The sequence below is a fragment of the Xanthomonas sp. BRIP62411 genome (assembly GCF_003993525.1).
Taxonomy (GTDB): Bacteria; Pseudomonadota; Gammaproteobacteria; order Xanthomonadales; family Xanthomonadaceae; genus Xanthomonas; species Xanthomonas euroxanthea.
The window spans coordinates 1-51,402 of record NZ_QEZI01000001.1; the positions used below are offsets into that span (position 1 = coordinate 1).

Annotated in this window: 45 protein-coding genes, 1 other RNA gene and 2 pseudogenes; 26 read left to right on the forward strand and 22 right to left on the reverse strand. The window is 66.1% G+C overall.

The window, feature by feature from the left end:
* Positions 1-478: 478 nt before the first annotated feature.
* Positions 479-1,654 carry a benzoate/H(+) symporter BenE family transporter gene (locus EO139_RS00005; RefSeq protein ID WP_126968932.1) on the forward strand — a complete coding sequence of 392 codons (1,176 nt, stop codon included), beginning with the start codon at positions 479-481 and terminating at the stop codon, positions 1,652-1,654.
* A gap of 64 nt (positions 1,655-1,718) precedes the next feature.
* Positions 1,719-1,791: non-coding RNA, sX9 sRNA (locus EO139_RS00010), on the forward strand.
* Positions 1,792-1,830: 39 nt separating this feature from the next.
* On the opposite strand, the gene bphP is transcribed toward EO139_RS00010, so the two are convergent.
* From bphP to EO139_RS00040, 6 genes are all read right to left on the reverse strand, one after another.
* Complete coding sequence (bphP, locus tag EO139_RS00015) at positions 1,831-3,732, reverse strand: bacteriophytochrome BphP (RefSeq protein WP_126968933.1); 1,902 nt, start codon at positions 3,730-3,732, stop codon at positions 1,831-1,833.
* Positions 3,729-4,322, reverse strand: coding sequence for a biliverdin-producing heme oxygenase (locus EO139_RS00020; protein ID WP_104586032.1), 594 nt, complete (start codon positions 4,320-4,322; stop codon positions 3,729-3,731). Before EO139_RS00020 ends, bphP begins: the two co-directional genes overlap by 4 nt.
* 99 nt (positions 4,323-4,421) lie before the next feature.
* The gene (locus tag EO139_RS00025; RefSeq protein ID WP_126968934.1) at positions 4,422-5,687 is read right to left on the reverse strand and encodes a TCR/Tet family MFS transporter; all 1,266 of its coding nucleotides are present in this window, start codon (positions 5,685-5,687) and stop codon (positions 4,422-4,424) included.
* 480 nt (positions 5,688-6,167) lie between these two features.
* Positions 6,168-8,339 carry a lytic murein transglycosylase gene (locus EO139_RS00030; RefSeq protein ID WP_164739640.1) on the reverse strand — a complete coding sequence of 724 codons (2,172 nt, stop codon included), beginning with the start codon at positions 8,337-8,339 and terminating at the stop codon, positions 6,168-6,170.
* Between the two features lie 333 nt (positions 8,340-8,672).
* Positions 8,673-8,879: a hypothetical protein gene (locus EO139_RS00035; protein WP_104586054.1), complete on the reverse strand. Its 207-nt coding sequence runs from the start codon at positions 8,877-8,879 to the stop codon at positions 8,673-8,675.
* Between the two features lie 160 nt (positions 8,880-9,039).
* The gene (locus tag EO139_RS00040) at positions 9,040-9,429 is read right to left on the reverse strand and encodes a YchJ family protein (protein WP_104650598.1); all 390 of its coding nucleotides are present in this window, start codon (positions 9,427-9,429) and stop codon (positions 9,040-9,042) included.
* A 133-nt stretch (positions 9,430-9,562) separates the two neighbouring features.
* Between EO139_RS00040 and EO139_RS00045 the strand changes: the two genes are divergently transcribed.
* Entirely contained in the window at positions 9,563-10,342 is a 780-nt protein-coding gene (locus tag EO139_RS00045; protein ID WP_206515101.1) for a TSUP family transporter, read from the forward strand.
* On the opposite strand, the gene EO139_RS00050 is transcribed toward EO139_RS00045, so the two are convergent.
* The 5 genes from EO139_RS00050 to folE form a co-directional block, all read right to left on the reverse strand.
* Positions 10,339-12,399 (reverse strand): TonB-dependent siderophore receptor, encoded by a 2,061-nt coding sequence (locus tag EO139_RS00050; RefSeq protein WP_164739641.1) that lies wholly within the window; start codon positions 12,397-12,399, stop codon positions 10,339-10,341. The genes EO139_RS00045 and EO139_RS00050 overlap by 4 nt on opposite strands.
* Positions 12,400-12,547: 148 nt before the next feature.
* Positions 12,548-16,594: an SbcC/MukB-like Walker B domain-containing protein gene (locus EO139_RS00055; RefSeq protein ID WP_126968937.1), complete on the reverse strand. Its 4,047-nt coding sequence runs from the start codon at positions 16,592-16,594 to the stop codon at positions 12,548-12,550.
* Positions 16,595-17,009: 415 nt separating this feature from the next.
* On the reverse strand, positions 17,010-17,711 hold the full coding sequence (locus EO139_RS00060) for a DUF4194 domain-containing protein (RefSeq protein WP_126968938.1): 702 nt from the start codon (positions 17,709-17,711) through the stop codon (positions 17,010-17,012).
* Entirely contained in the window at positions 17,698-19,167 is a 1,470-nt protein-coding gene (locus EO139_RS00065; protein WP_115678171.1) for a DUF3375 domain-containing protein, read from the reverse strand. The genes EO139_RS00060 and EO139_RS00065 overlap by 14 nt, the downstream gene beginning before the upstream one ends.
* A 19-nt stretch (positions 19,168-19,186) precedes the next feature.
* Positions 19,187-19,789, reverse strand: coding sequence for a GTP cyclohydrolase I FolE (gene folE / locus EO139_RS00070; protein WP_104543982.1), 603 nt, complete (start codon positions 19,787-19,789; stop codon positions 19,187-19,189).
* 130 nt (positions 19,790-19,919) lie between these two features.
* Between folE and EO139_RS00075 the strand changes: the two genes are divergently transcribed.
* The 5 genes from EO139_RS00075 (at position 19,920) to EO139_RS00095 (ending at position 25,254) form a co-directional block, all read left to right on the forward strand.
* A complete protein-coding gene (locus EO139_RS00075) occupies positions 19,920-20,375 on the forward strand; it encodes a MarR family transcriptional regulator (protein WP_104586048.1) in 456 nt (151 codons plus the stop codon).
* 94 nt (positions 20,376-20,469) lie between these two features.
* Entirely contained in the window at positions 20,470-20,688 is a 219-nt protein-coding gene (locus EO139_RS00080; protein ID WP_126968955.1) for a DUF1656 domain-containing protein, read from the forward strand.
* Positions 20,685-21,608 carry an efflux RND transporter periplasmic adaptor subunit gene (locus tag EO139_RS00085; protein WP_164739332.1) on the forward strand — a complete coding sequence of 308 codons (924 nt, stop codon included), beginning with the start codon at positions 20,685-20,687 and terminating at the stop codon, positions 21,606-21,608. Before EO139_RS00080 ends, EO139_RS00085 begins: the two co-directional genes overlap by 4 nt.
* Positions 21,605-23,065 (forward strand): efflux transporter outer membrane subunit, encoded by a 1,461-nt coding sequence (locus EO139_RS00090; protein ID WP_126968940.1) that lies wholly within the window; start codon positions 21,605-21,607, stop codon positions 23,063-23,065. Before EO139_RS00085 ends, EO139_RS00090 begins: the two co-directional genes overlap by 4 nt.
* A complete protein-coding gene (locus EO139_RS00095; protein WP_126968941.1) occupies positions 23,062-25,254 on the forward strand; it encodes an FUSC family protein in 2,193 nt (730 codons plus the stop codon). The genes EO139_RS00090 and EO139_RS00095 overlap by 4 nt, the downstream gene beginning before the upstream one ends.
* A gap of 234 nt (positions 25,255-25,488) precedes the next feature.
* Here EO139_RS00095 and EO139_RS00100 read toward each other — a convergent pair whose 3' ends face one another.
* Together EO139_RS00100 and EO139_RS00105 are read right to left on the reverse strand one after the other, a co-directional pair.
* Positions 25,489-26,850: an MFS transporter gene (locus EO139_RS00100; RefSeq protein WP_024939637.1), complete on the reverse strand. Its 1,362-nt coding sequence runs from the start codon at positions 26,848-26,850 to the stop codon at positions 25,489-25,491.
* Between the two features lie 188 nt (positions 26,851-27,038).
* The gene (locus EO139_RS00105; RefSeq protein ID WP_126968942.1) at positions 27,039-27,932 is read right to left on the reverse strand and encodes a LysR family transcriptional regulator; all 894 of its coding nucleotides are present in this window, start codon (positions 27,930-27,932) and stop codon (positions 27,039-27,041) included.
* A 101-nt stretch (positions 27,933-28,033) separates the two neighbouring features.
* Here EO139_RS00105 and EO139_RS00110 point away from each other — a divergent pair, with 101 nt between their 5' ends.
* On the forward strand, positions 28,034-28,873 hold the full coding sequence (locus EO139_RS00110; protein ID WP_126968943.1) for an SDR family oxidoreductase: 840 nt from the start codon (positions 28,034-28,036) through the stop codon (positions 28,871-28,873).
* Between the two features lie 150 nt (positions 28,874-29,023).
* Positions 29,024-30,289: a phospholipase D-like domain-containing protein gene (locus tag EO139_RS00115; RefSeq protein ID WP_164739643.1), complete on the forward strand. Its 1,266-nt coding sequence runs from the start codon at positions 29,024-29,026 to the stop codon at positions 30,287-30,289.
* Between the two features lie 42 nt (positions 30,290-30,331).
* Here the strand turns inward: EO139_RS00115 and EO139_RS00120 are convergent, their stop codons facing one another.
* Complete coding sequence (locus EO139_RS00120; RefSeq protein ID WP_126968944.1) at positions 30,332-30,868, reverse strand: hypothetical protein; 537 nt, start codon at positions 30,866-30,868, stop codon at positions 30,332-30,334.
* Positions 30,869-31,136: 268 nt separating this feature from the next.
* On the opposite strand from EO139_RS00120, the gene EO139_RS00125 reads away from it, so the two are divergent.
* The 4 genes from EO139_RS00125 (at position 31,137) to EO139_RS00140 (ending at position 33,247) form a co-directional block, all read left to right on the forward strand.
* On the forward strand, positions 31,137-31,343 hold the full coding sequence (locus tag EO139_RS00125) for a hypothetical protein (RefSeq protein ID WP_104586339.1): 207 nt from the start codon (positions 31,137-31,139) through the stop codon (positions 31,341-31,343).
* Positions 31,330-32,442 carry a type II toxin-antitoxin system RelE/ParE family toxin gene (locus tag EO139_RS00130; protein WP_104650610.1) on the forward strand — a complete coding sequence of 371 codons (1,113 nt, stop codon included), beginning with the start codon at positions 31,330-31,332 and terminating at the stop codon, positions 32,440-32,442. Before EO139_RS00125 ends, EO139_RS00130 begins: the two co-directional genes overlap by 14 nt.
* A 137-nt stretch (positions 32,443-32,579) precedes the next feature.
* A complete protein-coding gene (locus EO139_RS00135) occupies positions 32,580-32,834 on the forward strand; it encodes an Arc family DNA-binding protein (RefSeq protein ID WP_102582218.1) in 255 nt (84 codons plus the stop codon).
* The gene (locus EO139_RS00140; RefSeq protein ID WP_104627459.1) at positions 32,831-33,247 is read left to right on the forward strand and encodes a type II toxin-antitoxin system VapC family toxin; all 417 of its coding nucleotides are present in this window, start codon (positions 32,831-32,833) and stop codon (positions 33,245-33,247) included. Before EO139_RS00135 ends, EO139_RS00140 begins: the two co-directional genes overlap by 4 nt.
* A gap of 125 nt (positions 33,248-33,372) precedes the next feature.
* Here the strand turns inward: EO139_RS00140 and EO139_RS00145 are convergent, their stop codons facing one another.
* On the reverse strand, positions 33,373-33,933 hold the full coding sequence (locus EO139_RS00145; protein ID WP_126968956.1) for a hypothetical protein: 561 nt from the start codon (positions 33,931-33,933) through the stop codon (positions 33,373-33,375).
* A 409-nt stretch (positions 33,934-34,342) separates the two neighbouring features.
* On the opposite strand from EO139_RS00145, the gene EO139_RS21605 reads away from it, so the two are divergent.
* From EO139_RS21605 to EO139_RS00160, 3 genes are all read left to right on the forward strand, one after another.
* Positions 34,343-34,996, forward strand: coding sequence for a DUF6393 family protein (locus EO139_RS21605; protein WP_241235877.1), 654 nt, complete (start codon positions 34,343-34,345; stop codon positions 34,994-34,996).
* 16 nt (positions 34,997-35,012) lie between these two features.
* Complete coding sequence (locus EO139_RS21795) at positions 35,013-35,945, forward strand: XVIPCD domain-containing protein (protein WP_343136459.1); 933 nt, start codon at positions 35,013-35,015, stop codon at positions 35,943-35,945.
* Positions 35,946-36,415: 470 nt separating this feature from the next.
* Positions 36,416-38,041, forward strand: a complete 1,626-nt coding sequence (locus tag EO139_RS00160) for an alpha/beta hydrolase-fold protein (protein ID WP_126968945.1) — start codon at positions 36,416-36,418, stop codon at positions 38,039-38,041.
* An 82-nt stretch (positions 38,042-38,123) separates the two neighbouring features.
* Here the strand turns inward: EO139_RS00160 and EO139_RS00165 are convergent, their stop codons facing one another.
* On the reverse strand, positions 38,124-38,525 hold the full coding sequence (locus tag EO139_RS00165; protein ID WP_126968946.1) for an antitoxin Xre/MbcA/ParS toxin-binding domain-containing protein: 402 nt from the start codon (positions 38,523-38,525) through the stop codon (positions 38,124-38,126).
* A gap of 294 nt (positions 38,526-38,819) precedes the next feature.
* On the opposite strand from EO139_RS00165, the gene EO139_RS00170 reads away from it, so the two are divergent.
* Positions 38,820-39,272, forward strand: coding sequence for a hypothetical protein (locus EO139_RS00170; RefSeq protein ID WP_164739646.1), 453 nt, complete (start codon positions 38,820-38,822; stop codon positions 39,270-39,272).
* A gap of 337 nt (positions 39,273-39,609) precedes the next feature.
* A complete protein-coding gene (locus EO139_RS00175; protein WP_126968958.1) occupies positions 39,610-40,368 on the forward strand; it encodes a hypothetical protein in 759 nt (252 codons plus the stop codon).
* Between the two features lie 173 nt (positions 40,369-40,541).
* Here EO139_RS00175 and EO139_RS00180 read toward each other — a convergent pair whose 3' ends face one another.
* The gene (locus EO139_RS00180; protein WP_164739647.1) at positions 40,542-40,850 is read right to left on the reverse strand and encodes a hypothetical protein; all 309 of its coding nucleotides are present in this window, start codon (positions 40,848-40,850) and stop codon (positions 40,542-40,544) included.
* Between the two features lie 118 nt (positions 40,851-40,968).
* Positions 40,969-41,865, reverse strand: coding sequence for an RluA family pseudouridine synthase (locus EO139_RS00185; protein ID WP_126968960.1), 897 nt, complete (start codon positions 41,863-41,865; stop codon positions 40,969-40,971).
* A 591-nt stretch (positions 41,866-42,456) separates the two neighbouring features.
* Between EO139_RS00185 and EO139_RS00190 the strand changes: the two genes are divergently transcribed.
* The 4 genes from EO139_RS00190 (at position 42,457) to EO139_RS00205 (ending at position 45,285) form a co-directional block, all read left to right on the forward strand.
* On the forward strand, positions 42,457-42,786 hold the full coding sequence (locus EO139_RS00190; RefSeq protein ID WP_126968948.1) for a hypothetical protein: 330 nt from the start codon (positions 42,457-42,459) through the stop codon (positions 42,784-42,786).
* 36 nt (positions 42,787-42,822) lie between these two features.
* A complete protein-coding gene (locus EO139_RS00195) occupies positions 42,823-44,028 on the forward strand; it encodes a PfkB family carbohydrate kinase (protein ID WP_126968949.1) in 1,206 nt (401 codons plus the stop codon).
* A complete protein-coding gene (locus tag EO139_RS00200; protein WP_126968950.1) occupies positions 44,025-44,630 on the forward strand; it encodes a 7-cyano-7-deazaguanine synthase in 606 nt (201 codons plus the stop codon). Before EO139_RS00195 ends, EO139_RS00200 begins: the two co-directional genes overlap by 4 nt.
* A gap of 289 nt (positions 44,631-44,919) precedes the next feature.
* On the forward strand, positions 44,920-45,285 hold the full coding sequence (locus EO139_RS00205; protein WP_126968951.1) for a hypothetical protein: 366 nt from the start codon (positions 44,920-44,922) through the stop codon (positions 45,283-45,285).
* On the opposite strand, the gene EO139_RS00210 is transcribed toward EO139_RS00205, so the two are convergent.
* Positions 45,226-46,071: an 8-oxoguanine DNA glycosylase gene (locus tag EO139_RS00210; protein ID WP_126968952.1), complete on the reverse strand. Its 846-nt coding sequence runs from the start codon at positions 46,069-46,071 to the stop codon at positions 45,226-45,228. The genes EO139_RS00205 and EO139_RS00210 overlap by 60 nt on opposite strands.
* A gap of 240 nt (positions 46,072-46,311) precedes the next feature.
* Here EO139_RS00210 and EO139_RS00215 point away from each other — a divergent pair, with 240 nt between their 5' ends.
* The 3 genes and pseudogenes from EO139_RS00215 to EO139_RS00230 all read left to right on the forward strand — a co-directional run.
* Positions 46,312-46,644: a hypothetical protein gene (locus EO139_RS00215; RefSeq protein WP_102255212.1), complete on the forward strand. Its 333-nt coding sequence runs from the start codon at positions 46,312-46,314 to the stop codon at positions 46,642-46,644.
* Positions 46,645-47,221: 577 nt separating this feature from the next.
* The gene (locus EO139_RS00225) at positions 47,222-47,476 is read left to right on the forward strand and encodes an antitoxin (protein WP_104586310.1); all 255 of its coding nucleotides are present in this window, start codon (positions 47,222-47,224) and stop codon (positions 47,474-47,476) included.
* Positions 47,476-47,592: pseudogene (locus tag EO139_RS00230) on the forward strand (type II toxin-antitoxin system RelE/ParE family toxin); the annotation flags it as partial. The gene EO139_RS00225 and the pseudogene EO139_RS00230, both read left to right, overlap by 1 nt.
* On the opposite strand, the gene EO139_RS00235 reads toward EO139_RS00230, so the two are convergent.
* The 3 genes and pseudogenes from EO139_RS00235 to recD all read right to left on the reverse strand — a co-directional run.
* Positions 47,584-47,958 (reverse strand): hypothetical protein, encoded by a 375-nt coding sequence (locus EO139_RS00235; RefSeq protein ID WP_232099354.1) that lies wholly within the window; start codon positions 47,956-47,958, stop codon positions 47,584-47,586. The pseudogene EO139_RS00230 and the gene EO139_RS00235 overlap by 9 nt on opposite strands.
* Positions 47,959-48,309: 351 nt before the next feature.
* The gene (locus EO139_RS00240) at positions 48,310-49,365 is read right to left on the reverse strand and encodes a virulence RhuM family protein (RefSeq protein ID WP_126968953.1); all 1,056 of its coding nucleotides are present in this window, start codon (positions 49,363-49,365) and stop codon (positions 48,310-48,312) included.
* A gap of 210 nt (positions 49,366-49,575) precedes the next feature.
* Positions 49,576-51,402, reverse strand: a pseudogene (gene recD, locus EO139_RS00245) (exodeoxyribonuclease V subunit alpha); the annotation flags it as partial.

Here is a 51,402-nt window from a genome sequence, read left to right on the forward strand (position 1 = left end):
CAGGCTTTTCATCTTCGTCAACCCCTCGTGAAGAGGAAGTTGCCGCCGCTGCACCTCAATCTGCCGAAGCATCTTTCCGTGTAGCGAGCCGCCCATCATAGCCGGCTTTTTCGTTTCGTCAACACCTTGTGATGTTTCCGATTCGCCCCGTTCGTTGTTGCGGTGCTTCGAGAAGCGCCGCCGTCCTGAGCGAGGCCGCGCAGTTTATCGAGACTGTGCAGAAGTGCAAGCACTTTTTGACACTGGCATGACAGGGACCTTGTTGCGCCCTAGCGCGGCCCTGGTTTCACGTGCCATGCGGTGTATCGGATCTGCTCCCTCTATCCGGGACATGGCACCGGATTGACGCGATTGAGCCGCGCGGCACTTTCCATGCAGGACGAAAAACACCGTCGATAGAGCAACCACGCAAGCTGCCGCGGTATCGATCATCGGCGCGCTCGGTGAAAATGCGGGCACCAGAGATAGAGAGCTCACGATGCCTCCTTCCCGCAGCCTGCTTCGCGATCTGTCCCTGCCTGCGATTGCCGCGGGCTTTGTCACGGTACTGGTGGGCTTTGCCAGTTCTGCGGTGATCGTGTTCGAGGCGGCACGTCACCTGGGGGCGGACCAGGCGCAGATCGCCTCGTGGATGTGGGCACTCGGGATCGGCATGGGCGTGACCTGCATCGGCCTGTCGCTGCGTTATCGGGTGCCGGTGGTGACGGCCTGGTCCACGCCGGGCGCGGCGATGCTGATCGGCAGTGCGGCCGGGGTGCCGTTGCGCGAGGCGATCGGGGCGTTCGTGGTGGCGGCGGTGCTTGGCATGCTGGCCGGCTTTTCGGGGTTATTTGAGAAGGCAATCCGGCGCATTCCGATCTCGCTGGCCTCGGGCATGCTGGCCGGGGTGTTGTTGCGCTTCGGGCTGGACCTGTTCGTGGCGATGCAGAGCCAGGCGTTGCTGGCACTGGCGATGCTGGCGGCCTATCTGGCCGGGCGACGCTGGTTTGCACGCTATGCGGTGATTGCGACCTTGCTGGTCGGCGTGGCGATTGCGGCCGGGGGCGGGTTGATGCAGTGGAAGAGCGTGCAGCTTGAACTGGCCCACCCGGTGCTGGTGGTGCCGTCGTTGTCGTGGGCGGCGCTGTTCGGGCTGGCGATTCCATTGTTCGTGGTCACCATGGCTTCGCAGAACGTGCCGGGCGTGGCGGTGATCCGCGCCTCCAGCTACAGCGTGCCGATCTCGCCGACGATCGGCTGGATCGGGGTGGTCAATACGCTGCTGGCGCCGTTCGGTGGCTATGCCTTGAACCTGGCGGCCATCACCGCGGCGATCTGCATGGGCCGCGAGGCGCACGAGGATCCGGCGCGGCGTTACACCGCTGCGGTAAGCGCGGGCGTGTTCTATGTGCTGATCGGCGTGTTCGGCGCGACCGTGGCGGCGGTGTTTGCGGCCTTCCCGCGCGAGCTGGTGATGGCGATCGCCGGGATTGCCCTGCTGGGCACGATCGGCAACAGCCTGGCGGCGGCCCTGCAGCAGGACAGCGAGCGCGAAGCGGCCTTGATCACCTTCCTGGTGACCGCATCGGGGCTGACGCTGGGCGGGATCGGCGCCTCGTTCTGGGGCCTGGTGGCCGGAACGGTCACCTTGTTGGTGTTGCGGCGGCGGGCTTAGCGCGCCTGTCAAAACACCTGCGCCCATCGCCGGGCGGGCACGGCCGGTGCGCGGAATCGGCAGGAGGTGCCGCGCGTACACGGCGTCCTGCGCGTCGTCCGCACCACCTGGCGACTGCTCGCCACGATTTGTCAGCTGCCGTCGGCAGCGGCAGACCATCCCGCCATCGGCCACGCCTATTCGGGGTCGCGTAGCTGCAACAACCAGTGGGCAGTGACGCCGTTGGGGCTGGGCAGGGGTTCGAGATGGAACTGACGGTAGACCGGCGCGCTGTCCTGCGAGCGCAGCGGCAGGGTGACGTAGGCGGCGCGGCCTTGGCGCAATGCCTCCTCGAGCAGTTCCACCTGGGGCGGGGCGGCGTCGCTGGCCAGCAGGGACAGGATGTCGCAGCCGATCAGGTCGGCCACTTCGGTCTGGCTGAGTTCCGCGAAGGCCGGGTTGACGAACATCAGCCGGTGCGCGGCCGTGGTGCCACGCTCGATGATGGCCACGCCATCGCGCAGGCGCGAGAGCGAGGCTTCGAGCAGAGTGAAATCCTGCTGGAAGCGCTTGCGCTCCATCAGTTCGATCAGCACGCGCAGGCTGCGCGCCGATTCCAGGTGCAGCGGCGACCAGCGCCGCGCGCGACCGCGCACGGTCTCCTGCCAGAGGTCGAAGCTCTTGCGTGGCGACAACCGTGAGTTGGGGATGTCCGCCAGCTTGGCCAGCTGTGGATTGCCGGCCCATTTGACCTGCTGCACCTGCTCGCGGCGGGTCCACAGCAAGGCGCTGCGCGATTGCGGCATCAGCGGCACGAAGATGAAGCCGGCAGCCAGCGGGGCAAGGTCGGCCAGCTCGGGGAACACCTCGCCGATCGCATCCACATGCAGCGCGCCGACCGCATCTTCGCGCAGGGCGTCGTGGTGTTCGGATTCGATGTGGTCGCGGATGCGGCGCAACGCGACCGCGTCCGGGGTGCTGCCATGCCGGCTGATCTCGCCGCCGTGGAAGATCGCCACCCCATCGGCGTCGACCACGTCCATCAGGTCCGGCGCCATGTCGGCGAGCATTTCCACGGTCATCTGGTCGGCGTCGTTGAAGTCGGTGATCAACTTCTCGCGCACGGTGAGCAGCACCGATTCCATGTGCGCGCGCGCCACCGCCTGCAATCCGCCGATACGCCCGGCCAGCGCGCGGGTCACCGCATCGGTGGCATCGCGCATGGCATGGCTGGTGAAGTGCGGGCTGTAGTGGTGGCAGGAGATCAGCCCCCATAGCGCATCGTTGACGACGATCGACGACACCAGCGTGGCGGTCACGCCCATGTTGGCCAGGTATTCCAGGTGCACCGGCGAGACGCTGCGCAGGCTGACATCGCTCAAATCCACCGGGGTGCCCAGACGCGGATGCAGCGTGGGCTCGATCGGCGAGGCCCGATAGCCGACATCGGCGATCTGGCGGACGCGGTTGCGCAGGTACAGCGCGCGCGCCTGGGCCGGGATGTCGGTAGCCGGGTAATGCAGGCCGAGATAGGCGTCCAGCTCGGGCTGGCGCGCTTCGGCGATGACGTCGCCGTTCCACTCTTCATCGAAGCGATACACCATCACCCGGTCGAAGCCGATCATGCTGCGCAGCCCCTTGGCGGCGCGCACGGCGGCTTCGGCGATGCCGGGATCGCGCTCGATGCTGCGCAACAACGGCAGTGCTTCGCGCAGGGTGACGTCCATCAGACGTGCGTCGCGCGGCTCGATCTCGACCAGCCATTGCTCCGGATACAGATGCCAGGCGGCCACCCACGGATGGTCGGTGGCGGCCGCACGCAGGGGGAAGCGCACGTCGGCATGCAGCAGGTGCTGCGCTTGGTCCTCGACCACGAACGGCTGCTCGCCGGGCAGTTCCAGCACCTGGGTGTAGGCCATGCCCAGCAGCTCGGCCAGCGGCACCCCGAGCAGGTCGGCGGCGGTGGTGCTGGCCTGCACGATGCGACCATCGGCCGGCTCGATCACCAGCAAAACGCCGTACGGCTGGATCAGGCCGGGGATATGGATCGGCTCACGCGCACAGACATCCATATCCAGGGGTTCGGTAGGCTGATTCACGCGCGCGGCTCCGCTGCAAGACAGGTGTGGAAGTGGGCAAACATGCGCTGCGCACCGTCGATGGCGGCCTCGCGCGCGGATGCAGTGTCCAGGCGTTGGTCGAGCACCGCCTGGAAACGGCGCCAGCCGGCCGGATCGTCGTTGGCCAGTTCGAAATACCGCAAGGCGTCGGCCAGCGCCGGCTGCTGCTTGCGCAAGATGCGCGCGATCATCCGCCCACCCAGTTGCGAGCCTTCGATGACGTAGAGCATGCCCCAGCGCGCGGCATCGCTGCCGGCGGCGGGCGCTGCGATGGCCGTCTGCGGTTGCTGGCCCAGCGTGTGCAGGTCCTCGCGCAAGGCCGGTACGCGGCGGCGATACGGCCAGCCGCTCCCGGTCAGGGTACTGAGCCAGTCACTCAATTGCACTTCGAAGCCGGCCAGCAAGGCGTGGTGCCGGCGCAGGATCAGCGCGTAGGCGGCGCGATCGACCTGCCCCTGCCCCAGCGCCTGCATGAGCGGAACCGTTTCGACCAGGCGATGGGTGTCCTGCGTGGCATGGCGCAACGCGAGCGCGGCCGAGGGCGGAACAGCCAGGGTGTCAGGACACATAGGGAGTCGAAGCGGTGCTGCGGTGCGGAGTGCATCAGCCTAGCAGCGACTGCGCAAATCAGATAAAGCGGGCGCGAGCACAAGCTGAATAGGTTGGCATCAGCCTTGGACGGCGGGGGCCACGCCGGCGCCCCGCCCTGCCCGCTTCCAGGCCATGACCCAGCCTGCGGCCAGCAGGAGACCCGCCAGCAACCACGGGGCGCCAGGCAGATGCAGCGGTGCGCCGCGGCCGATGAACCAGGCGAACACATTGGCAAACAGCAACGGACCGGCGATGCCGGCCAGGCTGACCAGGCTGGTCAGCGCGCCTTGCACGCGGCCCTGCGCATCGGCGCCGACTTCGCGGGTGATCAGGGCCTGCGCGGCCGGTGCGGCGATCGCCCAGAACGCGCTGATCGGCACGCCGACCAGGAACGCGGCGCCGCTGTCGGCCAGCCCGTAGATGACGAAACCGACCACCCCGCAGCCCAGGCCCAGCAGCAGCGCACGGCGTTCGCCCAGCCAACGCACCAGCCGGCCGACCAGCAGCGCATTGACGATGATGCTGCATACGCCAACGCCGGCCAGCACCCAACTCACCTGGCGCGGGCCCCAGTGATACTGATACCCGGCGAACAGCACGAAGATGCTGGGATAGACGTAGTGCGCCAGGTTGGCCAGGAACACCACCGAGGCCAGGCCGAGTACCTGCGGATAACGGCGCAGCAACTTGAGCGCGCCCAGCGGGTTGGCATGGGACCAGTCCAGGCGTGGCGTGCGGCGTTCGGCAGGCAACGATTCGGGTAGTACGAACCAGCCATACAGCACGTTCAACAGCGCCAGCCCGGCGGCAAACCAGAACGGCCAGCGCAGGCCGATGCTGCCCAGCCAGCCGCCGATCAACGGGCCGGCGACAAACCCGATACCGAATGCCGCGCCAAGCATGCCGAACGCGCCGGCGCGTTTGTCGGCCGGGGTGACGTCGGCGATGTAGGCATTGGCGGTGGAGAAGCTGGCCGAGCACACCCCGGAGATCACCCGCGCCAGCAGCAGCATCGGCAAGGAATGGGCGACCGCCATCAGGATGAAATCCAGGCCCAGCCCCAGGCACGAGAGCAGGATCACCGGGCGGCGGCCGTAGCGGTCGGACAGGGTGCCCTGCAGCGGCGAGCAGACGAACTGGATGGCGGCGAACAGGAAACCGAACCAGCCGATCCAGCCGGCCGCGACGGCGTAGTCGCCCCCGGTGAACTGGCGCACCAGATCCGGCAGCACCGGAATGATCACGCCGAAGGACAGCACGTCGATCAGCACGGTGATGAAGATGAAGATCAGCGCGGCGCGGCGCCGGCCCATGGCGGGAGCGGAATCGGCGGAGGGAGACATCGCGCAGCCCAGGGTAGCGAGGCGGGAAGTGTAGCTGCGGATGGAGATCGGTTGCCCCGGGGGGCACTGATGGAGTGCGGACCCAAGCGCCGCCTGGCGGCTGATGCTGAGTGCCTGGATGGCCGCCGGCCCTCATCCGCCCTTCGGGCACCTTCTCCCGCGAGCGGGAGAAGGAGTGGCGTGGTGCCGGTGATCGGTTATTCGACGCTGATGGTCTGGCCCAGCGTGTGATGGCGCCGGGGGCGAGTTCGATCACGTCCGGGCCGGCGTTGGCCGCTGCCAGGGCCGGCATCTTCTCCCGCGAGCGGGAGAAGGAATGGCATGGTGCCGGTGATCGGTTATTCGACGCTGATGGTCTGGCCCAGCGTGTGGCTGGCGCCGGGGGCCAGTTCGATCACGTCCGGGCCGGCATTGGCCGCTGCCAGGGCCGGCATCTTCTTCCGCGAGCGGGAGAAGGGGTGGCGTGGTGCCGGTGATCGGTTACTCGACGCTGATGGTCTGGCCCAGCGTGTGGCTGGCGCCGGGGGCCAGTTCGATCACGTCCGGGCCGGCATTGGCCGCTTCCAGGCAGACGTAGTCGCGCCAGCCATCGCCCACGTCGGCCATCTTTTTGCCGGCCTCTTCGCCCGGGTTCCAGGCCACCAGCGAGCGGCTGCCCTGGGTGGCGATGACGATGCGGCGGCCGAGCACCGGGTCGGTCAGGGTGTAGCGGCCGCCGGCGTTAGTGTAGATGCGGTCGCTGCGGCCGGGGTCGCGCGGATCGCGCAGGCTCCAGTCGCCTTGCTGGCGGTGGGCGGTGGCGTAGTTCTCGTACTTGTCCAGGTAGTCCAGCCCGTCCAGGCCCTGCACGCTGACGGTGAGCGCGTCGCCGACGCGGAAATAGTTGTGCAGTGCCTGGGTGAAGCGCACCGGGGCCGGGCTGGTGTTTTCGGTGATCAGGCGTTGTTCGAGGGTGCGGCCGATGCGCAGGGTCATGCGCAGGCGCAGCGCCAGGTCATCGAAACTGGGCGGGGTCAGCGTGAGCACCAGCGTGCCGTCGTCCTCGCGCCGGCTCTCGGTGAGCTGCCAGGGCACGGTGCGCACGAAGCCGTGCGCGGGGACCTCGCCGGTCTGGTCCTGGCGGCCGAAGTATGGCCAGCACACCGGGGCGCCGCCGCGAATCGGGGTGGGCGGCTGCTTGGCGGTGGGCGACAGCCACATCACGTCCTGCCCGCCCTTGGGCACGAACGACAGCAGCTGGCCGCCGAACAGGCTGATGGCCGCGGTGGAGAACGGGGTGTCGATCAACAGCGAGGGGAAACCGTGGAAATCGCCTGTGCGCAGGCCGGTGAGGTCGGACATGGGAGGTGCCTTCTGGACGATGGGGGATTGGGCAAATGCGGGATACGCGGCCGGCAGCGTGAACGCGGTGGCGCGGACAGCGGCCGCGCCGGCCGCACCGGTCGCCGGCGGGGCGGCGCGCAGGGCGGTGAGGATGCGTTGGCCGGGGCGGCCGTCGGCCGGCTGCAGACCCAGGCGGGTCTGTTCGACCTGGATGGCGCGCCGGCTGGCGGTGCCGATCATGCCGTCGGCCTCGCCGATCAGGTGGCCGCGGGCCAGCAGCAATTGCTGCAGTTCGCGCCGTTCGGGGCGGCCCAGGCCGGGGTCGTCGGTGGGCCAGGCGGCGACCAGGCCGGGGCCGCCGCGCAGGCGATCGGCGAGCAGGGCGATCGACAGCGCATAGCTTTCGGCGGCGTTGTAGGCGTAGATCGCGTCGTAGTTGCGGAACACCAGGAACGCCGGGCCGGTGGCGCCGGCCGGCAGCAACAGGGCGGCCGGGGCATCGGCGGGCAGGCCGCTCGGCGCCAGGGCCTTGCCGTCGCTGCCGAGCAGCCCTGCGTTCTGCCAGGCCTGCAGCGGCTGGCGCCGGGTGCGGCCGGCCTTGCTGGCGTCGAAGCCGGCCGGCAGGCGCACTTCCATGCCCCAGGGACGGGCGCGCTCCCAGCCGGCCTTGACCAAATAGTTGGCGGTGGAGGCCAGCGCATCGGGAATGCTGGCGACCAGGTCGCGGCGGCCGTCGCCGTCGCCATCCACCGCGATGCGGGCGTAGGTCGAGGGCATGAACTGGGTCTGCCCGAAGGCACCGGCCCAGGAGCCGGTCAAGCCATCCGGCGACAGGTCGCCTTGCTGCAGCAGGCCGAGCAAGGCGAGGAACTCGCCACGGAAGAACGGCTGGCGGCGGCCGGCGCACGACAGCGTGGCCAGCGAGACCAGCAGCGGGCGCTTGCCGGTGACGCGGCCGTAGTCGCTCTCCACGCCCCAGACCGCCACGATGGTGGCCGGATCGACGCCGGTCTGTTCGGACAGACGCGTGAGCAGGTCGCGATGGGTGACCAGCATCGCCCGGCCGTCGGCCACGCGCTGGCTGTCGACCAGGCTGGCGAGGTAGTCCCAGATCGGGGTGGTGAATTCGGGCTGGGCATCGAGCAGCGGCAACACGCTGGGATCGGGCGCCAGGCCGGCGGTGAAACGCTGGAAGTCGGCGGCCTGCACGCCCTTGGCGGCTGCCTGGGTCTGCAGGCCGGCCAGGCAGCGGTCGAATGCCGGATCGGCGCAGGCGATCAGCGGCAGCAGCGCCAACAGCGCGGGCAGGAGGCGCCGGGACGGCATCACGGCGCGGTGGCCGGCGTGTGGACGGAGGTCATGCGGTGGAGCGCTCCTGCGGCAAGTCGAGCCGAGGAGGATAGCCAACCTGGCTGGTTGCAGGCGTGCAGGTGGCGATTGTCGCGATGTCGACGCGTCAGCGTGCGCTGCGCTCGCTGGTGGCAACGTGCCGGGGTGAGGGTGCGGCGCACGCTTTCCAGGCCGATGCGCGCCACCAAGCCGCTGGATGACCGGATGAGGTGATGACCTTCCAGCGAGCGATGTCGCGTGCCGAGGCCGAGATGCCGAACCGGGGCGCCTGGTGGATGCGCTGCGCCAGCCCAGCGGCGTCGATCGCCGCGCCTAGCTGCCGTCGCCGGTAATGCCGGTCAGCAGCGACAAGGCCGGGCTGGAGGGGCTGGCGTCGGACACACGACGGGCACGGGCCCTGCGCGGGGCGTCGTGGCGGGGACCGAACCAGATCAGTGCAGTGGCCAGGCAGGCCGGCAGCACGATCGCAAACACCACGATGGCCGCAAGCACCCACTGCCAGAGATTGAAGGTTGCCATGATCGTGTCTGCCCCGCGGCGCGCTCCGCCGAGGCGGCAAGCTTCCGGGATCGGCTGCGAACGTGGCGTCGACAAAGCGTGCCGGTCCGCGCCGTTCGTCGGGCTGAACGGCTTCACGGCCTGCGGCCAGGGCGCAAGACGCATCCAGGCCTGCGCCTGCTCAGCGCGCGTCGAGGTAATACCACTGGCCGTCTTCGCGCACGAAGCGGCTGTGTTCGGTCATGCGCACCGCACTGCCGCCGCCGATACGGTAGCGGGCCAGAAACGCCACCTCGGCCGTGTCGGTGCCGGTGACGATGGCGCGTTGCACGGTCAGGCCGAGCCAGGTGGTGCGGCCGCCCTCGTCCAGCGACAACGCGGGTGGGCGCGTGGACGGATGCCAGCTGGCGAGCAGGTATGCCACATCACGGCGGACGTAGGCGCTGTAGCGCGCACGCATCAGGGTCTCGGCATCGGGCGCGGCGGCACCGGCATGGTACTGGCCGCAGCACTGCGCGTAGGTGGCGGCGCGGCCGCAGGGACAGGGATCGGTGGGTGTGGAGGTCGGCATCGGGCGATTGTGCGGGAATTGGGAATTGGGAATTGGGAATTGGGAATTGGGAATTGGGAAAGTGGGAAGTGGGAAGTGGGGAACGGGGTTTCTGCGCGTTTATGCTGTCGCCCCCGTCGTGCGGAGCGCCGCCTTGCTGGACCTGATTCCCACCGAGTTGCCGTGGCTGCTGTGCATCGCCTTCGTCGCCGGGCTGGTGGATGCGGCGGTCGGCGGCGGTGGCTTGATCCAGCTGCCGGGACTGTTTGCGACCCTGCCGCAGCAGGCGCCGTCGCTGATTCTGGGCACCAACAAGTTCAGTGCGATGTTCGGCACCGCTGCATCGGCCTGGCGCTATGCGCGCAACGTGCGCTTTCCGTGGCGGCCGGTGCTGTACGCCACGGCGGCGGCGTTTACGTTCTCGTTTCTCGGCGCGACCGCAGTCAGCCTGATGCCCAGGCAGGCGGTGCGGCCGCTGATCCTGGCGCTGCTGATCGCGATGCTGATCTACACGCTGATCAAGAAGGACTTCGGTGCGCTGCATCGCCCACGCCAGATCGGCCGGCGCGAACTGGCAACTGCATTGGTGATGGGCGCGGCGATCGGGTTCTACGACGGGTTCTTCGGCCCCGGCACCGGCAGTTTCCTGATCTTCCTGTTCATCCGCTTTTTCGGGCTGGACTTTCTGCGCGCCTCGGCCGCGGCCAAGGTGGTGAACCTGGCCACCAACCTGGCGGCGCTGTCGTTCTTCCTGCCCAGCGGCCAGGTGATGCTGGCGATCGGCATTCCGATGGCGGTGGCCAACGTGGCCGGTGCGGTCGCCGGCACACGGATGGCACTACGCGGTGGCACGCCGCTGATCCGCACCTTGTTCCTGGTGCTGGTGATCGTGCTGATCGGCAAGATGGGCTGGGATCTGCTGCACGGCGTTTAGAAATCCACGCTCAGCGTCGCCGACAAGGTGCGCGGCGCGCCTGGATAGTTGGTGGTCTGCGTCACCGGCTGCTCGATGTAGAACCGGTTGGCGACATTGCGCAGCATCAGCGCCAGTTGGTAACGGCCGCCAAAGCGGTACGCCGCCGACGCATCGAAGCGCGTGTAGCCGGCAATGCGGTAACTGTTGGCGAGATTGCCTTCGCGCTCGCCCACATGCACCGCACCGGCGCCCAATGTCAGGCCGTACAGCGGCCCGCTGGCGACGTGGTAGGTGCTCCATAGGCTGGCACTGAGGCGCGGCACGCCGCGCAGGCGGTTGCCGACCGGGATGACGGTGTCGCGGGTGACCTGCGCGTCCAGATAACCGGCGCCCAGGATCAGGCGCCAGTTCTGGGTGAGCTCGCCGGTGATGTCCAGCTCCAGCCCGCGCACGCGTTGCTGGCCGGTGACCAGCACGAAGCCGCTGTTGTCCGGATCGTTGCTGGCGACGTTGTCCTTGGTGATCTGGAATGCGGCAGCGGTGGCGAGCACCCGGTTGTCGAACAGCGCGCCCTTCAGCCCGACCTCGTACTGGCGGCCGGTCTCCGGTGGCGCGCTGCCGCCGGAAAACAGCGAGGCGCTGCGTGGGCGAAACGAGGTGGAGGTGTTGGCGTACAGCGACAACTGCGGCGCCGCCTTCCACACCACGCCGATGCGCGGCGAGGCGCGTCGGCCGTCCTCGCGGGTGCGCGCGCCGTTGTCGATGGTGGTCTGCTGCACATCGTCCCAGCGCACGCCGGCCAGCACGTCCCAGCGCTCGCCGATGCTGATCTGGTCCTGCAGGTACAGCGCGGCATAGCGCGCATCGACGTCGATGTCGCGGGCCGGCACATAGGTGCCCGGCAAGGCGCCCTGCACCGGAGTGCGCACGCTGATGCGGGCCAGCGGCGCGCGCGCTTCGTCGGTGTGGCGATGCGCATCGACGTACTCGGCACCGGCCAGCACCTGATGGCGCAGCGGGCCGGTGGCAAAACGCGCCAGCGCTTCGGTCTGCGAGGTCGTGGCGCGCACCTGCTGGTCCTGGCGCACGGCGCGGCGCTGCAAAAAGGCGCGGTCGGCGCTGAAGCCGGTGAAGTCGGCCACGTCGCGGCCGCTGTCGCCGTCCTGGTGATTGAGGATCTGGCGCAGCGTCAGCCAGTCGGTGGCGTCGTACTCGATGCGGCCGCGTGCCGTGGTCGCGCTGCCGTGATTGCGCGACCACGGCTCGCCGAAGCTGCGCTGTGCCGGCCCACGCACCACCCCGTCGATGGCGACCAGGCCGCGATCGCCCGGGCTGGTCTGGCGGGTGTATTCCAGATCCAGGTCGGCCCGCAGCTGCGCGGACGGCCGCCACGCCAACGAAGGCGAGACGAACACGCGATCGCCATCGGCCTGCGCGTCCCGGAAGCTGCCGGTCTCCTGCGCGGCGGCGCTGAGCCGTGCCGACACGGTCGGGCTCAGCGGGCCGGTGACGGTCGATTGCACGCGGCGCAGGCCGTGTTCGGCCACCTGCACCGATGCGTTGCCGCCGAACACCGCATCCGGGCGCAGCGTGACCAGATTGATCACCCCGCCGGGTTCGCCGCGTCCGTACAGCACCGCCGCCGGGCCCTTGAGCACTTCCACCTGGGCGACATTGGCCAGATCGCGCACGGTCTCGGTGAAGTTCTGCGCCGGGTTGAGCAGGATGCCGTCGACCGCATACGAGGACGCTTCGAAGCCGCGGATGACGAAGGTTTCCGAGCGATTGCCCTGGGTGCCGCCGGGCTGCACGTTGGAGACATTGGCCACCACATCCACCAGCCGGGTGAGTTGCTGTTCGTCGATCACCGAGCGCGGCACCACCTGGATCGCCTGCGGAATGCGCTCCACCGGCGTCTGCGTGCGGGTGGCGCCGGCGGCCTTTTCCGGCCGGTACAGGGCGCGCTTTTCGCTGACCACGATGGCATCGAGCAGGCTGGCCTCCTGGGCGGAGGCCGGCAATGCAGCAAACAGGGACACGAACAACAGGTGGCGAGGCGCAGGCAGTGGGGTCATCGGGATCTTCAGCGGGGCGATGCGCACACTGGCGAGCACATCCGGGCCGCTAATGATAACGATTCTTATCTGCGCTTGTTGGCTTGCGGTGCCCTGCCCCTCGACGCTGCGACCGCAATGCGGTGACACAGGCATCCCGGTGTTGCGCTCAGCGCTTTCCGCGCGGCTTGCCCGCAGACCCGCGTGTTGGCGCAGGGCGCGCCTTGGCCACTGCCGTTTTGGCTGGCGCGGGCCTGGCGGCGCCGCGCGCCGCGGTTGCCTTGGTTGCACCACGGAGCCCCGTGCTGGCGCGTTTGCTCGCTACCGCGGGCCTCGAAGCAGGCGTCTTCGGCGCTGCCGTGGGCGTCGCGGTTTTCCCAGGCTTGGTGGTCGGCTGGACGGACGCGCTCGTGCGCCGGGAGGCCGCCCTGGTGGTTGCCGGCGTCTTGGCGGCTTTGGTCGGCGTTGCCGGCTTGCGCGGTGTGCTCGCGGCAGGCGAGGCACGCCGGGCTGAGGCAGGTTTGGCTGAGGCAGCCTTGGCCGCTGCGGTCTTTGCAGATGCCGACCGGGGTGATCCCGCACGTTCGCTGGACGCCGCAGTTTTCGAAGACGTCGGCGCGGCTTGCACCGCCGGCGCCGATGCCGGCGTGACCTTGCTGGCGCGTTTGCTCGCCTTGGCTGCCAGGTCGTCCTGCGCAGGGGCTTCCTGCACTACCGCAGCCTCTTCGCCTAAAGCGGGACCGACGCGGTCCATCGGCGCCTGGCCCTGAGTCGCATGCGCTGCATCCTCGCGCTGCGTAACGCTTGCAGCCTGCTCCTCGCTTGCAGGACCAGCCTCGTCCCCACGCGAGCGCTCGGGCAACTGGAGTCGCTGCGCCTGCGCGTCGTATTCGATCAACAGCACGCCGGAGTTGTGCCGGCCGCTGATTTCCACGAAGCAGGCACCGCCGATGAAGGGCTCCAGCGTCATCACTGACTTCAATGGCGTGGCCACCACCATCTGGAACCCGAAGTTCTCGAAGATGTTCATTGCCAGCGCAGTGAATTCGTTGTCGGCCTTGTCGAAGGCCTCGTCCAGCACCACGGCGCAATAGCGCGGCAGCTCGCCGTCTTCGCCGCCGAGCTGGTAGCGCAACGCAGCGGCCAGGCAGGTGGTTGCCAGCTTCTGGCGTTGACCGCCGGACTTGCCGGCGCCGCTGCGGTAGATCTCCACCTGCGCGCGGGTCTGTGCGTCCAGTTCGACACCGATGAATTCCACATGCAGGCGCACGTCCAGCACCTGCTCGCGCCAGCGGCGTGCGTCCGGTTCCTGCGCGCCCAGGCGTGCCACCAACGCGCGCAAGGTGGAAAACTGCGCTTCGGCCAGTGCGCGGTCTTCGGTCTGTTGATGCGACAGCACCGCACGCAACTGTTGCTGGAAGTCCTGCACTTCGCTCAGGCGACGGTCGCTGACCTCGATGGTCAGCAGCGTGCCGCGATTGAACGGCACCTGCTCCAGGCTGGCGTTGACCTCGTCCATGCGCTGCTTGATGCCCTTGTGGGCCTCGGCGGTGTGGCGCTGCAGGGCGAGCAGATTGTTCTTGCTCTGGGTCTGCAGCAGGTCGAAGAAGCGGTGCTCGTGGCGCGGCAGGCCATCGCTTTCCAGCCGGTCCAGCCGCGCGAGGAAATCGTCGGCACTGGCCAGGCTCACGGTGAAATCGCCGCTGTCTTCCGGCCACTGCTGGCAGTACTTGCGGAAGCAATCGAGCAGCTGCGCGCTGAGCCGGCTGTCGCGGCCCTGGCTCTCGGCCAGTTGCTCGGCCAGGCCACGCTCGACCACGCGGAAATGCGCTTCCAGGTTGTCCAGCGACAGCGGGGCCAGCGCCGCCAGGCGTTCGCGCAGGCCCTGCAGCTGGGTGGGCGTGAGCGCGGCGGTGCCCGCACGGCTGGCGCAGGCGGCGTGCTGCTGTTCGAGCCGGACCCGCTCGCGCGCCAGCTGTGCGCGCTCCAGCCGCACGTCCTCGTAGGTGCGCTTGGCCTGGTCGCGCAGGGTGCGTGCGGTCTCGATCGCCTGGCCGAGTGCGCGCAGGCCGCTGTTGCCTTCGCGCAGCTGCTGCAGCTGTTCGTCGATATCGCTCAGGCGCTGCAGCTTGGGGCCGACATCGATCTCGTCCCAGTCGCGCTCCACCAGAGTGTGCGCGGCCAGCTGCCGTTCCTGGTCCTGTTCGCGTTGCCTGCGCAGCGCGGCCACGTCGGCATCGCAACCGGCGATGCGCTGGGCCAGCGTCTGCGCTTCGCGCTCGAACACCTTGAGCTTGTCGCGGTTGTCGTGGCCCAGCAACCAGCGCTTGCGGTCGTTGACCGCGTGGCGGTCGTCCTTCTCATAGCGATCGCCCGGATGCTTGACCTGCCCTTCGCGGGTGATGGCGCGGTCGGCATTGCGCAACGCGGCGGCGTTGTCGACGCATTCGTAGTCGAAGCGGCGCATCAGCTCGTTGCGCAGCCACTCGGTAAAGGCATGCTCGCGCAGCTGCAGCTTGCCCGGCAATGCACGCGCATCCGGCGTGCGCACATGCAGCGCATCGTTGCGACGCACCCGGAAGTACACCAAGCGCGTGCCGATGTGGGTGCGGTTGACCCACTCGCTGACCTGCGCGTAATGCCGGTCATCCACCAGCAGCGACTGCGCGAAACCGCTCAGCACGCGCTCGATCGCACCGCGCCAGGCTGCCTGATCCTCGCGCACCTGCACCAGTTCGCCAACGAACGGCAGCGCGGCTTCGGCAATACCGGTGTCCTCGCACAGGCGCGCCCGCAAGGCCTGCATCGGCGCCGGCATGCTCGACGGCGCGCGCTTCAACGCCTCCAGTTCGGCGCGGATCTCGGCAAAGCGCCGCTCGTCGTCGCGGCGCGCGCCCATGCGCTCGGCAATCGCCTCATCCAGCGCGCTGGCGTCGTGCTTGCCGTTCTCGAGCACGGTCTGGGCATGCTCTACCTGGGCGGCAAAGCCGCTGGCGCCTGCGGCCAGGGCCGTGCCGAGCTGGCGGCAGGCCTGCTCGATCTGCGCGCGCCGCCGCAGACGCTCGTCGCGCTCGCGTTCGACCCGTGCGCGCTCGCGCTCCAGTTCCTCGATCTGCTCGCCACCGGCGGCGCGTTGTTCGCGTTCCAGCCCGGCCAGTTTCTGTTCGTGATTGTCCAGCGATTCACGCCGCTGGCCTTCCTCGCCGGCCAATCCACGGTCCTGGCTGTCGAGCTCCTGCAGGCGCGTCTCCAGCAAGGCCAGACGCTGCTGCTCGCGATAGCTGTCCACACCCAGCTGCAGCTCGCGCAGCTCGCCGACGCTGTGGCGCAAGGCCATCAGTGCCGCATGGTGTTCGCGTGCCGGGCTCAGCGTTTCCACCTGGCGCCGTGCGGTGACCACCGCATGATGGGCGCCATCGAGTTCGGCGAAGTCTTCCACTAGCCGGTCGGCGGCCTCGAACGTGCGCGGCTCGTCCAGCATGAAGCCGCGCAGGAACACGTTGAGATCGCCCAGGTTCTTGGCCGATTGGGTCTTGTGCAGCAACCGCAACGCCATCTCGTTGCCGATGCCCAGCACATGCCGGAAACGCTCCGCGTAGCCGGCGAAGCCGTCGAAATGCGCGACCTCCTCGCCCAGACGCGCCTTGAGCTTGCGCAGATCCAGGTCGAAGCCATCCAGCTCGCTGGCCACATTGAAGCTGCGCGGCGCCACCATGTAATGACGGCGCACATCGGCCGCGGCATTGCCGCTGCCGGCGATCCAGAACAGGCGAATCAGGCTGACCGTCTCGCCATGCGCGTTGCGGTACTCCAGCACCAGCGCAGACCAGGTGGCGCCCTTGCGCAGGTATTGGGTGGCGATTTCGCCCGAAGCGCTGTCCTGCTGATCGGCCCAGGCACCACGCACATACGACACCAGGCTGCGATCGCGCCCACTGCGCTCGGCCTCGCGTGCGGCGGCGTTGAAGTCGACGATGCTGGGCGGGGTCAGCAGTGCCGACATCGCATCCAGCAGGGTCGACTTGCCCGAGCCGGAGCGCCCGACGAACAGGAAGCCCTTCTCGGCGATCGGCACCTCGGTCAAGCCATTGAACGTGCCCCAGTTGTGCACCTGCAACCGCCGCATACGGAACTGCTGCGCGCGCTGCTCGGCAAGCGAATCAGTGAACAGGGACGCGCCCGGCTGCGCCGGCGACAGGTTGGACTGGGAATTCATGGCTCACTCACCAAAACGGGATGACGGGTAACGCTGAAGACGAATCACATCACGCATGTTTGAAGCGGGGTGTTGCTGGACAAGCATGGACTGCGGCGGCTGACGGTGATCGGGTACGTCCCTTCGCGGCCTGGCCGCTCCTACGCGGCGCGGTGATCTGGATGGACACGGATGCGTGACGAGAGCGGGTGCTGACCGATGCGCGGGAAGCTGATGGCTCAGTGCCGCCCATGAAGAAAGTCACTTGCGCTGGACGGGGCGTGAGAGCTGACTTTCATCGCGCCATGCATGACGCACGGCTACACACACACTCCAGACGTCACATCCAGGCATTGCGATCGGCCGTCCCCTCATCCGCCCTTCGGGCACCTGCTCCCGGTGGGAGAAGCGATGGCCGTCCGGGGTGCAGACGCCATCACTCCAACGCAACCTCCCCCTCTCGCAACTCCCGATACGCCACCACCAGGGCCTGCACGTCCTCGGCCGAGAACAACAGCTTCAGCACCGGCGAAACCTCGTAGCGCTCCTCGCTGCCGCGCAGGCGCGACAGCAACTGGTTGTCGCGCATCTTGCCAATCGCCGTCATCACCCGTCGCGCGAATCCCGCGCGGTCGGTGGACACGTTCTTCTCGTAGACCGACAAGGCCTCCACCAGCTGTGCCTCGTCCACCACTGCACGCTCGCCACGCGTATCGGCCTCGGCCAGTTGCTGGCGCAGGAACAGCAGCAGCACCGACTCGATAAAGGTCAGCGGCGCGCTGCGCAGCAAGGTCGGCGATTCCAGCTCGGCGGTATCGGCCTGGCGGGTGAAGGCCACCCCGCCCTCGCGGTCCAGCACCAGTTCCAGGAACAGCTCGCACAACACCTGGCGAATCGGCGCTTCGTTGCGCAACAGCGCAGGCCACAGCGCACCGTGGCGTTGCGCGTCGATGCTGGGGCCGGCCAGCAGCTGGCACAGCGCGCGCCGCGCGTCGAACGGCAGCGTGCCGGTGTCGCCCAGGAACAGCTCGCCTTGCGGCTGTGCAGGCGATGGCTCCGTCAGCGGCGTGCGGCCGGCATCGGCCGACGCGCCCGTGTCCTCGTCCGCATCCAGGCGGGTGTCCTCAGACCAGTTCATTGCGTTTCTCCCGGGTGAACCACACCAGCGGAATGCGTGCGCGCCGCAGCGCGCCGTCGCCGCCTTCCCATTGCACCGTTTCCATCTGTCCGTCGATCACCACGCCGTGGCGGGTGCCCAGCGACAGGTAGCCGATCACGCTGCCCAGGCCCTGCACGGCCGGGCGCTGCTGCAGCGCATCGCCGATGGTCAGGCGCGGGCGTTGACCGAGCAGCTCGTGCAGGTCGCGGCGCAGGCTGCGCACGTCGATCTCCGATTGCGCGACCAGATCGCCCACGCTGTCGAGCGAGATGTCCGCCGCATCGGCGGCCTGCACGCGGCCATCGACCTGGGTCAGGCGCGGGTCGTGCAGGCGCCATTGCGACAGCGACCGCAGGCGGGCAGCGCTCAGCGCCTGCGTGTAGCCGGTGGCGGCGGTGGCGTGCAGGCTGTCGCGCAGCTGCAGGGCTTCGCCCTGCGCCTGCCTGAGCAATTGATTGAGCCGGCGCTGTTCCAGATAGCCGCGGCTCTGCACGAAACCGCGCAGGCTGCGCGCGAAGTGCTGCATCACCGTGTGCACCTCGCCGCCGCGCTCCAGCAGCGTGCCGGTCAACCCGCGCAGGAAGGCGCGTTCGCGCCGGTCCAGCTTGCGGGCGAAGCCGCGTGCCAGCAGCGCATCCAGCGCCTGATCGAGCTGGCTGCTTTGCTGGGTGTCGTTGAGCAGGCTCCAGAACGCCTCGAAGGTGCGCCCGGCCTCGCTCTCGGCGATCACGTCCACGCCGTTGAACAGCTGCTCCAGCACATCGCCGCGCGCGCCTTCGTCGTCGATGATGCGCTCGCGGAACTGGCGGTTGAGCTGTTCGAAATCGTCGCGGACGCGATGGAAATCCTCGGCCAGCTCGTCGGACAGATGGATCAGGTCACGGGCGCGCTCCAGCGCGCGCTTGCCGTCGAGTGCGGCCACGCGGCCGGAAGCCACGCGTTCGATCTCGGCATCGATGCGCGCACGTTCGTCGCGCAGGGCGGCCAGGCGCAGCTCCGGATCGGCCTCGGTCTGCCCAGCCAGCTGCACCAGCTGCTGGATCACCAGCGACAGGCGGCTTTCGGTGGCGCTGCTGCTGCTCTCGCGCAGGCCGACGATGAAGCGGATGGCCTGGGTGGCCGCGCGCGACAGCTCGTATTCTTCTTCGGCTGCGCCTTCGGGCAGGCGGCGTTCCAGCCAGCCCTGTGCCAGCCAATGCGCCAGATAGGCCTGCGCGGTGCGCGGCAACTCGCGCGAGAGTTCGTCGGCGCGCAGCACGTCGAGCTGGCGCTGCAGGCGCTCGTGCAGCACGCCCGCGGGCAGGCGGCGTTCGCCGTCCAGCAACACCGTCTGCAGCAGGCCGATCAGCTCCGGCGCGTGGTCGGCGGCCAGCAGTTTCCACACCGGCTGCTCGCGCAATTGGCGATAGCCGGCGATGCGTGCCTGGTGCTTCATGGCGACGGCAACGGCTGCCTCAACGCTTGCCGCCCACTTCGATGAACTGCAGGAATTCGGCGCGGGTACGCGCGTCTTCGCGGAAGCTGCCCAGCATCTTGGAAGTCACCATGCTGACGCCGCGCTTGTGGATGCCGCGGGTGGTCATGCACTCGTGCGCGCCTTCCACCACCACGCCGACGCCGCGCGGCTGCAGCACGTCCTGGATGCACTGGGCGATCTGCGCGGTCATCTTTTCCTGCACCTGGAAGCGCCGCGCATAGCTTTCCACCACGCGCGCCAGCTTGCTGATGCCGACCACCTTGCCGCGCGGCAGATAGCCCACGTGCACCTTGCCGATGATCGGCGCCATGTGGTGCTCGCAGTGGCTTTCGTAGGAGATGTCGCGCAGCACGATCAGCTCGTCGTAGCCGGCCACTTCCTCGAAGGTGCGTTCCAGGTATTCGCGCGGTTCCTCGCGGTAGCCGCTGAACCAGTCGCCATAGGCCTCGGCAACCCGGCGCGGGGTATCCAGCAGGCCTTCGCGGGCCGGGTCTTCGCCGGCCCAGCGCAGCAGGGTGCGCACGGCATCTTCGGCCTGGGCCTGGGTGACGGGGGAATCGGGCTGGTCGGACTGGCTCATGCGCAGGTGCACCCAAAGGGGGCGAGCATGGTACCCGAGGACGGGCCGGCCGCCCCAGTGGCGGTTGCGCCGGCTTGCGCGGGTTCAGTGACTATTGATTCATTGTTGAATTGATAGCATCCTATCTATTATGACGAACAGCGTTCTCTCCTCCCGTGCCCAGCTCAGCTCCGGCCTGCTGGTCGCCGCCCGCCAGTGGCAGCGGCTGGCCGACCAGGCATTTGCCGACTTCGGGCTGTCCAGCGCCTGCACCGGGCCGTTGCTGATGATCGGCCGCTCCGGCGGCGGTATCCGCCAGGTGGCGCTGGCCCAGCAACTGGGCATGGAAGGCCCCTCCCTGGTGCGGCTGCTGGACAAGCTGTGCGCGCAGGCATTGGTACGCCGGCAGGCCGACAGCAGCGACCGCCGCGCCAACCAGCTGTGGCTCACCGACGCAGGCCAGGCGTTGGTCGGGCGCATCGAGATCCGCCTGGATGCGCTGCGTGCGGAGGTGTTCGGCACGCTCAGCGAAGCGCAGGTGCAGGTGGTGCTGACCCTGTGGGAGCAGATCGCGCAGGCGCATGCGCGGCTGAGTGGGTCCGACTGAGTCAGTTGTAGGGCGTCGTGCTGCGACGCGTGTAGTGCCTTGCCGATGTCCTGGCGCGCGCGGCGCCGGGGCGTCGTTGTTTTCCTTTCCCAGGATGTGCCCGATGTACGGCGAATTCAGTCTCTACGGTGTGTTCGTTCCCACCTTGCTGGCGTTGATGACGCTGGCCTATCTGCTCAACAGCGCCATCGGTGCGCTGCTGGCCCGGGCCGGCGCCTACCGGCACATCTGGCACCCGGCGCTGTTCAACCTGGCGCTGTACATCGCGCTGCTGGGTGGCCTGTTTTTCCTGACCCGTTGGATGCAATCGTGAAAAAGCTGATCAAGACCGCGGGGCCGGCGCTGCTGACCCTGGCGATGGTGGTGGTGGCCGCGGTGGTGCTGCAGCACCTGTGGCGTTATTACATGGAGGCACCGTGGACGCGCGATGCGCACGTGGGCGCCGATGTGGTGCAGGTGGCGCCGGATGTGTCCGGGCTGGTGGAGCAGGTGGCGGTGGCCGACAACCAGGCGGTGACGCGTGGGCAGTTGCTGTTCGTGGTGGACCGTGCGCGCTATGCGATCGCGCTGGAACAGGCGCGCGCCGCGCTGGCCGAGCGCCAGGCCACCTTGAACCAGTTGCGCCGCGAGATCGCACGTGACCGCAGCCTGCAGGACCTGGTGGCCGCCGAAGATGCCGAGGTGCGCCGCTCCAATGTGCAAAAGGCGCAGGCGGCGGTGGCCACCGCGCAAGCGGCGGTGGACCTGGCCCAGCTCAATCTGGACCGCACCCAGGTGCGCAGCCCGGCCGACGGCCACATCAGCGACCGCACCGTGCGCGTGGGCGATTACGTCAGTGCCGGGCGCCCGGTGGTGGCGGTGCTGGATACCGGCTCGTTCCGCGTCGATGGCTATTTCGAGGAGACCCGCCTGCAGGGCGTGCATGCCGGCCAGCGCGTGGACGTGCACCTGATGGGCGAGCCGGCCACCTTGCACGGGCATGTGCAGAGCATCGCCGCCGGGATCGAGGACCGATACCGCAGCGGCAGCGCCGGCGCCTTGCCCAACGTCACCCCGGCGTTCGACTGGGTGCGGCTGGCGCAGCGCATCCCGGTACGCATCGTGCTGGACCAGGTGCCGGCGCATGTGCAGCTGATCGCCGGGCGCACCGCCACCGTGAGCATCCTGCCGGACGCCGTGCGTGACGCAGCCGCCAGCGCGCCTGCCCGCGTGCAGGCCAAGGCCGCGCCATGAACCGCAGCGTCTTGCGTCCTGTGGGATTGGCCGCACTGCTGAGCGCCCTGAGCGCTTGCAGCACGGTCGGCCCGAACTACGCCGTGCCGGACGATTCGGCCTACCAGCGTCCGGCCGCCAACGCGGCGTTTGTCGACACCGGCAACGCCCAGGTGCAGGCCGGCGCGCCGCTGCCGGCACGCTGGTGGGCGCTGTATCAGGACCCGATGCTGGACCGCCTGATCGAACAGGCCTTGCGCGACAACGTCGAGTTGAAGGTGGCCGGTGCCAACCTGCGCCGCGCCGCCGCGGTGTACGAACAGGCGCTGGACGCGGGCGGTTTCGATTACGAGGTGGACGCCGGCGTCAGCCGCGCGCAGGTCTCGGCCGAGGCGTTCCTGCAGCAGGAAAAGCTGCCGGTGTTCAACCTGGCCGATGGCAAGCTCGGGGTGTCGTATCAGTTCGACCTGTTCGGCAAGCTGCAACGCGGCGCCGAGGCCGCGCAGGCCGATACGCAGGTCGCCCAGGCCGCGATCGATCTGGCGCGCGTCAACGTGGCCGCGCAGGTCGCCGGCAGTTACGTGGAGATCTGCCACGCCAACCACGAGCTGCACGTGGCCGAGCATTCGCTGCAATTGCAGCAGCGCAGCCGCGACATCACCCAGCGCCTGATCGCTGCCGGCCGTGGCACCCCGCCCGATCTGGCACGCGCCACCGCACAGGTGGCGATGCTGGAAGCGGCGCTGCCGCCACTGCGCGCGCGCCGCCAGGCCGCCGGGTATCAACTGGCCGCGCTGCTCGGCAAGACGCCCGGCGAGGTGCCGGCCGGCGTGGACGGCTGTGCGCACGCGCCGGCCTTGCAGCGCCCGATTCCGATCGGCGATGGCCGCGCGCTGCTGGCACGTCGCCCGGATGTGCGCCAGGCCGAACGCCGGCTGGCGGCAGCCACCGCGCGCATCGGCGTGGCCACTGCAGAGCTGTATCCGGAGATCCGCCTGGGCGGCTCGATCGGTGCCACCGGCCTGCTGGCCGATGTCGGCGAGCCGGCCACGCATGCCTGGTCGTTCGGCCCGCTGATCTCCTGGACGCTGCCCTCCAGCGGTGCGCGTGCGCGCGTGCGCGCCACCGAGGCCGGCGCCGACGCGGCGCTGGCGCAGTTCGACCACACCGTGCTGCAGGCGCTGCGCGAAGTGCAGACCAGCTTGTCGCGCTATGCGCAGGACCTGGACCGCCTGCACCTGCTGGAGCAGGCGCAGCAACAGGCCGAGCTGGCGTCGGCGCAGAACCGGCGTTTGTACCAGGGCGGGCGCACGCCGTATCTGTCCAGCCTGGATGCCGAGCGCACGCTGGCCACCGCCGACATGACGCTGGCCAATGCGCAGGCGCAGGTCTCGCAGGATCAACTGCAGCTGTTCCTGGCGCTGGGCGGCGGTTGGGAAGCGGCCGCCGGCCACACCGACGCCACGGCCGCGCGATGAGTGCGCTGCTGCGCGATCGCCAGGCCTGGCTGTTTTCGGCCAAGACCTTCGCCGCGTCGATCGCGGCGTTGTACGTGGGGCTGGCCGGCAATCTGTCGCGGCCGTACTGGGCGATGGCCACGGTCTACATCGTCTCCCAGCCGCTGCTCGGCCCCACCCGCGCCAAGGGCGTGTACCGCGTGCTCGGCACCTTGCTGGCCGGCGCGGCCACCCTGGTGATGCTGCCGAACCTGGTGGAAACGCCGCTGCTGCTCAGTGCGGCGATGGCGCTGTGGCTGTCGGCCTGCCTGTTCCTGGCGCTGCTCAATCGCGGCCCGCGCGGCTATGCGTTTCTGCTGGCCGGCTACACCACCGCCTTCATCGGCTTCCCGGCGGTGACCGCGCCGGAAGGCATCTTCGACACCGTGGTCGCGCGCAGCGAGGAGATCATCCTGGGCACGGTGATGGCGGTGCTGTTCGCCGCGCTGGTGTTCCCCGCCTCGGTCAAGCCGATGCTGACCGGGCGCATCGGCAACTGGATGCGCGACGCCGCGCAATGGTGCCGGCAGGTGCTGCAGCGCGGCCCAGCGCAGGCACCGCGCAACCGGCTGGCCGCCGATCTGGTGCAGTTCGAGGCGCTGATCGCCTTCGTGCGCCACGACGACCCGCGCCATGCCGGCACCGCCCCCACGCTGGAACAGCTGCGCGCGCGCATGCTGATGCTGCTGCCGGTGCTGTCGTCGGTGGCCGACCGGCTGGATGCATTGCAGCGCGATGGGTCGGCGTTGCCGCCCGAGACGGCAACGCTGCTGGAGGATGTCGCGGCCTGGGTGGACCAGGGCGAGGACGCGCGCAGCGATGCGGACGTGGACGCCCTGCGTGCACGCATCGCCGTCCTGCGCCCGGTGGTGGATCAGGACATCGAACATCTGCTGCTGGCCAGCCTGCTGTTGCGGCTGGAAGAGCTGCTCGACCTGTGGCAGGACTGCCGCGCGCTGCAGCAGGCAGTGGTGCACGGCACGGCGATGCCGGTACTGCGGGCCATGCCGGGAACTGCGCGACAGCCTGCAACGGCCCAATCACCCGGGCAAGCCGCGGCGGTGCAGGGCGCACCCGCCACGCGTTCGCGCATGCAAGCGTCATTGCGACGGCGCCTGGGTTGGTCACGATCCGATGCACCCGTACCTGCCAGCAGCAGCCGCCATATCGATTTCGGCATGGTCGCGTTTTCCGCCCTGAGCGCGGGCGTCGCGCTGATGGCGTACTGCGTGCTGTGGATCGGCATCGGCTGGGAAGGCGGCGGCAACGGCGCGATGATGGCCGCGGTGACCGCCGCATTCTTCGCCGCGCAGGACGACCCGGCGCCGAGCATGCTGTCGTTCCTGGCCTGGGCGGTGGTGGCCAGCGTGGTTGCCGGCATCTATCTGTTCGGCATCTTCCCGGCCATCCACGATTTCCCGATGCTGGTCCTGGTGCTGGCGGCGGTGTTCCTGCCGATCGGCGCATTGCTGCACCGCCCCAAGACCATGCTGATCGCGCTGCCGCTGGTGGTGAACCTCACCGCGCTGTTGAGCCTGCAGAACACCTACAACGCCAATATCCAGAGCTTCGTCAACGCGGCGGTGGCGATGGTGCTGGGCATTGGATTTGCGGTGGTGCTGACGCGCCTGTTCCGCTCGGTGGGTGCCGAATGGAGCGCGCGCCGGCTGGTGCGCCAGGGCTGGCGCACGCTGGCCGAGGCCGCCGACGGCCGCGGCGCACAGGACCGGCAGCACTTTGCCGCCCGCATGCTGGACCTGCTTGGCCTGCTCGCACCACGGCTGGCCCTGACGCCGGAAGGCAGCGACCTGGCCTCGGTGGACATGCTCAACGAAGTGCGCGTGGGCTTGAACATCCTGCAACTGCGCAGCGCGCGGCACGGTTTGCCGCAGCCGAGCATCGAGGCGGTGAACGCGATCCTGGTCGATGTTGCCGCGCACTACCGGCAACAGATCGCGCACAAGCGCCCGCTGCCTGCGCCGGATGCCTTGCGTACGCGGCTGGATGCCTCGCTGGCGCGTGTCGGCAAGGTGCCGGCGGGCGCGCATCGCGATGAGGCGCTGCTGGGGTTGATCGGGCTGCGTTACAGCTTGTTTGCGCAGACGGCGCCGCACACCCAGAGAAACACCGGTACCGCGCCGCCCTTGGCCCCTCTCCCCGCGGGGCGATAAGGCACTGCGTGCGCGCCACGGGTGCGCGTGCCCTGGAGCGCCCGCGCGGCTGGCGCGGGCCGGGGCGCGGGGGGTGCGGTGAAGGGACGAGGCGACGCCACTCGCGGTAAATGACACGAGGCGTCGCACGTCCCCTCATCCGCCCTTCGGGCACCTTCTCCCGCAGGGAGAAGGAAGATCGACTCCCGCAGGGAGAAGGACGCTCAACGCCCGACGGGAGAAGGGCAAAGCAGATCAGCGCTTGCGCTGATGCATCGCCGCTTCGTCGTCCAGCCAGTTGCTGCCCTTGTTGGTCAGGAAGAACATGTACACCACCAACGACACCGCGATCACCGCCGTCGCATAGATCACGAACTCGCTGACGTGGCCGGTCTTCAACGAGGCCTGGTACAGCAACGGCGCGGTGCCGCCAAAGGCGGAGTTGGCCAGCGCATAGCCCAGGCCCACGCCCAGCGCGCGCACATGGGTGGGGAACAGTTCGGCCTTCACCACCGCATTGATCGAGGTGTAGCCGGTCAGGATCACAAAGCCCACGGTGAGGATCGCGAACGCGGTCAGCCAGTCGGTCTGCTTGGGCAGTTCCATCACCAGGAACCAGGTGTAGAGCACCCCGCCGATACCAAAGAACACCAGCAGGCTCTTGCGCCCGACGATGTCCGACAGCCAGCCGCCCACCGGCTGCATCAGCATCAGCACCGTCAGCGCGACCAGGTTGATGATGGTGCCGGCCATCACGTCGCCACCGGCGAACGCGGTCTGGATCATCTTCGGGCCGGTGACCGAATAGGTGTAGAACGCGATGGTGCCGCCGGCGGTGATCAGGAAGCACAGCAGCAACGGGCGCCACTGGTTGACGAACAGCTCGCGCATCGAGCCCGACGCCTTGGCCTTGCCGGTGCGCGAATCGGCGATGGATTCGGAGCTCAGCGACTCGTCCATGGTCTGGCGCAGCCAGAACACCACCAGCGCACCGATGCCGCCCAGGCCGAACGCCACGCGCCAGCCCCACTCGGACACCTGCGGCGCATCGAAGAAATGCAGCATCACCAGCAGCGTGGTCTGCGCCAGCACGTGGCCGCCGACCAGCGTGACGTAATGGAACGAGGACAGGAACCCGCGCCGGCCCGGAATGGCCGCCTCGGACATGTAGGTGGCGCTGGTGCCGTACTCGCCGCCGGTGGCAAAGCCCTGCAGCAGGCGCGCCAGCAACAGGATGATCGGCGCGGCGATGCCGATCGTGGCCACCGTGGGCGTCACTGCGATGACGAACGAGCACAGCGCCATCATCGACACCGAGATGGTCAACGCCAGGCGGCGGCCGTAGCGGTCGGCGAAGCGGCCGAAGTACCACGCGCCGATCGGGCGCATCAGGAAGGTCATCGCAAAGATCGCCCACACGAACATCGTGGCGTTCTTGTCTTCCTTGGAGAAGAACTGCGATTCGAAATAGGTGGCAAACACCGAGTAGACGTAGACGTCGTACCACTCGACCAGATTGCCGGCCGACCCCTTGAGCGTATTGGACACCGAACGGCGAAGGCTACCGGGGGCTGCGCCAGAACCGGCGGCGATCGGAGACGTTGGGGGTGCGCTCATGCAGTCAGAACCTCGTGGGTGGGACACCCGGGAAGTATAGGTGCGTGCTTGTGTGACGCGTGTAAGCATTTCGGCGCATATACAGCGCCGCAACCGGCGTCGGCGCGTCCGCTTCAGCCCGCTTTCGGAGTCGGCCGCGACGCCTGCGGCCCATCATGGGCGTGACCGCCCTGGATGCCGATCGACGGCTACGGCAACACCTGCTTGAGCGTCTCGATGAACGCGCGCAGCCCGGGCGGAATCTGTCGATGCCCCGGGTAATACAGCACCAGTCCCGGAATCGCCGGGCACCACTGCTCCAGCACGCGCACCAGCGTGCCGCGTGCCAGTGCCGCCGTCGCCGCATGCTCGGGCACATAGGCGATGCCAAGGCCGGCCTCGGCGGCTTCGCTCATCATCAGGAGCTGGTCCAGCGTCAGCCGCCCCGGCACATCGATCGCCACCTCCTGGCCGCGCCGCTCGAACTCCCAGCGGTACAGCCTGCCGCTGGGCATGCGGTGCCGGATGCAGGCGTGGCGATGCAGATCGTCCGGCGTGTCCGGGTAGCCGGCATGCTGCAGATACGCAGGTGCGGCCACCGCGATGAAACGCGTCTGCCCACCAAAAGGCACCGCAATCATGTCCTGCGGTACCGACTCGCTCAGGCGAATGCCGGCATCGAAGCCGGCCGCCACGATGTCCACCAGCCGCCCTTCGCTCACCAGGTCCACCGACAGCGCCGGATGACGCGCCAGCACCTGCGGCACCACCTGCTGCAACAACAGCCGCACCACCACTTCGGGGGCATTGATGCGCACCGTGCCGGTGGGCCCGCTCCGGAAGGCATCCAGTTCGCCCAGCGCCTGTTCGACGTCCTGCAATGCGGGCACCAACTTGGCGTAGAGCCGTTCGCCTGCTTCGGTCAGCGACACGCTGCGCGTGGTTCGATGCAGCAGGCGCACGCCAAGGTTGCGTTCCAGTGCGCTGATCAGATGGCTGAGCGAGGACGGTGCCAGCCCCAGCTCGGCGGCCGCACGCCGAAAGCTGCGATGCACCGCGACGCTGGTGAACGCGGCCAGGTCATTGAAGGTCGGCTTGGGCATTGGTGGCTATTTCACATCAACTCATTCGGATTCTATGGCATAGACCCATCAATTCCCCGCGCCTAGAGTGGAATTCCCTTCCACGCAAAGGCCCCCCCCCCATGTCCCGGACCTGGCTCATCACAGGCGCATCCTCCGGCTTCGGCCGCGGCCTGGTCGAAACATTGCTGGCGCGCGGCGATCGCGTCGCAGCCACCGTGCGGCGCGCAGAAGCGCTTGCCGATCTGCAGGCCGCGCACGGCGACGCATTGACCGTCCTGCAGCTGGATCTGCGCGACAGCGCAGCGGTGCGCGAGACCGTCACCCGGGCCTTCCAGGCCCTGGGCAGGATCGACGTGCTGGTCAGCAACGCCGGCTACGGCACGCTCGGTGCCGCTGAGGCCGCCACCGACGCGCAGGTGCGCGAGCTCATCGACACCAACCTCATCGGCTCCATCACGCTGATCCAGGCCGCGCTGCCGCACCTGCGTCGCCAAGGGGGCGGGCACGTGGTGCAGGTGTCGTCCGAAGGCGGCCAGATCGCCTACCCCGGCTTCAGCCTGTATCACGCCAGCAAATGGGGCATCGAAGGCTTCATCGAAGCCGCCGCGCAGGAAGTGGCCGGCTTCGGCATCCACTTCACCCTGGCCGAACCCGGCCCGGCACGCACCAACTTCGGCGCCTCGCTGGTCAGGACCGACATCCCGTCCGACTACCTCGGCACACCGGTCGACGCCCTCAGCCGCGCGCTGGACGACGGCAGCTGGGTCATCGTCGGCGACCCGCAGCGCATGGTCGCGGCCATGATCGCCTGCACCGAGGCATCCCCCCCGCCGTTTCGGCTGGTCATGGGCACGGCGGCCTACCACGCGATCCGCGAAGCGTTGACCACGCGGCTGGCTGCGCTGGAAGACCAGCGCGACATCGCGTTGTCCACCGACAGCCCGGCTGCCGCCGGATGAAGGCAGCGACGCTGCAGCGCGCGCGTTCTGCAGCGTCACCAGCGCCGATCCGCGGCTGGCGCCCCACCCTTCACGGCCCCCATGCCGCCCGGCTTGCCAGAATGCCGGCCGCTTGGGGCCGTCGATGGCAGGGGAACAGGGGTTGGATGCATGACATGGATCATCGTGGCCACGGTCGTCACCACGCTGGTGGTGGGGCTGCTGCTGCTCAACTTCGCCACGCCCGAGAAAAAGCTCGAGCACATCCCCAGCCATTGCTACGACGTGTCCGACCCGCAGTTCAAGCGCGAGATGTCGGTGTTGCTGGGTCCGGCGATCCTGCCCGGCAACAAGATCCAGGTACTGCATAACGGCAGCGAGATCTTCCCGGCGATGCTGGCCGCCATCCGCAGCGCGCAGCGCACCATCACCTTCGAAACCTATATCTACTGGTCGGGCGAGATCGGCCGCGAGTTCAGCCAGGCGCTGTCCGAGCGCGCGCGCGCCGGGGTCAAGGTGCGTGTCACCATCGACTGGGGCGGCAGCCTGAAGATGGATGCGTCGCTGGTCGAGGACATGACCAAGGCCGGGGTGGAAGTGCATCGCTACCGCCCGCTGACCTGGTACAACCTGCACCGCGTCAATAACCGCACCCATCGCAAGCTGCTGGTGATCGACGGCCGCATCGGCTTCACCGGCGGCGTGGGCGTGGCCGACCAGTGGATGGGCGATGCGCAGGACCCGGAGCACTGGCGCGACTCGCATTACCGCATCGAAGGCCCGGTGGTGGCGCAGGTGCAGGCCGCCTTCAACGACAACTGGATCAAGAGCACCGGCCGCGTGCTCAACGGCGCCGAGTACTACCCGGAGCTGGCACCGGCCGGCGACAGCGACGCGCAGCTGTTCGTGGCCTCGCCGGCCGGCGGCAGCGAGAGCATGCACCTGATGTACCTGATCGCCATCGCCGCGGCGCGCAGCTCCATCGACCTGGCCGCCGCCTACTTCGTCCCCGATGCGCTGATCACCCGCTCGCTGCTGGAAGCGCGCGCGCGCGGCGTGCGCATCCGCGTGCTGCTGCCGGGCAAGCATATCGATGCGGTCTCGGTGCGGCTGGCCTCCAAGGCCAGCTGGGAGCCGCTGCTGCAGGCCGGCATCGCCATCCACGAATTCCTGCCCACCATGCTGCATACCAAGCTGCTGATCATCGACGGCCTGCTGGTCTCGGTGGGCTCGACCAACTTCGACATCCGCTCGTTCCGCCTCAACGACGAGGCCAGCCTGAACGTCTACGACCGTGACCTGGCCGCGCAGATGACCGAGGTGTTCGAGCGCGACCTGCAACGGGCCGAGCCGTACACGCTGGAGCGCTGGCGCAAGCGGCCGCTGCGGCAGAAGCTTGGCGAGAAGCTGGTCCTTCCGTTCCGCTCGCAGGTGTGATGCAGCGCGGACGCCGCAAGCAGCGGCGGCGCCCGACAACCCTCACGACAGTGGCGGCGGCACCGCGATCGGCGCAGCCTGCAGCCGCAACTGGCGCAGCCGCCACCACAGCCCGCCCAGATGCACCAGTGAATACAGCACCAGCGCCGCGGCGATGCCCAGCGTCAGCGGGCTGGCCTGCGCGCCGGCCGCCGCCGCGCCCGCGCTGAAGGCGCCATCGGCCCAGCGCCAGGCCAGGCGCCCGAGCAGCACCAGCATCAAGCCACCTCCGATCCACGGATTGGGCGTATACCAGCCGCGTCCCTCCACCCATTCGGCATGCGTGTAGCGCAGCGATGCGGCGCCCAGCCCGATGCCGACCAGCGCTCCCGCGGCGATCCCTGGCCGGACCTGCGGCAGGCCATAAACCGCGTATGCCAGCGCCGCCGCGGCAACCACCAGCACCACGGCGCGCAGCGCCGTGCTCACCGGCTTCCAGCGCTGGCGGCCGAAGCTGCGGCGGATGCGCCGGTAGTAGAGGAAGGCGATGGCCGCCATCGACAGATACGGCGTCAGCGGTGCGATGGCAGCAGCGGGCATGGCGATTCCTTTGCGGGGTGAGGTGACCACCGCAGAATGAAACCGCCCCCGGTAGCGAACAAGGTGCCAAGTGTCACTTTCTGCGCGCGCAGGCGGCCTGGCCGGGCCGCCGCCGCCACGTCCGGCCATCGCGACGGACCAGAGGCCCTCGCGCAGGACCGCTTCCCTGCCACTGCCAATAAACGCCTCAACCGCACGCCAGCCGTTGCCACACGCGAACCAGAGCCGCACGGGTAGACTTGCCGGCAGAGCTCCCCACCGCAGTGCCATGTCCGCCATCAAGCAAGAAGCCCATACGCTGATCGACACGCTGCCCGAGACGGCAGGATGGGACGACGTGGTTCGCGTCGTGGACACCGCCAGCTTCGAGGCCGCCGTGCTGGAGGGCATGGCCGCAGCGGATCGGGGCGCGGTTGTCGCACCGGCACAGGTGGCGGCACTGTTCGCCAGATGGGGCGTTGATGTTGCGGCGTGACTGGACCGTCCCGGCCGCCAGGCAACTCGCACACGCCCAGGATCACTACCACGCGCTCAGCCCGACCGCCGCCGCCGCGATGGCGCGGCGGGTGCTGGACGCCACCCGCACCCTGGCCGAGCAGCCCGGGCGCGGCCGCGCCGGCCGCGTCGCCGGCACCCGCGAATGGGTGGTCAGGCAAACGCCCTACGTGCTGGTCTACCGCGTGCGCGACGACGCGCTGCAGCTGCTGCACGTCCGCCTGGAAACGCAGGACTGGCTGCCGCGCACCGAGCCGCTGATCGAGCGCATCGAACCGTGGATCGCCGCGCTGATCAGCGCCCTGCTGCATGTGCTGATGCTGCTGATCCTGCTGTCGGCCTCCACGCCCACCATGACCCCGCCGCAGGGCTCGGCCAGCGGTGGCCGCACCAAGGTGGATTTCGTCGGCGACACCTCCACGCCCGACCAGCCGGTTCCGTCCCCGACGCCCACCCCGCCGTCGCCAACGCCCGCGCCCGTGCAGCCGCCGCCGGCCGCCTCGCCGGTGCAGTCCACCCTGGTCAAGACCGCCAAGAACCCGATCCCGCCGGCAGGCAACACCCGCCGCGGTGGCCTGGTCGAGCAACGCCAGACCCAGCCGGTGCAGCGCCCCACCCCGCCGCAACCGCCGGCAGAACCCTCGTCGCCGCCGCAGCGCCGGCCCGAAACCTGGACCGGCCGCCCACCGGGCATGCTCGAAGAAGAAGCCGATGCCGCCGAAGACGGCATGTCCAACACGCCCACCATCAGCGAAGGCCGCCGCCGCGACCGCAGCAACGCCCAACCCAGCATGGATGTGGGCGGCTACCAGGTCTATTACGAAGTGCGCAGCGAAACCCAGCTGCGCAACTGGCGCGACCAGGGCATGAAGGAGTTGGCGATCATCCTGCCCGGCACCCAGTACCGCATGGTCTGCCCGCTGGAAGTCGCGCTCAAGCGCGGCTCCAGCAAATGCCGCCTGCTGCCGCCGGACTCGCCGGAGCTGAAAGACATCGGCGATGCCCGCGAGGTCATCAACATGATGGAGGTCTACAAGCAGGGCGAGCCGGTGTGGCGCGGGCCGGGGCCGTATCGGTGAGTGGTGGGGCCAGGTTGGCCCCGGATGCCACTACGGCTGGTGCGGTGATGACTGCTTCGATACCGGGTGTGTTGAAGTTGTCTAAGTGCTTGCACTTCTCTAAAGTGCAAGCAACCTGATTCCACCGGGAGGGCGACATGCCTTCTTTCACCGTCCGCAATATCCCCGATGAGGTGCATCGCGCGATCCGCGCGAGGGCCGCACTCCACGGCCGCAGCACCGAGGCGGAGATCCGCGCAATCCTTGAATCAGCGGCCAAACCGGCAGACCGGGTCAAACTCGGCTCCCTGCTGGTGGACATTGGCCGCGACGCTGGCCTGACAGCAAAACAGGCCGACGCGTTCGACACCTTACGCGACAAGACCGCAATCAAGCCGATCAGCCTGAAGTGATCCTGCTCGATACCAATGTCATCTCCGAGCTTTGGCGGCCTCAGCCCAACCCGAAGGTCGTTGCCTGGATCGATGCGCAGGCTGTCGAGACACTGTTCCTGTCGGTGGTAACGGTGGCCGAATTGCGTTATGGCATTGCCGTGATGCCCGAGGGCCGCAAGCGATCCACGTTGCATGCACGGTTGGAAAGCGATGTATTGCCACTGTTCAATGGGCGCCTGCTGGCGTTTGATCTGGACGCATCGCACGCATTCGCGACACTCGCATCGAAAGCCAGAGCCGCAGGACTCACACTCGGTCGCGCCGATGCCTACATCGCTGCAACGGCAGCCGCGCAAGGCCTGACCGTTGCCACCCGCGACACGGCACCGTTCGCGGCGATGGCGCTGGACGTCATTGACCCGTGGAGTTGATCCGGAGCGTGCGGTGATAAACCGCCGTTTCGCCCGCCCCCTCCAACGTGCTGCTTTGAAAACAGCAGCCGAACGCGCCGAAGCTGTCTTCGGCGCGTTCGCCGATTACCCGGCGGTTACAGACATCAGCGGCCCTGGTCTTTGCCCAGTTTGGTAGCCAGTGCTCCCTTGAACGGCGCCGGATTGCTGGTCACCAGGCAGTTGTAGGGTTTGTCGCTGTTGAGAACCAGCACGGATGACTGCGGCCCCTTGAAATCCAGCCCGACCGAAAACAGCACATAGGTGTTGGGCAGCGCGGTCGGCCGAAACGCGCCGAAGGCATACTCCCCAGCCACGCCCAACGGCGCCAGCGGTATCGTCAGCATCAGCGGCTGTGTGGCCACAGGCGATGGCAGCGACGAGGACGCGGACATGATCTTGGACTGCACGTCGATCGAATACTTGGTGGTGACCGCCACACCCAGATACTTGGACGTTGGTGCCGACACCTGCTTGCGACACGCCGCGATGTCTTCGGGCTTCTGATCCTGCTGGCCGGTCTGCAGCGTGGCAAAGACATGGGTCAGCGTGACCTTGTCCGTTTTGCTGACCGGTGCTGCAACGGCAGCATCCATGCACAACGCGGCCACGACGAGTGAGAGGCCACAGGCCGCAAGCGCACCGCGATAGCTGGTTTTACGTTTCATTTCGATCGTTCCCTGGTGTGTGATGCAAGGTTTTGGCAGCGACTGTTCGCGCGGCTGCCGCTTGCGCCTTGAATGGAATTCGCAACGGCACCTGTGCATAACGCCAAGCGGCAGATGATCGATTGCGTACGATGACGCCCTGCGTGTGTGTGGGAAGCACCACACCTACGCCACCCAGCTGGCCACGCCGCTGGTGTGTTCATCCTTGAAGACCAAGGCCTCGCAAACCCGGCAAATCGTCTCAATAACCTCGTTGCGTGATGCAGTTTGGAATTCGGGAGCGAACACCGCGCTGTCCATCGCTCACATCAAGCATCAGTCGAGGCAAAGCAACTATTTGAAGCGCTTAGGGACTTGCAACTTCCAGTAACGCCACTGAATTGTGGTCGTCTACTTGAAGAGACGTGGATTGCAGGAATATCCCAATGCATACATTTGGATGTGGCACAAAATAGATCGCCTGGGCAGCCCTGACGATCCAACTCAGCTATTCATCAACCATGGGAAGCTTGTAGTACGCTGGTATCGTCTGCACGGAAGGAGTATTGATGTACCAGCCTGCCTGGGAAGGCTCAAGACTTCGCGGGCATTCTATTCAAGTGATTGGTTGTATCAGGAGATCACCATGCCACGCATCGTGCTAAACGGGTGGGCCGCAACGCTCGCACTCACTGGGCTTGCGGTGCTCCCGCTTTCATCCTGCGCCAATGCAGATACTGCACGCACCGCTTCGACACAGGAAGACACCATGAAATCAGGAGCCAGCCCAATGCTTGAAGAGATTTATGCATCAAAAAAGCCCGTTCGATTCGAACAGGTCGACGTTAGCAGCATTGTTGCCAAGTACGTTCCTCTGGGAACAACAAAGTTGGTTGTGCTGGAGACGTTCAGCAAATCTCCAACGTCCAAGATTGTTGAAGACACCCCAGGTAGGGTGGTCGTCAGGGACAATAAGGGGCAGGCAATGCTTGATCCAGATGCACGTTCCGTCGTGATGACTTTTTCTTTGGATACCGACGGCAAGGTGACACACGTCGACGCCGTCCACATCAAGAATCAGTAAGCCAACGGAGACTGTCATGGACGAGAAGATTGAAGTTGGATATCGGAACATCGGGTCTGCGCTGGGCAAGGAATACCACCACAAATTCCTTCTCTACACAGATAAAGAGGGCAAGCAGCACACCATCAGCGGCTGGACCGGCGATGAGCAACCTGGATTGCCGTATGGCCGCATGCACGTCGAGACTAACCTGCCCTACAACCGGGCCAACCCCGATCATCGCGACAACCCGAATGCGGTTGGACAAAAGCAATATCGCGAAGAGATCACACACGGTGCGGACTTGTCGGGAACCTGGGCACGCATGGTCGCCAATGCCAAGAGCAAGGATGACAAGTATCCCTATGATCCCCAGTTGCAAAACTCCAACACACTGGCCGATAGCGTACTGCGGGATGTACGCCTTCCGGAACCAAAGAACGATGGCGTTTTCGGCCACTGGGCGCCTGCATCGGGACGACAGCTCGACGAATCGATCCAGCCGTCGGTGCCAGGATTAGGTAACTCAGGGCGTACCTTCAGCGCAGGCGGAGCACCACTCGATCCGCATCAGGAAGCGCGGCTACGCGATGACCCATTGTTCAAGCAAGCCTTGGCGGGGCTCGATAAGCTCGGCCCGGATGCAGGCGTCTACACCAATCAGCAAGACAAGGAACGTATTGCCGGTGCCCTGGCGGTCCAGGCCAAACTGAATCGCCCGCCGCTGCCCGAGATTCAGGACGTTATTCCCAATCACACAAACGGCAATATTTTCGCGACGTACAAAAATCCAGGAAATGACATGGATGTATTACGCACGCACGTGGATAAGGCCGAAGCCGTCAAGCAGCCATTGGCCGAGAACCTGCAGAAACTCGAAGTTGCCAATCAACAGGCCGTGCAGGCGTCTACGCAGGAGGCATCACGCACAGTGGACCAACCAAGTCATGGTGCACTTGGAATGCGGTGAACAGCAATTGGGAATACAGTCGTATCGTCTTGCTCCCGCAGCAAGCCTTCCGCATTGCTGACTGCGCGGACATAGGCGCCGATGTCGAATATTTGATCGATTGGGACGCGCATGGCAGTGATCGAATCTAAAGCCGGCTTTAGATTGTTCCGGCAGTGAACAGGAACAAGCGGAACCTAGAAGAGATATTAGATTGGCTGCCTGTCAGCCATTTACCTGGTTGGAACTGACGCGGGCTTTCGTTTTAGTTACTTGGGGCTGGCGAGGCTGGCCCAGCTTCACGCTATGGCTTGCGCTGCTCGTGATACCGGGTGGAGTCGGGGTCGGGTCCGGTTGAGGAGGTGATTCCTGGACAGGCAGATCGGATACGGTGACCTCGCGATGGCGGCGCACGGTCGGCCGGGAACTGGCTACAGTCTGCGCAGGGCCGTGTGCGCCCGCCTCGTCCACCTGCGTTCCAAAGGATCTGCATGTCCCTGCATCGTCTTGTTCCCCGCCTGGGTCTGGCCATTGGCCTGTTGTGCGCCTGCGCCGCGCACGCCGCCGCACCGGCAGCGGCCCATCGCCTGCTGCGCGTCACGCTGGACGGGGCCAGCGACCAGCCCGTGTCCGGGCGCCTGCTGGTGTTCGCCACGTTGGCCAAGGACGCCCAGGCCGCGGCCAAGGATGGAAAGGACGGCAAAGCCGGCAAGGTGGAGGAGGTGGACGTCAGCCCGTTCCGCCCGACGGCGGTGGCCGTGGCGGCGCAGGAGGTGACCGCGCTCGCCCCCGGTGCCAGCGTCGAGATCGACCTGGACAACATCGCCTTCCCCAGCGGGTTTTCCGCGCTGCCGGCCGGCGAGTACCTGTTCCAGGCCGTGCTGGATCCGGACCACAGCTACGGCTACAGCGGCCGCGATGGCGGCGATCTGCTGAGCGAGGTCACCGCGGTGACGCCGGGCAAGGGCAAGCCGTTGCCCACGCTGAAGCTCAGCAGGCAGGTGCCGGTGTCGGACGACCCGTGGCAGGTGTCGCCGCGGGCGCCGCAGGCGATCCGCGACGCCATCCCGGAGGCCAGGCTGCATAGCGCGGACGCCTCGCTGGTGAGCCCGGCGCTGAGCGCGTTCTGGGGCCGGCCGGTGTCGCTGCGCGCCCGCGTGCTCACCCCGCCGGGCTACGACGCCAAGGCCGCTGCCCGCTATCCCACCGTGTATGTCACCCACGGCTTCGGCGGCAACTACAACCGCTTTGCCGGCAGCATCGCCGCCGCCTGGAGCGCGATGGCGGCCAGGCAGATGCCGCCGATGATCTGGGTGTTCCTGGACCAGTCCACGCCCACCGGCACCCACGAGTTCGCCGACTCGGTCAACAACGGCCCCTGGGGTACCGCGCTGACCGAAGAGCTGATCCCCGCGCTGGAGCGCCAGTACAAGATGGACGGCAACGCCCGGGGCCGCTTCTTGAACGGGCATTCGTCCGGCGGCTGGGCCACGCTGTGGCTGCAGACGCGCTACCCCAAGCTGTTCGGCGGCACCTGGTCCACCTCGCCCGACTCGAGCGACTTCCACGACTTCACCGGGCCGGACCTGTACGCGCCCAATGCCAACGTCTACCGGCGCCCGGACGGCAGCCAGTTCCCGCTGATCCGCGACCAGGGCAAGGTGGTGGCCGACCTGGAGACCTTCGCCAGGCTCGAGCGCGTGCTCGGCCCGTACGGCGGCCAGCTCACCTCGTTCGAGTGGGTGTTTTCCCCGCGCGGGCCCGACGGCCGCCCGCTGCCGATGTTCGACCGCGACACCGGCAAGGTAGACCCGGCCGTGGTGGCCTACTGGCGCACGCACTACGACATCGCCGCGCGCGTGGCCGCGCAATGGCCCACGCTCAAGCCGGACCTGGACGGCAAGATCCACCTGATCGTCGGCACCGCCGACACGTTCTACCTGAATGGGGCGGCGCGCAAGTTCCAGGCAGTGCTGGACGGCCTGGGCGCCAAAAGCGACTTCCGCTACCTGGAAGGCCGCAGCCACTTCGACCTGTACAAGGAGGGCGAGGACAGCAACGCCTTGATGAAGAAGATTGCCTGGGAGATGTACGCCGTGGCGCGGCCCAAGCAGTAAGCGCGCCCACGCACGGCCGGCGCTGCCGATCGACGGGCCGGCCACCGGCGCGCCAAGGCGCGCCGTGCAACGCTGTCGATCCTCAGGCCGAGCGCTTGGACAATTCCCACTCCAGCTGCTGCCTGAGCACCAGCAGCAGCACCTGCAGGCGGCCACCGCGCACCAGCGCGGCCGGTGTCTGCCCGTCCAGGGCGTTCATGGGCTTGCGGAACCAGCCGATCAGCGCCTCGTTGTTGCCGCCGTTCAAGGCCCAGGCGTGGCAGACGATCTCGCCCAGGTTCTCGATACCGGTGCTGCCCAGCAGCTTGAGGTGCTCCGGCGTGAAGGCGAACAGCGTCAGCACCAGCTCGGCATCGGCCGCCTTGCCGTAATCGGCCTCCATCTGCTGGCTGTGCGCGGTGCTGTAGATCAACGCTTGCGCGCGGAAGTCTTCGGCACGCCGCATGCCGGTGAGCAGTGATGCGATGAGGTCGGCGCGTTCCATGGGGCAGTCCGGCGGTGTGATAGCGCGCACGCTATCGACGTTGCCGCCGCCGCTCAATCAGGAGACTCCTGACAGGCGGTATCGGCGTCAGCGGCCGTTATAGTCCGCGCCGGCCGGCGTTGGTGCCTGGCGGCGGCGTTGGCGGCCGATTGCTGCTTGCGCGCGGCCGCCGCAGCGGCGTCACCCATTGGCCGTGCTTGACGTGCACATTGCTAGGATTCGGGCGCGTTACTGGCAGCAGCCCGCGCCTGCAAGGCTGCAGTACTGGAGTGTCATCTCATGAGGAGTTGTCAGATGCCCTGGAAATCCGCCCTGGCCGTGCTTGCCCTGTCCACCGCCGCGCTGCCGGCCTTGGCCCAGTCCGACCGCCAGGTGGTCGAAGACATGCTCACCCGCTCGGCCACTGTCTGCCCCGGCCACAGCACCGACCGCACCGCGCTCACCGTCAAGGCCGTGCCCGTGGGCGCGCTGCGGGTGATGCTGGAACGCGGCCTGGTCATGTGCCCGGACCGCCGCCTGGATGCCGCGCCGGCGGTGTTCTACGGCCGCCTGGGCGTGTTCGCCTGGAACCCGGAAGTGCCCGCCGGCAAGACGGTGATCGTCAGGCAGATCGACACCATGACCCGCAACGAGGACTACCCCGTCGAGACGCTGGTGTGGGACGCCAAGGGCACCGCGCTCAAGCAGCAGACCGTGCCGATGTTCGAGCCCAAGCCGGGCGCGGCGGTGTTGTACAAGGTGCGCTAAGTCCAAGGCTCACAGAAGCACTCAGTCCCCTGGCTGCAACGGCTGCATCCTCTCATTCCATCTTGCAGCCGCGGCTCGCCTACAAGGATGCCCGCCGGCTGCCGTACCTGACATCGCGCCAGGTGCGGCGGCCGGCGGTCTGCAGGAAAACCGGCCGCGGGCACGGACCGTATTGTCGGCGCATGCGGCACGCCGTTCTGTCCACTGCCTATACTCGACTTCGGCACGCAGCATAGGAGGATGCATGAGACACCCACTGGCCCTGGCGGGCCTCGCATGCATCGCATTGGGCCTTGCCGTTCCCGGCTGCAGCGCAACACAAACAGGCGCCAACACCATGACCAACGAACAAGGATGCGTCCGGCAACGCGGCGGTCCGCAAGACCCCGGCACCAGCCCGCCACCGGTCATGGAGGCGTGCCTGGGTCCGTACAAGCTGCATATTCCAGCCAACTATTTCGACGACCAGATGGGTCCGAACTTCGATGGTAGCTTCGGGTTATATCTGGAATACCCGGATTTAAATGCGTTTGCTCCTGGCGAACGTGCCCACCTGAAGCTGGACGTGGCCACCCGCACCGTCAATATCGGCTATCGCTATCTCGACCGCGTTGATCCCGATGTGTTTCTTCGGCGGCAGTACACGCCGGACGGCACAGCGCAGGACACCCCAGAAGCGGATATCAACACGCGCATCAAAGGAGCTGAAAAAAACGGGCTCACGCCTTACTACGCCAACATCGCTGCGTACCGCGAGCACTACCTGGCGCAAGGGCTGAAACCATCCAATTCCATCATGGACGCAAGCTACTACAAGGATTGGTATGTCCGCCGCGACGCACAAGGAAACATCGACACCATCATCAAGTGCACGTCCCGCGAGGTCGAACAGTCGGGCGTGGAGGTCCGCGAGGGCAAGCTAGTGCGCAGCAAGGAGCGGGAACTTCCCCGCTGCGAGCACATCTTCGTCATTCCGGAACTGAAGGTCGCAGTGGAGATCGACTATGTGCGCGTTGCGTTGAAGGACTGGAAGAAGATCCAGGACCGCGCACGAAGCGCACTGAAAGACTTCATGCCGGCCCCCAGCGGCACCTGAGCGCCTGCCAGCGACGAGGTGATGCATGACAGGACTGACGCAAGACGCTCCTCGGATCGCATGGACGGTGACTCGGCAGCAAGATGCACCCACCCATGTGCGCGCCTGCCGTGCGTTTGATGCTGGGCGCTGGAGTCGGTACTCGCAGCATTCCGACATCCTGCGTCGCCACGTCAACCGGTTGTGTCTACCCCGCCGTCATGCAGCCGCTGCGTGTCGATCTCATCGACGATGGCGCGCACCGTGCGGGCAGCGTTGAAGATGTTCTCGCCCAGAACCGACAGACTGGTGGCGTCCAGCGACTTGCCGCTGCACACCGCCACCATGTCGCTTTGCGCGGTGATCGTGCGCAGCAGCGTGTGGAACTGGTCGATCTGCTGCAGGGTGACGCCGAAGGTGAAGGGCTCTTGGTGCGGTTGCAGCTTCGCCGCTGGCGTGGCGCGTCGCCGAGCGGTAGTCGAAAGGGCTTTCGAAGCAGTCATGGCGTCCATCCTCGACGTGAGCGGACGGGATGTCCGCAAAGCCAGCGTAACGCGCTCTTTCGGATATCTGAAAACCAGATATTTCGCCCGGATTTCTAGCGAAACGGAGGCTCGCGTCTCAAGCCAATTTTGTCGGTTCGACTGTCGCGGTGAAGAGCCGAGGATCACCGGTGATCGGATCATCGAACGCCAACGTATGCGCGAACAACTGCAGCGGCCGTTCCGGATCATCGGGCCGGTGATCTTCCAGCTCTGGATAGAAACGGTCATGCAGGATCGGGGCGCCAAGTGCGGCCATGTGCACGCGCAACTGGTGCTTGCGCCCGGTGACCGGCTCCAGCCGATACGTCCACATGTCTGCGCCGCGCGCGACCACATCGATCACCGTCTCGCTGTTCGGCTCGCCCACCCCCTCGCGCATGCGGAAGAACGGCTCGCCCGGCTCCAGCCGGCTGCGATTCACATACGGAAACGTCAGCCCCGGCAGCGGCGGTGCCACTGCCAGATAGTGCTTGCGAATGCGTCTCTCACGAAACAGCGCCTGGTAGATCCCGCGTGTTGCAGGATTAGCAGAAAACAGCACCAGTCCCGCAGTGTCGCGATCGATGCGGTGCAACGGCGCCAGTGCGGGGTTATCGAAGCGGCGCACCAAACGGGTCAACAGCGTCTGGTGCACGTAGGCACCGGCTGGCACCACGGGCAGGAAATGCGGCTTGTAGGCAACGACCACATGCGCGTCGGCATGCAACACCGTTTCCGTTGCCGTGATGATCGGCTCATCCGCTACTTCGCGGAAGTAATAGATCTCCGCACCAAGCCGATACGGTGCAGCGATATCCAATGCCTGCTGCTGCGCATCCAGTACGCGCCCACGCGCGAAGCGATCACGCCACGTGTCAGCCCCAACGACCGGAAAGCACGCACACAGCGCCTCCCACACCGTGTGCCAGGGGCCGGACGGGAGCTGGAACTGGCTGGCAGGGATGCCATCGAGGGTCGGGCGAGGAGCAGACATGGCGACGGCAGAAGCGCACTCAAGCAGATGGGCTGGGATCGTACCTTGTCGCGTCGATTCTCTCCGCAACGGTGGCCCGCACTGACCGGATCAAGAACTTTCGGATGACACGTACTACGCCATGTTAGGAAATGCTGCGGTTCACTCGCCTGAGATGAACCCTGAGGTCTCGTCTGGCGTATTCGTCACTTTTGTCTGTCTCGTTGCATGTCACGCGTGCCTGCAGACGCAGTGCAAGAGCAACCGCAACCGCAACCGCCATCATTCGTAGCGAATAACGCGGCCCGCAAAATGGGCTAACTATCCATTAAGAAGCACTTTTCTGATGAGGTGCTTTGCATCCGGACGAGATTTCTTTTCGCCTGAGCGTTGAGCTAATCTCCGATGGTGACCCGAGCTAATGCCACGGAAGCCAAGGGCAATAAGCACCACCGTCTTCTGCTTTTTGCCTCCGCCTTTATACCGAGCTGAAGCGGAATAGCAAAACCTAAGGCCACTTGTACAACCGAGTCTTCAGCCCTACCATCAGAAAAACCGATTGTTTTCATCCAATATTTTCCATTGCTGTACCGGATAACAGAGGAAAGTTAGATGTCTGGATCAGGAAGTGGTGGTTTCGGTAGCGGCACTCCATACGCTGATGTGGCCTGTGATCTTTTGGAATTCGGGACGCAGATCAGCTCGCCAAAAGAGTTAGTTGTTGCACGGATAAAGGTAGGCGACATTCTATTAGTGACCCTTGATCAGCAAGGCCCATCGCAAGTGGTTGTGATCAAGTTGGGTAATGAAGTTGCCGGCGGCATCACCTCTCCTAGGATTGCGCGGTTGTTAGAATGCATCCGCCAAGGAACCAGGTACGCGGCAACTGTGACCGGCAAGACAGATGGCCAGGTAAGCGTTCGAATTACACCGATTGTCTGATTTACTGAAGGAAACAGATTTAGTAAGGGGAACAGGATGTTGTCAATCATCGGTGGAATATACCGAGAAAAGTGCTTGCGGCCGCGTTGGGATAACGTTTATGGCTCTGCCGGACGTGCGGCCTCCGCCATTGCGCGCCTAGGCGGGCAGGTTGAGCTGCACGGCTACATGGACGCTGAGCTGGAGCAACTCATGAAAGCTCGAGCGATAGAAGATGGGTTTTCACTCCTGACAACGGAACTCCCACGATCGGCTATTTTTTCATACACACACGGCTTGGCAGTTCCTCAATATTACCAGCCTGAGCGCCAATCAGATCTCTACCTTCAGTCCGAAAATGTTTTACGTTTTGGCATGATCGAAGGCACAGCTGTGGTCGATGCAGACTATGCTGTATTTGATCCCCAAAATGTCGGACGGCCGGAGGCTTTCGCTGATAATGGCTCCAAGGCGAAACATCTCGCACTAGTTCTCAACTCCTATGAGGCCTTGCAGATACTTGGTGAACGCGACCTGCAAGTCGAGGAGATTACCCGCCGCTTGGCCGAAGAGCAGGGTGCTGAGGTAGTAGTACTGAAGCTAGGGCCAAAGGGCGCACTTGTGTGCTACGAAGGTACGCATCACCGGATCTCTGCCTTTTCGACTGAACATGTATGGAAAATTGGTAGCGGCGATCAGTTCGCGGCAAATTTTGCATATGCCTGGATAGAACAGCAGCGCCATCCCTTCGATGCGGCTGAACGCGCCTCCAAGGCCGCCGCGTACTACGCAGAATACCGAGACTTCCCAACCCCGAAGGCCTTGGACGACTACGCGCCGTTGGCGCTGACAGTCTCAGATAGCTATTTGGCTGGGCGTATACCAACAGTCTACCTCGCCGGACCTTTCTTCACCCTAGGCGAGCTCTGGGTTATCGAGCAGGCGCGCAACTGCCTTCTTGATATGGGCATGAGGGTGTTTTCTCCATATCACGATGTTGGATCTGGGCCTGCGGAACAGGTGGTCCACCAAGACATTCGAGGAATTCACGAGAGCGATCTAGTTCTGGCGATCGGCGATGGACTGGACTCCGGGACCATCTTCGAAATTGGATATGCACGCGCGCGGCAAATCCCGGTCGTTTTCTACGCGGAGAATGTTTCGCAGGAGGATAGAAAAATGATGCAAGGGACAGACTGCTTCCTTTGCGACGACTTCGTCAGCGCCATTTATCGAACTGTGTGGGTTGCGATCAACTTATGAAGACCGCGTTACTCTTATCAGGAGGAATGGACTCCATTGCAGTAGCTTGGTGGAAACGGCCCGACGTGGCGTTTACAGTTGATTACGGTCAGTTGGCAGCACCAGCCGAGGTTTCTGCATCCCGCAGCGTTTGCGAGCGCCTTCGTATTCCACATCATATACTGCGCTTTGATGCGCGGGAGCTTGGCTCTGGTGACATGGCAGGCGCGGCTCCAGATGCTAATGCTCCGGCAAGCGACTGGTGGCCTTATCGCAATCAGTTTCTACTGACTTTGGTTGGAATGAAGGCCATCTCGATTGGCATGCAGCGACTTCTAATTGGAACCGTAGCCTCAGATGGAAGCCATCAGGATGGAACGCCAGAGTTCGTATTGCAGATTAGCCACTTGATGCAGATCCAAGAAGGTGGCTTGGTAGTGGAAGCACCCGCGATCGATTTCGCTACGATCGACCTTATCCGCATGTCGGCTATACCTCATGATGTGCTGGCTTGGGCCCACAGCTGTCACAAGGCTCATGTACCTTGTGGCAACTGCCGCGGCTGCAATAAATATCTTCAGGTTTGGCAAGAGCTTAATATCCATGTGGACGTTGCTGGGTAGTCCCGTACCGCGTCAACAACCCCTGGCGTACTCGCCGCACCTCTGGCCGGTGACCCAATCGGTTAGTCTCCCCTACAGCGCGACAACAGATGCCCTAGTCCGATCTAGTCCTAATTCCATAAGACGAAGTCGTCGAGTATTTGCACCTATAAGTTGGGAGCAAATTAGCTTGCTACTTTGGCGTACCGCACACTGTCAACGGACAGCCGAATCTTCCCTTGGATTTCGACTTCAGCAGCGCGCTGTTCCGTCAGCAGGTGCCATTCATCCGATTCACCTTTTGGTACAGATGCCAGATGATGCCGGTGCATGGGCACGCTACAACCCACTCACTCACTCACTTGATGTGATCGGCACATGCGCAAGGGTCTTAAATCCTTTACGTCAACAAGCAGATGAAATCGTCCTTGCACAGCCCGGTATTCTGCTGATTTTTGTAGCCGAGCCTCAAATGACCGCAGCCAAATATGAGAACCCAGATAGCTTGATTTGGCGAGACGCTGGTGTACTTCAGGGCGCGCTTGCGATGACCTCGGAAGATTTAGGCCTCAACTTTTGCCTGCTCGGCATTACCGGGGACCCTTGGGTCGGACAACTAAGCAAGCAGTGCCAACTGGTGGGTGTCGGGCTGGCTGCGCTGGGCGCGCGTCCGTGATGGCGCGTGCTTAGACTTAAATTTGCTATCTGGCAATGCGCTCAACGTGGCTCCTACAGTGAGTGGCGAGGACATCATGTCGAGCCAAATCACCGCATCCAGTTCAGAAGGTCTTACCCCCAGTCCTACGCTAAATTTTAGGAATTGTGATTCCAAGGCCAAATAGTCGCGCTCGACAGTGAGCTCAGGATTCAAGAATCCAGCAAGCACACCTGCACGCAGGATATGAATATCCAAGATTGCAACATCATCTGCGTCCAACCAATTCCGAGCGACCCATGAAGCCGTTTTGTATCCAATGCCTGGAATCGCCGTTAACCAATCACGCAGTGCGCGACCAGATTGCTCTGGATGTACCTCCGTAGCCAGCTTGTGTAAGGCGGCTGCCAAGTAGCGCGACTTCTGGCTCGCGAAGCGATATCGCACAAACCGGCCCTGATGTCTCATGGGCTCGGAGAGCCATTCAAGGAGCTTTTTCTCTTCCGGCGGCTCAGCCTCAAATGCTCCTTTCTCTTTTAGATGGCTAAAAGCGAGAAGCCCTACGCTGGCAGGAATTCCATGGCCGCCAAGAAGGCACGCGCCAACCTCCTCCCTCAATGACTGCCCAAGCTTGTAGCGGATTGAACGGGCCTCGATACGGCGCGCCATTACTTGGTAAGCCCAGTAGGCTGGTGTCGAAAATGCCTCCACTGGTCCCCAGGCGACACCGGGCACTACCTCGATCTCCGCGGACGGCAACTCTACGTTAATCGTCATCGACTCAAGCATCACGCAAGCTCGTTGCATGCATAGTCTCCGAAATGGGTCAGCGACGAGGGGGAGAGGCGAAGTATGCGTATCGCGGCGCTATCAGCCTTGCATAACCGTCGAGTGTGCGCCAGCACGGTGCTTTACGGCAATGGGGTCGCGTTGCGTGCTGCAACGTGACATGGGCTCATAGTCGAACCGCCGGCACGCGGTACCCTTGACCTGCCATACATCCCCAACCAGCCATCCTGGCTTTCAGACTCAACTGGAGAACACACGATGATGAAGTGGATGGGCACCGCGCTGGCCGCGGCACTGCTGGTGAGCGGTTGCGCCAAGGTGGAGGGCGAGAAGTTCGTCGGCCACTGGGTCAACGTGCAGACGCAGGAAGAGACGATGGACATCGAGCGCAATGGCGAGACCTTCATGGTCCGCAGCACCACGCCGAAGTTCTTCAGCCGCAAGCCCAAGACCGAGAGCTACCCGGCGGTCTACAAGGACGGGGCGCTGCAGGTGACCAACGATGGCGAGACGGTGAACTTTGCCATCGACGCGGCCAACGGCCACCTCAACACCGGCGGCGAGCAGTACCAGCGCGTGCCGGCCAAGTAAGGCCGCCGCTGCCGCCAGCGCCCGCGTGCGGACCTTGCCGGCCGCACGCGGGCGTTTGCGTTTGTGGCCTAGCCGGCCACGCCGAAGGGCTACTGGTGCACGCTGCCTCGCGCGGCCGCCGGGCCGGACACACCGCCCGTCGCCCTGCCTGGCGCTGCCGCTGCCATTCCACCCCGCGCAAGCCGTACAGTGCGCAGGCACGCCAGGGTCATGGCGCTGCCCGACCGATCAATCCAGCAACTACGAGGGTGTCATGAGCAAGGGGATGGACCAGAAGAAGAGCCAGAAGAAAGAGCCGACCAAGACGCTGAAGGAAAAGCGCGCGGCCAAGCAGGAAAAGAAGGGCAAGTAAGCCGCCCGGCCTGCCAGACGGCAGACGAGGTCAGGCGCAGGCCTGGCCTCGCGTTTTTTAGGCGTGGCGCGTGGCGCTGAGCGTTGGCTTGCGAACCCGGCCTGTCAGATTCTCTCAATCTCTACTGACATGGCCTGCGTAGCGCCCCAACGCGCTGTTGACCGAACAACGGGCCGGCCAGACCTGCTGTGCTAATGTGGGTTTGTGCGGATCTCGGAGCGCGTCATGAGCCGTTTGACCATCGACCTAAGCGATCAGCAGCACCAGAGCCTGAAGGCGCTGGCGGCTTTGCAAGGCAAGACCATCAAGCAATACGCCCTTGAACGCCTGTTCCCTGGCGATATAAACGCTGATCAGGCATGGCATGAGTTGAAAAGCCTGCTTGGGGGACGTGTCGAGGAAGGCCTTGCCGGCAACGTGTCTACCAAGAGCATCAGCACCATCCTGGATGAAGAATTGGCCGAGGGCCGTCGTGGCTGATGCACGGCTACGTCCTCACCGACGCAGCCGAAGCCGATCTGCGCGGGATCATCCGCTACACCTCGGCACGCTGGGGCCAGCCGCAGGCTCGCCGATACATCGCAGACCTATCGAGGCGTGATCTCGATGATGTTGGATGTAGCAGTCTTCAGCGACGTCATATCGGCTGAGGTGGTTTTACTCTTTGATTCCTGCTGCTCCCGATAACGTATAAATGGGTGTACTCCGACCGAGTAATTGCGCCCAGGCATGATCTGGTAACTCAATGACAGATTGATCGTCCTGACGATTGACTGCCCCGGCTTCAAGACAAGAGATGGCGTGGAACCTCGGACGTTATGCACATAGATGCCGCGATAGTCGACAGGGCTGCCGTCCTCTTGCATGACCTTGAACAGATTGGTCTGCAACACCCCGCCTTTGTCTACGTCTGGAACATACGAGGCAGGTAGCTCGATGGGCTGGTCACCTGCGTTGGCCATCGTGACTGAGACGGATGCTCCAGCTGTCGCTGTATGCGCTGCCTGTCTGTTTTGGAGTCTGATCTCCAGCCTCCCAGCCGCAGTCGCGCTGGAGCAGGCTGACAGCGCGAGAATCCCAAGAACCCATATCGCCTTCATCATTCACCTCTTACGCGCAAGCGCTTCTTTGTCGTCAGTTCTCATGCCATCTCTCCGGCTTGGGGTACGAGCCCTGGACGGGCGGAACCACCGTGGCGGGCGACTCCTGGGCAGACGCTAGTCGCGATTCATCCTCGGAGCGATCTTTCAATCCAACGTGCACTATCGCGCGCGGTTGGGGACCTGACGCTTTGGCGCTTCCCACATCACCGTCTAGCGCAAGTCCTCGTCGGCACCGTCCACCCGGTCTCCTGCATCAAGCTGCTGCAACACGCGATCGAAATCGCTCACGAACAGCTGGTCCTGCACGATGCGGTACTTTTCGAACTCGCTTTCCGCATGCGCTTTGGCGATCTCGGCGGTGACGCGCCCTGCGTCCTGCAACACCTGCCGGTCGGTTGCTTCGATGAAACGATTCAGACGTGTTTCCCAATCCTGCATGGTCATCGGAATCTGCCGCAGTGCCATGTCCTCGGCCAGGTCCAGATAGGCCGATACGAGGCGTTGCAACTGCGCCATCTCGCCGGTGGTCAGGTAGTTCTTGTCAACCGCCACGTCGAACTTCTGGATCTTCCCGCGCGGTGCATCGGCCCAGGTGGTCAGGCCCATGTGCTGCTTGCCGGCATCGGCTCGGTGGTAGACGACTTCTGCTGCGGTTTGCCCGTGGATGGCCCAGTGCAGCTTGTTCTGCACTGTGGCGAAGAACCGCTGGGTTGCCTGCGCGGTGGCATCGTAGTCCAGGGCGGTGGCGTAGATGTCGGTGATCTTCTGGTAGAACTTGCGCTCGGAGAGACGGATCTCGCGGATGCGCTGCAACTGCTCTTCGAAGTAGCGCTTGCCGAGCACCGTGCCGTCATTCTTCAGGCGCTCATCGTCCATCGCGAAGCCCTTGATCGTGAAGGACTCGATGATGGTGGTGGCCCACTTGCGGAACTGCACCGCGCGCTCGGAATTGACCTTGTAGCCCACGGCAATGATGGCCGCGAGGTTGTAGTGCTTGGTGTCGTAGCTCTTGCCGTCGGCGGCAGTTATTCGAAAATTTCGAATAACTGCATCTGGCTGTAACTCGTTGTCAGCGAACACCTTTTTCAGGTGGTAGTTGATGGTGTGGGTTTCGACATCGTAGAGCTGGGCCAGCATCTTCTGCGTCAGCCAGACGTTTTCGTCGGCATACGCCGCCTGCACGCCGCCCTCGCCTGCGGCGGCCACGAAGGTCAGGTATTCGGCCGCCGACGAGCGGACGAGCGAAATTTCATGCTTTTTCGCCATTGATGCCTCCCATGCTGGCGATACCGCACAACCAGTTTTTCTTCGTCCATGATGCTATCCGGGCATGCCCGGTGATGGTGATAGGCGAAAGTGCCGTTCTGCCGTAAGTGATGTTGCCATTGCGCCGGCTCGCGTCCATCAGAACAACGACCCCTGCACAGGCAACGCAGTGGATGGTTCTGTTGCTTGCTTGGCGGGTGCCGCCTGCTGCTGCGCACCCAACCGCCACGCCAGGCCCGAGATGCGCGCGGCGTGCCGGGCGAGCGCGCTGCGGATGACCGCTTCGCTGCCGGCCAGGTGCAGGGCGCGGCGGGCGCGGGTGATGCCGGTGTAGAGCAGTTCGCGGCTGAGCACGCGGGCGTCGCGGGTGGGCAGTTGCAGCCAGACGGTGTCGAATTCGCTGCCCTGGGCCTTGTGCACGGTCATGGCGAAGGCGCTTTCGTGCGCGGGCAGTGCGGCGGGGTGGAAGCCACGCACCTGGCCGTCGCCGTCGCCTTCGAACCAGGCGACCAAGGGGCCTTGAGCACGGCTGTCGGTGCCTGGGTCACGGCGGTTGGCGGTGCCGCCGGGCTGGCCTGGCGCTGACGAGGGACCTTCGTCGCTGCGCCCCGGGGAGGGACTCGCGTCGCTTCGCAGGCAGATGCCGACGTCGCCGTTGAACAGGCCGTGGCGGTAGCTGTTTTCGGTGATCAGCAGCAGACGGCCCTGGAACCAGGGCGAGGCGCTGCCGAGACGGCGGGCGCCGGAGCCGGTTTCGGCCAGCAGTTGTTCGATACGGGCGTTGAGGCCACGTGCGCCCTGCGGGCCGGCGCGCACGGCGGTGAGCAGGCGCAGGCGCGCGGCATCGCGCAGGGCGGCGGCCGGGTCGTGCGCGTCGGCCAGCGCGCGCCAGTGGGCGAGCAGTGCGTCGCGGCCCAGGGTGAGCGGGTCTTCGCCGTCTTCGTGGAAGTGCACGCCGGCCAGCTCGCCGCTGCGCAGCAGCGCCAGGGCGGTGTCGGCGTCGCCGGCGCGCACGGCGTCGGCCAACGGGGCGAGCGCGAAGTCGTGCGCCTGACGGTAGCCGCGCAGCAGGTGCACGCGGTGGCCGGCCAGGCCGCCGCTGTGGGTGGCGGCGGGCGTGGTGTCAGCGGGCGCGTTGCCAAGCAGCGGTTGCAGCGCCTGTGCATCCTGCGGCTGCAGGGTGTCGCCGGGGCCGGCGGCCTGCAGGATGGCGGCGAGCACGTCGCCGGCTTCCACCGAGGGCAGCTGGTCGGCATCGCCGAGCAGGATCAGCTGGGTGCCGTCGGCCACGGCTTCCACCAGCTTGCACATCAGCGGCAGGTCGACCATGGAGGCTTCGTCGACCACGATCAGGTCGAAAGGCAGCGGGTTGTCCGCGTTATGGCGGAAGTTCGGGGAATCGGGAATGACACCGAGCAGGCGGTGGAGAGTGCTGGCGCCGGTGGGGAGGAGGGAGTTCCAGGTGGACGGCTGGCCCTCACCCGCCCTTCGGGCACCCTCTCCCGCTTGCGGGAGAGGGGAAACAGCGGGGTTTGCTGGCTCTGGCGCTTGAAGAAGAGGGGAAGCGACGGGGTGCGGTGGCTCTGTCACTTGATGGGGAGGGGAGGCGACGGGGTGCGGCGACGGCTTCGCTTGCCCGGGCGCGGCTGCAGCGGGGGTGGGTGCGAGCTGGATGCCGTCGGCGATGGCGCGGGCAACGGCCAGGCGCAGGCTCTCGGCCATGCGCTCGGCGGCGCGGCCGGTGGGCGCGGCCAGGGCGATGCGCGGTGCCGGGGTGTTGGAGGCGTGTGCCTGGGCGATGCGCAGCAGCAGCAGGCGGGCGATGGTGGTGGTCTTGCCGGTGCCGGGGCCGCCGGTGACCAGCAGCAGGGTGCGGCGCAGCGCCAGGGCGGCGGCCTGGGCCTGGCGGTCCTGGTGGTGGGATGGGGCCGGCGGGTGCGTGCCGTCTTGGTAGACGGATGGCGCGGGCGGGGCCGTGCCCTCTTGGTGGACAGATGGCGCGGGCAGGCCCGGACCCTCACCCGCCCTTCGGGCACC

What these genes read in the sequence shown, in the direction of transcription:
- folE (WP_104543982.1), bottom strand. Translation starts at nt 19,789, where the DNA reads ATGAGCCAGTCCGACCAGCCCGATTCCCCCGTCACCCAGGCCCAGGCC.
- EO139_RS00060 (WP_126968938.1), bottom strand. Translation starts at nt 17,711, where the DNA reads ATGAACTGGTCTGAGGACACCCGCCTGGATGCGGACGAGGACACGGGC.
- EO139_RS00170 (WP_164739646.1), top strand. Translation starts at nt 38,820, where the DNA reads ATGCCCTGGAAATCCGCCCTGGCCGTGCTTGCCCTGTCCACCGCCGCG.
- EO139_RS00215 (WP_102255212.1), top strand. Translation starts at nt 46,312, where the DNA reads ATGATGAAGTGGATGGGCACCGCGCTGGCCGCGGCACTGCTGGTGAGC.
- EO139_RS00115 (WP_164739643.1), top strand. Translation starts at nt 29,024, where the DNA reads ATGACATGGATCATCGTGGCCACGGTCGTCACCACGCTGGTGGTGGGG.
- EO139_RS00095 (WP_126968941.1), top strand. Translation starts at nt 23,062, where the DNA reads ATGAGTGCGCTGCTGCGCGATCGCCAGGCCTGGCTGTTTTCGGCCAAG.
- EO139_RS00165 (WP_126968946.1), bottom strand. Translation starts at nt 38,525, where the DNA reads ATGGAACGCGCCGACCTCATCGCATCACTGCTCACCGGCATGCGGCGT.
- EO139_RS00175 (WP_126968958.1), top strand. Translation starts at nt 39,610, where the DNA reads ATGACCAACGAACAAGGATGCGTCCGGCAACGCGGCGGTCCGCAAGAC.
- EO139_RS00005 (WP_126968932.1), top strand. Translation starts at nt 479, where the DNA reads ATGCCTCCTTCCCGCAGCCTGCTTCGCGATCTGTCCCTGCCTGCGATT.
- EO139_RS00100 (WP_024939637.1), bottom strand. Translation starts at nt 26,850, where the DNA reads ATGAGCGCACCCCCAACGTCTCCGATCGCCGCCGGTTCTGGCGCAGCC.
- EO139_RS00125 (WP_104586339.1), top strand. Translation starts at nt 31,137, where the DNA reads ATGTCCGCCATCAAGCAAGAAGCCCATACGCTGATCGACACGCTGCCC.
- EO139_RS00130 (WP_104650610.1), top strand. Translation starts at nt 31,330, where the DNA reads ATGTTGCGGCGTGACTGGACCGTCCCGGCCGCCAGGCAACTCGCACAC.
- EO139_RS00105 (WP_126968942.1), bottom strand. Translation starts at nt 27,932, where the DNA reads ATGCCCAAGCCGACCTTCAATGACCTGGCCGCGTTCACCAGCGTCGCG.
- EO139_RS00025 (WP_126968934.1), bottom strand. Translation starts at nt 5,687, where the DNA reads ATGTCTCCCTCCGCCGATTCCGCTCCCGCCATGGGCCGGCGCCGCGCC.
- EO139_RS00240 (WP_126968953.1), bottom strand. Translation starts at nt 49,365, where the DNA reads ATGGCGAAAAAGCATGAAATTTCGCTCGTCCGCTCGTCGGCGGCCGAA.
- EO139_RS00035 (WP_104586054.1), bottom strand. Translation starts at nt 8,879, where the DNA reads ATGGCAACCTTCAATCTCTGGCAGTGGGTGCTTGCGGCCATCGTGGTG.
- EO139_RS21795 (WP_343136459.1), top strand. Translation starts at nt 35,013, where the DNA reads ATGGACGAGAAGATTGAAGTTGGATATCGGAACATCGGGTCTGCGCTG.
- EO139_RS00020 (WP_104586032.1), bottom strand. Translation starts at nt 4,322, where the DNA reads ATGTGTCCTGACACCCTGGCTGTTCCGCCCTCGGCCGCGCTCGCGTTG.
- EO139_RS00065 (WP_115678171.1), bottom strand. Translation starts at nt 19,167, where the DNA reads ATGAAGCACCAGGCACGCATCGCCGGCTATCGCCAATTGCGCGAGCAG.
- EO139_RS00180 (WP_164739647.1), bottom strand. Translation starts at nt 40,850, where the DNA reads ATGACTGCTTCGAAAGCCCTTTCGACTACCGCTCGGCGACGCGCCACG.
- EO139_RS00210 (WP_126968952.1), bottom strand. Translation starts at nt 46,071, where the DNA reads ATGCAACGAGCTTGCGTGATGCTTGAGTCGATGACGATTAACGTAGAG.
- EO139_RS00075 (WP_104586048.1), top strand. Translation starts at nt 19,920, where the DNA reads ATGACGAACAGCGTTCTCTCCTCCCGTGCCCAGCTCAGCTCCGGCCTG.
- EO139_RS00055 (WP_126968937.1), bottom strand. Translation starts at nt 16,594, where the DNA reads ATGAATTCCCAGTCCAACCTGTCGCCGGCGCAGCCGGGCGCGTCCCTG.
- EO139_RS00145 (WP_126968956.1), bottom strand. Translation starts at nt 33,933, where the DNA reads ATGAAACGTAAAACCAGCTATCGCGGTGCGCTTGCGGCCTGTGGCCTC.
- EO139_RS00190 (WP_126968948.1), top strand. Translation starts at nt 42,457, where the DNA reads ATGTCTGGATCAGGAAGTGGTGGTTTCGGTAGCGGCACTCCATACGCT.
- EO139_RS00050 (WP_164739641.1), bottom strand. Translation starts at nt 12,399, where the DNA reads ATGACCCCACTGCCTGCGCCTCGCCACCTGTTGTTCGTGTCCCTGTTT.
- EO139_RS00120 (WP_126968944.1), bottom strand. Translation starts at nt 30,868, where the DNA reads ATGCCCGCTGCTGCCATCGCACCGCTGACGCCGTATCTGTCGATGGCG.
- EO139_RS00080 (WP_126968955.1), top strand. Translation starts at nt 20,470, where the DNA reads ATGTGCCCGATGTACGGCGAATTCAGTCTCTACGGTGTGTTCGTTCCC.
- EO139_RS00090 (WP_126968940.1), top strand. Translation starts at nt 21,605, where the DNA reads ATGAACCGCAGCGTCTTGCGTCCTGTGGGATTGGCCGCACTGCTGAGC.
- EO139_RS00235 (WP_232099354.1), bottom strand. Translation starts at nt 47,958, where the DNA reads ATGGCCAACGCAGGTGACCAGCCCATCGAGCTACCTGCCTCGTATGTT.
- EO139_RS00160 (WP_126968945.1), top strand. Translation starts at nt 36,416, where the DNA reads ATGTCCCTGCATCGTCTTGTTCCCCGCCTGGGTCTGGCCATTGGCCTG.
- EO139_RS00185 (WP_126968960.1), bottom strand. Translation starts at nt 41,865, where the DNA reads ATGTCTGCTCCTCGCCCGACCCTCGATGGCATCCCTGCCAGCCAGTTC.
- EO139_RS00110 (WP_126968943.1), top strand. Translation starts at nt 28,034, where the DNA reads ATGTCCCGGACCTGGCTCATCACAGGCGCATCCTCCGGCTTCGGCCGC.
- EO139_RS00195 (WP_126968949.1), top strand. Translation starts at nt 42,823, where the DNA reads ATGTTGTCAATCATCGGTGGAATATACCGAGAAAAGTGCTTGCGGCCG.
- EO139_RS00200 (WP_126968950.1), top strand. Translation starts at nt 44,025, where the DNA reads ATGAAGACCGCGTTACTCTTATCAGGAGGAATGGACTCCATTGCAGTA.
- EO139_RS00225 (WP_104586310.1), top strand. Translation starts at nt 47,222, where the DNA reads ATGAGCCGTTTGACCATCGACCTAAGCGATCAGCAGCACCAGAGCCTG.
- EO139_RS00135 (WP_102582218.1), top strand. Translation starts at nt 32,580, where the DNA reads ATGCCTTCTTTCACCGTCCGCAATATCCCCGATGAGGTGCATCGCGCG.
- EO139_RS00040 (WP_104650598.1), bottom strand. Translation starts at nt 9,429, where the DNA reads ATGCCGACCTCCACACCCACCGATCCCTGTCCCTGCGGCCGCGCCGCC.
- EO139_RS00205 (WP_126968951.1), top strand. Translation starts at nt 44,920, where the DNA reads ATGCCAGATGATGCCGGTGCATGGGCACGCTACAACCCACTCACTCAC.